General features: G+C 52.9%; 59 protein-coding genes, 2 pseudogenes and 1 riboswitch (1 of these 62 cut by a window edge). Of the genes and pseudogenes, 33 read left to right on the top strand and 28 right to left on the bottom strand.

Features of this window, described 5'->3' with window-relative positions; genetic code table 11:
- From RJ38_RS15820 to RJ38_RS18295, 9 genes and pseudogenes are all read left to right on the top strand, one after another.
- On the top strand, positions 1-588 hold the 3' portion of the coding sequence (locus RJ38_RS15820; RefSeq protein ID WP_039019875.1) for an aldehyde dehydrogenase family protein. 864 nt of this gene lie to the left of the window's left edge; 588 of the gene's 1452 nt are visible here — the last part of the coding sequence; the start codon falls outside the window, past its left edge; its stop codon occupies positions 586-588.
- Complete coding sequence (locus RJ38_RS15815) at positions 588-1559, top strand: membrane dipeptidase (protein WP_039019845.1); 972 nt, start codon at positions 588-590, stop codon at positions 1557-1559. Before RJ38_RS15820 ends, RJ38_RS15815 begins: the two co-directional genes overlap by 1 nt.
- Before the next feature lie 91 nt (positions 1560-1650).
- A pseudogene (locus RJ38_RS15810) lies at positions 1651-3356 on the top strand (hypothetical protein).
- 3 nt (positions 3357-3359) lie between these two features.
- Positions 3360-4043: a DUF3726 domain-containing protein gene (locus tag RJ38_RS15805; RefSeq protein ID WP_039019844.1), complete on the top strand. Its 684-nt coding sequence runs from the start codon at positions 3360-3362 to the stop codon at positions 4041-4043.
- Positions 4044-4060: 17 nt separating this feature from the next.
- A complete protein-coding gene (locus tag RJ38_RS15800) occupies positions 4061-5077 on the top strand; it encodes an Ldh family oxidoreductase (protein WP_039019843.1) in 1017 nt (338 codons plus the stop codon).
- A 242-nt stretch (positions 5078-5319) separates the two neighbouring features.
- Complete coding sequence (locus tag RJ38_RS15795; RefSeq protein ID WP_039019842.1) at positions 5320-5871, top strand: hypothetical protein; 552 nt, start codon at positions 5320-5322, stop codon at positions 5869-5871.
- Positions 5868-6392: a Hint domain-containing protein gene (locus RJ38_RS15790; protein WP_052245478.1), complete on the top strand. Its 525-nt coding sequence runs from the start codon at positions 5868-5870 to the stop codon at positions 6390-6392. The genes RJ38_RS15795 and RJ38_RS15790 overlap by 4 nt, the downstream gene beginning before the upstream one ends.
- 51 nt (positions 6393-6443) lie before the next feature.
- Positions 6444-6986 (top strand): hypothetical protein, encoded by a 543-nt coding sequence (locus RJ38_RS15785; protein ID WP_039019841.1) that lies wholly within the window; start codon positions 6444-6446, stop codon positions 6984-6986.
- Positions 6953-8164 (top strand): calcium-binding protein, encoded by a 1212-nt coding sequence (locus RJ38_RS18295; protein ID WP_052245477.1) that lies wholly within the window; start codon positions 6953-6955, stop codon positions 8162-8164. Before RJ38_RS15785 ends, RJ38_RS18295 begins: the two co-directional genes overlap by 34 nt.
- 59 nt (positions 8165-8223) lie before the next feature.
- On the opposite strand, the gene RJ38_RS15775 is transcribed toward RJ38_RS18295, so the two are convergent.
- The 4 genes from RJ38_RS15775 to RJ38_RS15760 are packed head-to-tail and all read right to left on the bottom strand — an operon-like array spanning position 8224 to position 11418.
- Positions 8224-9216, bottom strand: coding sequence for a FecCD family ABC transporter permease (locus RJ38_RS15775; RefSeq protein ID WP_052245486.1), 993 nt, complete (start codon positions 9214-9216; stop codon positions 8224-8226).
- Positions 9217-9275: 59 nt separating this feature from the next.
- Positions 9276-10223, bottom strand: coding sequence for an ABC transporter substrate-binding protein (locus RJ38_RS15770; RefSeq protein WP_039019839.1), 948 nt, complete (start codon positions 10221-10223; stop codon positions 9276-9278).
- 11 nt (positions 10224-10234) lie between these two features.
- Positions 10235-11017 carry an ABC transporter ATP-binding protein gene (locus RJ38_RS15765; protein WP_039019838.1) on the bottom strand — a complete coding sequence of 261 codons (783 nt, stop codon included), beginning with the start codon at positions 11015-11017 and terminating at the stop codon, positions 10235-10237.
- Positions 11014-11418, bottom strand: coding sequence for a DUF1636 family protein (locus tag RJ38_RS15760; protein WP_039019837.1), 405 nt, complete (start codon positions 11416-11418; stop codon positions 11014-11016). Before RJ38_RS15760 ends, RJ38_RS15765 begins: the two co-directional genes overlap by 4 nt.
- A 102-nt stretch (positions 11419-11520) precedes the next feature.
- A riboswitch (cobalamin riboswitch) is annotated at positions 11521-11738 on the bottom strand.
- Between the two features lie 138 nt (positions 11739-11876).
- Here RJ38_RS15760 and RJ38_RS15750 point away from each other — a divergent pair.
- Positions 11877-13028 (top strand): amidohydrolase, encoded by a 1152-nt coding sequence (locus tag RJ38_RS15750; protein WP_039019835.1) that lies wholly within the window; start codon positions 11877-11879, stop codon positions 13026-13028.
- Entirely contained in the window at positions 13025-14125 is a 1101-nt protein-coding gene (locus RJ38_RS15745; protein WP_238321737.1) for a diaminopropionate ammonia-lyase, read from the top strand. Before RJ38_RS15750 ends, RJ38_RS15745 begins: the two co-directional genes overlap by 4 nt.
- Before the next feature lie 91 nt (positions 14126-14216).
- Here the strand turns inward: RJ38_RS15745 and RJ38_RS15740 are convergent, their stop codons facing one another.
- The 6 genes from RJ38_RS15740 to RJ38_RS15715 form a co-directional block, all read right to left on the bottom strand.
- Positions 14217-15356, bottom strand: coding sequence for an amidohydrolase (locus RJ38_RS15740; RefSeq protein ID WP_039019872.1), 1140 nt, complete (start codon positions 15354-15356; stop codon positions 14217-14219).
- A gap of 71 nt (positions 15357-15427) precedes the next feature.
- Positions 15428-16798 (bottom strand): aspartate aminotransferase family protein, encoded by a 1371-nt coding sequence (locus tag RJ38_RS15735; protein WP_039019834.1) that lies wholly within the window; start codon positions 16796-16798, stop codon positions 15428-15430.
- Positions 16799-16807: 9 nt separating this feature from the next.
- The gene (locus RJ38_RS15730; RefSeq protein ID WP_420319425.1) at positions 16808-18226 is read right to left on the bottom strand and encodes an NAD-dependent succinate-semialdehyde dehydrogenase; all 1419 of its coding nucleotides are present in this window, start codon (positions 18224-18226) and stop codon (positions 16808-16810) included.
- Between the two features lie 161 nt (positions 18227-18387).
- Positions 18388-18873 (bottom strand): Lrp/AsnC family transcriptional regulator, encoded by a 486-nt coding sequence (locus tag RJ38_RS15725; RefSeq protein ID WP_039019832.1) that lies wholly within the window; start codon positions 18871-18873, stop codon positions 18388-18390.
- 68 nt (positions 18874-18941) lie between these two features.
- A complete protein-coding gene (locus tag RJ38_RS15720) occupies positions 18942-19679 on the bottom strand; it encodes an amino acid ABC transporter permease (protein WP_039019831.1) in 738 nt (245 codons plus the stop codon).
- A gap of 10 nt (positions 19680-19689) precedes the next feature.
- Entirely contained in the window at positions 19690-20442 is a 753-nt protein-coding gene (locus RJ38_RS15715; protein WP_039019830.1) for an amino acid ABC transporter ATP-binding protein, read from the bottom strand.
- Positions 20443-20568: 126 nt separating this feature from the next.
- Between RJ38_RS15715 and RJ38_RS15710 the strand changes: the two genes are divergently transcribed.
- The 7 genes from RJ38_RS15710 to RJ38_RS15680 all read left to right on the top strand — a co-directional run bounded on the left by RJ38_RS15710 (position 20569) and on the right by RJ38_RS15680 (position 26511).
- The gene (locus RJ38_RS15710; protein WP_039019829.1) at positions 20569-21354 is read left to right on the top strand and encodes a transporter substrate-binding domain-containing protein; all 786 of its coding nucleotides are present in this window, start codon (positions 20569-20571) and stop codon (positions 21352-21354) included.
- Between the two features lie 64 nt (positions 21355-21418).
- Positions 21419-22060 carry a glutathione S-transferase family protein gene (locus RJ38_RS15705; protein ID WP_039019828.1) on the top strand — a complete coding sequence of 214 codons (642 nt, stop codon included), beginning with the start codon at positions 21419-21421 and terminating at the stop codon, positions 22058-22060.
- Complete coding sequence (locus RJ38_RS15700) at positions 22060-22791, top strand: creatininase family protein (protein WP_039019827.1); 732 nt, start codon at positions 22060-22062, stop codon at positions 22789-22791. The genes RJ38_RS15705 and RJ38_RS15700 overlap by 1 nt, the downstream gene beginning before the upstream one ends.
- A 128-nt stretch (positions 22792-22919) precedes the next feature.
- Positions 22920-23498, top strand: a complete 579-nt coding sequence (locus tag RJ38_RS15695; protein ID WP_039019826.1) for a carboxymuconolactone decarboxylase family protein — start codon at positions 22920-22922, stop codon at positions 23496-23498.
- 67 nt (positions 23499-23565) lie between these two features.
- On the top strand, positions 23566-24531 hold the full coding sequence (locus RJ38_RS15690; protein WP_039019825.1) for an isopenicillin N synthase family dioxygenase: 966 nt from the start codon (positions 23566-23568) through the stop codon (positions 24529-24531).
- A gap of 1 nt (position 24532) precedes the next feature.
- On the top strand, positions 24533-25126 hold the full coding sequence (locus RJ38_RS15685) for a helix-turn-helix domain-containing protein (RefSeq protein WP_039019824.1): 594 nt from the start codon (positions 24533-24535) through the stop codon (positions 25124-25126).
- Positions 25123-26511: an MATE family efflux transporter gene (locus RJ38_RS15680; protein ID WP_039019823.1), complete on the top strand. Its 1389-nt coding sequence runs from the start codon at positions 25123-25125 to the stop codon at positions 26509-26511. The genes RJ38_RS15685 and RJ38_RS15680 overlap by 4 nt, the downstream gene beginning before the upstream one ends.
- 5 nt (positions 26512-26516) lie before the next feature.
- Here the strand turns inward: RJ38_RS15680 and RJ38_RS15675 are convergent, their stop codons facing one another.
- The 3 genes from RJ38_RS15675 to RJ38_RS15665 form a co-directional block, all read right to left on the bottom strand.
- Positions 26517-27203, bottom strand: a complete 687-nt coding sequence (locus RJ38_RS15675) for a UTRA domain-containing protein (RefSeq protein ID WP_039019822.1) — start codon at positions 27201-27203, stop codon at positions 26517-26519.
- A gap of 113 nt (positions 27204-27316) precedes the next feature.
- A complete protein-coding gene (locus tag RJ38_RS15670) occupies positions 27317-27634 on the bottom strand; it encodes a non-heme iron oxygenase ferredoxin subunit (protein ID WP_039019821.1) in 318 nt (105 codons plus the stop codon).
- Between the two features lies 1 nt (position 27635).
- A complete protein-coding gene (locus tag RJ38_RS15665; RefSeq protein ID WP_238321736.1) occupies positions 27636-28541 on the bottom strand; it encodes a fatty acid desaturase family protein in 906 nt (301 codons plus the stop codon).
- 180 nt (positions 28542-28721) lie between these two features.
- Between RJ38_RS15665 and RJ38_RS15660 the strand changes: the two genes are divergently transcribed.
- From RJ38_RS15660 to RJ38_RS15645, 4 genes are all read left to right on the top strand, one after another.
- Positions 28722-29468, top strand: coding sequence for an amino acid ABC transporter ATP-binding protein (locus tag RJ38_RS15660; RefSeq protein ID WP_039019819.1), 747 nt, complete (start codon positions 28722-28724; stop codon positions 29466-29468).
- Between the two features lie 115 nt (positions 29469-29583).
- Positions 29584-30273 carry an amino acid ABC transporter permease gene (locus RJ38_RS15655; protein ID WP_238321735.1) on the top strand — a complete coding sequence of 230 codons (690 nt, stop codon included), beginning with the start codon at positions 29584-29586 and terminating at the stop codon, positions 30271-30273.
- Positions 30274-30323: 50 nt separating this feature from the next.
- Positions 30324-31160: a transporter substrate-binding domain-containing protein gene (locus RJ38_RS15650; protein ID WP_039019818.1), complete on the top strand. Its 837-nt coding sequence runs from the start codon at positions 30324-30326 to the stop codon at positions 31158-31160.
- Between the two features lie 64 nt (positions 31161-31224).
- Positions 31225-32091 (top strand): amino acid ABC transporter permease, encoded by an 867-nt coding sequence (locus RJ38_RS15645; protein ID WP_039019817.1) that lies wholly within the window; start codon positions 31225-31227, stop codon positions 32089-32091.
- Here the strand turns inward: RJ38_RS15645 and RJ38_RS15640 are convergent.
- Entirely contained in the window at positions 32088-32882 is a 795-nt protein-coding gene (locus tag RJ38_RS15640; protein WP_238321734.1) for a hypothetical protein, read from the bottom strand. The two genes, RJ38_RS15645 and RJ38_RS15640, sit on opposite strands and share 4 nt — an antisense overlap.
- A gap of 29 nt (positions 32883-32911) precedes the next feature.
- Entirely contained in the window at positions 32912-33166 is a 255-nt protein-coding gene (locus RJ38_RS19335) for a hypothetical protein (RefSeq protein ID WP_238321733.1), read from the bottom strand.
- On the opposite strand from RJ38_RS19335, the gene RJ38_RS19435 reads away from it, so the two are divergent.
- Positions 33151-33435 carry a LysR family transcriptional regulator gene (locus RJ38_RS19435; RefSeq protein WP_082005789.1) on the top strand — a complete coding sequence of 95 codons (285 nt, stop codon included), beginning with the start codon at positions 33151-33153 and terminating at the stop codon, positions 33433-33435. The genes RJ38_RS19335 and RJ38_RS19435 overlap by 16 nt on opposite strands.
- A gap of 4 nt (positions 33436-33439) precedes the next feature.
- Here RJ38_RS19435 and RJ38_RS18640 read toward each other — a convergent pair whose 3' ends face one another.
- The 4 genes from RJ38_RS18640 to RJ38_RS15620 all read right to left on the bottom strand — a co-directional run bounded on the left by RJ38_RS18640 (position 33440) and on the right by RJ38_RS15620 (position 38154).
- Entirely contained in the window at positions 33440-33865 is a 426-nt protein-coding gene (locus RJ38_RS18640) for a hypothetical protein (protein ID WP_082005802.1), read from the bottom strand.
- A gap of 62 nt (positions 33866-33927) precedes the next feature.
- Positions 33928-34518, bottom strand: a complete 591-nt coding sequence (locus tag RJ38_RS15630) for a recombinase family protein (RefSeq protein ID WP_052245474.1) — start codon at positions 34516-34518, stop codon at positions 33928-33930.
- 121 nt (positions 34519-34639) lie between these two features.
- Positions 34640-35257: a plasmid pRiA4b ORF-3 family protein gene (locus RJ38_RS15625; protein WP_039019815.1), complete on the bottom strand. Its 618-nt coding sequence runs from the start codon at positions 35255-35257 to the stop codon at positions 34640-34642.
- An 8-nt stretch (positions 35258-35265) separates the two neighbouring features.
- Complete coding sequence (locus RJ38_RS15620) at positions 35266-38154, bottom strand: Tn3 family transposase (RefSeq protein WP_156121899.1); 2889 nt, start codon at positions 38152-38154, stop codon at positions 35266-35268.
- A gap of 131 nt (positions 38155-38285) precedes the next feature.
- Here RJ38_RS15620 and RJ38_RS15615 point away from each other — a divergent pair, with 131 nt between their 5' ends.
- The 9 genes from RJ38_RS15615 (at position 38286) to RJ38_RS15575 (ending at position 49832) form a co-directional block, all read left to right on the top strand.
- A complete protein-coding gene (locus RJ38_RS15615; protein ID WP_052245473.1) occupies positions 38286-39092 on the top strand; it encodes a LysR substrate-binding domain-containing protein in 807 nt (268 codons plus the stop codon).
- Between the two features lie 115 nt (positions 39093-39207).
- A complete protein-coding gene (dcm, locus tag RJ38_RS15610; RefSeq protein ID WP_039019813.1) occupies positions 39208-40431 on the top strand; it encodes a DNA (cytosine-5-)-methyltransferase in 1224 nt (407 codons plus the stop codon).
- Between the two features lie 82 nt (positions 40432-40513).
- Positions 40514-41440 carry a LysR substrate-binding domain-containing protein gene (locus tag RJ38_RS15605; RefSeq protein ID WP_039019812.1) on the top strand — a complete coding sequence of 309 codons (927 nt, stop codon included), beginning with the start codon at positions 40514-40516 and terminating at the stop codon, positions 41438-41440.
- A 64-nt stretch (positions 41441-41504) separates the two neighbouring features.
- Complete coding sequence (locus RJ38_RS15600) at positions 41505-42659, top strand: aromatic ring-hydroxylating oxygenase subunit alpha (RefSeq protein ID WP_039019811.1); 1155 nt, start codon at positions 41505-41507, stop codon at positions 42657-42659.
- Complete coding sequence (locus RJ38_RS15595) at positions 42656-44107, top strand: aldehyde dehydrogenase family protein (protein WP_039019810.1); 1452 nt, start codon at positions 42656-42658, stop codon at positions 44105-44107. The genes RJ38_RS15600 and RJ38_RS15595 overlap by 4 nt, the downstream gene beginning before the upstream one ends.
- Before the next feature lie 2 nt (positions 44108-44109).
- The gene (locus RJ38_RS15590) at positions 44110-44370 is read left to right on the top strand and encodes a hypothetical protein (protein ID WP_039019809.1); all 261 of its coding nucleotides are present in this window, start codon (positions 44110-44112) and stop codon (positions 44368-44370) included.
- A 1-nt stretch (position 44371) separates the two neighbouring features.
- A complete protein-coding gene (locus tag RJ38_RS15585; RefSeq protein WP_039019868.1) occupies positions 44372-45349 on the top strand; it encodes a GlxA family transcriptional regulator in 978 nt (325 codons plus the stop codon).
- Positions 45350-45568: 219 nt separating this feature from the next.
- Positions 45569-47989, top strand: a complete 2421-nt coding sequence (locus RJ38_RS15580) for a GcvT family protein (RefSeq protein ID WP_039019808.1) — start codon at positions 45569-45571, stop codon at positions 47987-47989.
- A gap of 34 nt (positions 47990-48023) precedes the next feature.
- Positions 48024-49832 (top strand): BCCT family transporter, encoded by a 1809-nt coding sequence (locus tag RJ38_RS15575; RefSeq protein WP_039019807.1) that lies wholly within the window; start codon positions 48024-48026, stop codon positions 49830-49832.
- 66 nt (positions 49833-49898) lie between these two features.
- Here RJ38_RS15575 and RJ38_RS15570 read toward each other — a convergent pair whose 3' ends face one another.
- Genes RJ38_RS15570 through RJ38_RS18970 form a run of 9 tightly spaced genes read right to left on the bottom strand, consistent with a single transcriptional unit; the run spans position 49899 to position 55873 of the window.
- Positions 49899-50411 carry a DUF2478 domain-containing protein gene (locus RJ38_RS15570; RefSeq protein WP_039019806.1) on the bottom strand — a complete coding sequence of 171 codons (513 nt, stop codon included), beginning with the start codon at positions 50409-50411 and terminating at the stop codon, positions 49899-49901.
- Positions 50412-50429: 18 nt separating this feature from the next.
- Positions 50430-51005 (bottom strand): peptidylprolyl isomerase, encoded by a 576-nt coding sequence (locus RJ38_RS15565; RefSeq protein WP_238321732.1) that lies wholly within the window; start codon positions 51003-51005, stop codon positions 50430-50432.
- Complete coding sequence (locus tag RJ38_RS19330) at positions 51002-51241, bottom strand: hypothetical protein (RefSeq protein ID WP_052245470.1); 240 nt, start codon at positions 51239-51241, stop codon at positions 51002-51004. Before RJ38_RS19330 ends, RJ38_RS15565 begins: the two co-directional genes overlap by 4 nt.
- 20 nt (positions 51242-51261) lie before the next feature.
- A complete protein-coding gene (gene narI / locus RJ38_RS15560; protein ID WP_039019805.1) occupies positions 51262-51948 on the bottom strand; it encodes a respiratory nitrate reductase subunit gamma in 687 nt (228 codons plus the stop codon).
- Positions 51949-51960: 12 nt separating this feature from the next.
- Entirely contained in the window at positions 51961-52677 is a 717-nt protein-coding gene (gene narJ, locus RJ38_RS15555) for a nitrate reductase molybdenum cofactor assembly chaperone (RefSeq protein WP_039019804.1), read from the bottom strand.
- Positions 52677-53903 (bottom strand): nitrate reductase subunit beta, encoded by a 1227-nt coding sequence (gene narH, locus RJ38_RS15550; protein WP_238321731.1) that lies wholly within the window; start codon positions 53901-53903, stop codon positions 52677-52679. The genes narJ and narH overlap by 1 nt, the downstream gene beginning before the upstream one ends.
- A 14-nt stretch (positions 53904-53917) precedes the next feature.
- On the bottom strand, positions 53918-54250 hold the full coding sequence (locus RJ38_RS19555) for a nitrate reductase subunit beta (RefSeq protein ID WP_238321730.1): 333 nt from the start codon (positions 54248-54250) through the stop codon (positions 53918-53920).
- Positions 54247-54669 (bottom strand): molybdopterin dinucleotide binding domain-containing protein, encoded by a 423-nt coding sequence (locus tag RJ38_RS15545; RefSeq protein ID WP_272945948.1) that lies wholly within the window; start codon positions 54667-54669, stop codon positions 54247-54249. Before RJ38_RS15545 ends, RJ38_RS19555 begins: the two co-directional genes overlap by 4 nt.
- A complete protein-coding gene (locus tag RJ38_RS18970; protein ID WP_162183583.1) occupies positions 54623-55873 on the bottom strand; it encodes a calcium-binding protein in 1251 nt (416 codons plus the stop codon). The genes RJ38_RS15545 and RJ38_RS18970 overlap by 47 nt, the downstream gene beginning before the upstream one ends.
- On the opposite strand from RJ38_RS18970, the pseudogene RJ38_RS19320 reads away from it, so the two are divergent.
- Positions 55867-56686, top strand: a pseudogene (locus RJ38_RS19320) (IS3 family transposase); the annotation flags it as partial. The gene RJ38_RS18970 and the pseudogene RJ38_RS19320 sit on opposite strands and share 7 nt — an antisense overlap.

Raw genomic sequence — 56686 nt, 5'->3', positions numbered from 1 at the left:
GTTGTTCATTCTGCTGTGCATGATGAATTTGTTGCGAAATTGGTTGCCGGCGCGCAAGCTATGAAAGTGGGCCATGCGCTGGAAGCTGGCACGCAAATCGGCCCGGTTGTGTCTGAACAACAGCTGAACGAGAACCTTGCCTATGTTGATCTGGGCAAATCTGAAGGTGCGGAATTGTTGTGTGGTGGTCAGCGTCTTGAGATGCCAACCAATGGTTACTACATGAACCCGGGCGTTTTCGTTGGCTCAACCAACGACATGCGCATCAACCGTGAAGAAATGTTCGCGCCGCTGGCGGCTGTGATCAAAGTGGACGGTTATGAAGAGGCTTTGAACGTTGTGAACGACACAAACTTTGGCCTGACATCTGGCATCGTGACGCAATCTCTGGCTCGTGCGAACCACTTCCGTCGCAATGCGAAAACCGGTTGTGTGATGGTGAACCTGCCAACAGCGGGCACCGATTACCACGTGCCATTTGGTGGTCGTGGTGACAGTTCTTACGGTCCACGTGAACAGGGTAAAGCGGCGGCAGAATTCTACACCACCGTGAAAACTGCTTATATCTCAAGCGGATCGCCCTTTTGATGCGGATTGATAACCTGCAATATGCCAACTGGTCGGAAAAGATTTTCCGTCAGTTGCGCGAAGGGGGCGTGGACGCGATCCACGTCACCATCGCCTATCACGAGAACTTTCGTGAAACGGTTCTGAATTTCGAGAAATGGAACCGTTGGTTCGAACAATACCCTGACCTGATCATGAAGGGGCAGTGGGCCAGCGATATTGATGTGGCCCGCGAAACAGGCCGCACTGCTGTGTTCTTTGGCTTCCAAAACCCAAGCCCGATTGAAGATGACATTGGTCTGGTTGAGATCGTTCACACCCTTGGTGCGCGCTTTATGCAGCTGACGTATAACAACCAATCGCTGCTTGCGACCGGCTGTTATGAAGCGGAAGACATGGGCATCACGCGCATGGGCAAACAGGTCATCAAAGAGATGAACCGCGTGGGCCTAGTCGTTGACATGAGCCATTCTGGTGATCGTTCCACGATTGAAGCGGCTGACATGTCGGAACGCCCCATCGCGATCACGCACGCAAACCCGCATTCTTGGGAACCTGCCCTGCGCAACAAAAAGGATGATGTCATCCGTGCTGTCACGCAAAACGGCGGCATGCTTGGGTTTTCCGTTTATCCGCATCATCTGAAAGACAAGGGTGATTGCACGCTGGAAGGCTTCTGTACGATGATCGCGCACACGGCGGAAAAATTCGGCGCAGAACATCTGGGGATTGGCACTGATCTGTGCCAGGATCAACCGGACAGCATCGTTGAATGGATGCGTGTGGGCCGTTGGAGCAAGGAAATCGACTACGGCGAAGGCTCAGCCAGTGCACCTGGTTTCCCGGAAATGCCGACTTGGTTCAAAGACAACCGTGACTTTGGCAACCTCGAAGATGGCCTGCGGGCGACGGGTCTTTCAGAGACTGAAGTTGCAGGGATCATGGGGCGTAATTGGTATGATTTCTACGAAAGAAACTTCGTGCCTGCCTAAGTCGACGGGCAAAGTTTCCGGCCCACGTGGCCACAAAACACCAATGGTTGGGCGGAGTTGCGCCCTGCCACTCATCCCATAGGAGGGCAAGATGAACGCCGCAGATACGCAAACCCCATCGATCCCTTTGCGCGACCCCGCGAAGGTCATGCGCCTTGCACGCCTTGGATCACTGCATCAATCCCGCTTGTCTTTCATGCGCATTTTGACGCGCCGGATGTCCCGCGAAGCTTGGACATTTGACCGCCCCGCTTTTGAAATTGACGCCAATGGCGTGGGGCATGCGGTCTATACGGCCCATGGTCCTGATCGCAGCTATTCGCTTGTGGCATTCGCCCATGATTTGCCTGCCGAGAAACGGTCTGATCGCGTGATTGCTGAGGCTTGGGATTGCACATTCACCCTGTTTGATGGCGTGCCAACCGATGCCGATATCACCCGTCTGTCACAAAACATTCCCCTGCAAGAAGCAGGCCGCGTCAGCGGCTCGGAACTCTCAGTATCACGTGCCAATCGATCCGTGCGCCTGTGGGAACATGTGGTTTCGGCATTGGCCGCTGCCACCCAACCCGATCAAAAAACCATTGATGCCGTGGGTTACCTGATGCGCACAACGGCTGTGTATGGGTCTGGCAAACTTGGGGCGGCAGATCGCGAAATGATCGCGGATCGGCCCGAGTTCGCAACACCTTTCCAGGTCGAGATGCTGTCTGTCTTCCTGACTCGCACCTTTGTCCGCGATCTGGTGCAACATATGGCGAATGAACGCGCTTTGGCTGCGGGCTCCACCACGGCGACACTTGATCCCGAGATCGCGCGATCCCTAGGTATTGGAAATTCCACAGGCCTGGGAATGGCGCCTTTTCTGTTGAACCATCCTGTCCTGTTTAACAATTGGATCGCGGCCCGCGAAACGGCGATTGCCCGGGTGCGCAGTGTCGAAACGGCCAGCCCCGAAGCGATTGCAACGTTCCAAGATCTGTTTGCGCGCAGCCTTCTATCTGCAGCCAACTGGCATTCGGAACATCCGATTCAGATCGAAAAGCTGTCCGTCCTGCATGACGACTTGAATAAGCTATCTGCGCATATTGAAACTGCTGATCTTGCGTCAGATAAGCCTTGGAATAGACTCTATATATGGGCTGAAAGCCATCTAGGGTTGGATGCGCAGGAATGTTTGGCCTCTCTTATTCTGGAACCATATGGCGCGCTGGTTGATGATCTGGCCGACCATATGGCCGCAGATAACACCCGACGTTTCGCATTGCAGGTGCAATGACTGTGGGCCGGGTGCGTGAGATTTTGCAGGACGCATATGGGTGGGCCTTGAAGACGGATTGGAAGCTTCCCGCAAGCAATGCGCGGGCTTGGTATGTGTCTGAGGAAAAATTGGAACCCCGTTTGGGCGAGCGTTTTGAAGAACCGATTGCGGATTACGAACAGCCGCTGGCCCCTGGACGTGATGCGGCGGTTTTGCACCAAGCTTTGGACCATTGGCCGTCAGACACACCTGTTGCTGAATTCCTGCTGCGTCACCCTGAACACCGCCATATCTTGCGCCGGGCGCAGATTGTGGGCCGCGCGCCCTATGCGGAAATTCGCGACAATACGATCTCAAAAGATGTTCTCCCGATTGACATGTTGCGCTGTAAACTGGCGTTTTTTGGGGCGGTTCATTTTGATCCGCGATCAGATCGCTGGGTGCGTATTTGCATGTATGGCAATGCGCCTTACCCGGAAGAATTGCAGAGCCGCAGCGCCGATGACTGGGTTTATCCCGCAAAGGAAGAGGGTTAATCCATGAGCCATTCCCTGAATGAAATCGAAGCGATGAGCAAACGTGCCGCACGCGGCGCGGGCCTTGCTTGGGGCTTGGCGGAAGAGGCGGCCAAAGGCACCCGTTGGTTGGCGGGGTTTGGGTACCCTGGCCCGGATCTGTTGGCGGATCTGCTGGAATTAAACGACCGCTTGCCCGCGATTGATTTCTCTCCCTCAAGTCTGAACGGAACTTGGCGTGCACCCGCTGGTCGTATGAGCCCGCTGATCTCAGGTGCTGCTATGTCTGATTGCGCGATGCGCATGTTGGACGGGCAGGTGATTACGATTGAACAGGTGTCCCACCCGCTTTTGATTGTGCCTTTTGCCTCGGGTGCGGCACTGCGCCTTGGCGTTGGTGTTGCGGTTGAATGGGGCGGGGTCGGACAGAGTGGGGCCGGACAGAGCGGGGGCGGGGTGCGCCTTACAACTGACGGGAAACAACTGTGTGTGCAGGGATCGCGCGACGAAATTATGACCGCACATGCACGCGAAGTGCGGTGTTCAGCACCCGCGCAAATGACGTCACCCAATACGCCCATTACGCGCGCGCATGTGGATGACACCTGTTGGGAACGCTTGGGTGCTTTTGCCCATCGTACCTATGCCCCCGCGACAGAGGCCTCACGCATTTTAGGTGCGGGTGCTGGCCTAAATGACAACGATTAACAGAAAGATTTGATGACATGTCCGATACCGAAACCCTAAGCCTTTCCGAAATCGAAACCCTTGCGTTTGACGCATTGGTGGCTGCTGGTACGTCCCCTGAAAATGCGACGCCACTGGCAAAAGCAACCGCGATGACGGAAGCGGATGGGGTTGCGTCCCACGGGTTGGCTTACATCCCGATTTATGCGGAACATGTGCAATGCGGCAAGGTTGATGGGACTGCGACGCCAGTCTTGTCCCAGCCCAAACCATCGGTTGTGACTGTGGATGCGGGCACCGGTTTCGCCCATTCGGCGATTGATATGGGATTTGAAGCCCTGATCCCGGCTGCAAAAGAACAGGGCGTTGCAGTTCTTGCGATCAACAATTCCTATAATTGCGGCGTGCTTGGCGTGCACACCCAGCGTCTGGCGCAGGCGGGTTTGATGGGTATTGGTTTCACCAATGCGCCGGCCTCTATTGCCCCAACCGGCGGCGCAAAGCCCGTTGTCGGAACCAATCCGTTTTCCATCGCGGCCCCGGGTGCCAATGGCCAAGCCGAAGTTCTGATCGACCAATCCGCGTCGACCATTGCCAAAAGTGAAGTCATGAAACATTCCCGTGAAGGCAAACCCGTGCCGGAAGGTTGGGTTTTGGACGTAAACGGAAACCCAACAACAGACCCTGATGAAGGCCTAAAAGGGTCGATGGTGCCATCGGGTGGATACAAGGGCTTGGGCGTTGCATTGATGGTTGAAATGATGGCTGCGGCCATGTCGGGCGCAACTTTGGGCAAAGACGCAAGCCCATTTTCCGGCACCAAAGGCGGCCCGCCTAAGACTGGCCAGTTCTTCATTGCGATCGACCCAACGGCGACATCTGGCGGGGCATTTGCAACCCAGTTGGCCGCGTTGACGGATGCGGTGCGCGGCCAAGATGGTGTGCGGGTGCCAGGTGATGGACGTGGTGGCAAACGTGTTGCTGCGGCGCAAAATGGCGTGGATGTTAACAGTGCGACGCTTGCCAAGATCCGTGCGTTGCTGCCGTCTGCATGATGCCTGACCGGCGTTGACATCAAGTCGGCGTTTAATGATCTCATTTGCCTTGCGGTATGTGTAAGGCAAATGAGGAATGTTCTGTTGGCACGTCAAAATGTCACCGCGCATATCCTATAAGTTGATTGCAGAAGTGCGACTGCAATTATAGTGTTCACTGTCATATTCATGCAACTTGACTTGCCCTGTGGCCCATGAGATTCTCGTTTCTTATTAGTGAGTTCCCTCGGTTTGAGGCTGTTATGATTGTTGAACATATTGAAGTATTTGCTGCGGCGCATGTTGTCGGCGTGGCAGGGGTCGAAAGCATTTCGTCCACGGGTGGCAGCTGGGTTGCTGACACATCGTCCGGCCCGGAAACATTATTGAATTCGAATTGGCAACCGTCAGATGTGGTCAATTGGCGAATTGGTTTTCCGACCGAAAATGGCGTGTTGGTGCGCGACTTTTCCACTGGCTTGGGCCATGAGATTTCGACCTTTGATTTCCAAACTGCCGATGGGCAATGGCACAAGCTTGAGGATGAAATTGACCTCGATAAGCTGACATATCCGCCGCCTTTGGGTGGATTGCCCTTTCGCGTCTTTCTGGATGAAGACAACCATATCACCCTGCTGGACCAGGGGAATGGTGCATTCGCGACGCGGGTGATGATTGACCGGCTTTCCCCCCGACGGATGGACAGGTCTATACGACGGATGACACGTTCTCTTTCGTGCCTGAGTTCATCAAGTGCTATACGCAGGGCTGTTTGGTTAACACCCCCGGAGGATACCGCCCGGTTGAGGATTTGAACAAAGGCGATCTTGTTTGGACGCTGGATGCCGGGTTGAAGCCTGTAAAGGCGATGACACGGCGGAAAGTTATTGCGCCCGAGGGGAATGATTTGCCCGTGCGGATTTCAAAAGATGCCCTTGGCATGAACGCGCCATATGCGGATATGATTGTCTCGCGGCAGCATTGCTTTCTGTTTGATTCACCTATCGCAGAACGCATGTTTGACGAACGTCAGGTGTTCGTTCGTGCGAAAGATATGCTGGCCCTGGACGGCGTTGACATCGCTGCGAGCGAGACGAGCGTGACCTATATTCACATCTTGTTGGACGAACACCACGTGATCGATGTGAACGGTTGCTTGTCCGAAAGCGTGCTGAAGGGGGAAATGGTTATGCGTGCTGTTTCCGTTGATGTCCCGCCAGAAATACCCGCCCGAATGATCCCCAATGGATCAAGTGCCCGACAATTGGTGGCACGCCATATCAAAAACAATCAGCCAGCATGCCCTGCGGCAACCAACGTGAAATGCAGGGCGTAGACCTGCTGAGCTGACTTAATCAACCAATACCAAATGTGAAAAGGAAACGTTATGGGCTTGACCGACTATAAGAACTTAAGCGCCACCGAGAGCCAACAACTGACCTTGAATGCGATCTCTGCCATTCAGGCAACGAAAAATGGAACTGCGGGTTCTGGATGGACTGAACTGACCGCGAGTCAACTTGGTTACGGGCTGTCAGCTTCTGGCACGGATACAACATTTCTAAGCGAAGATACGTCTACGGTCGCTGATTCCGGGGCGCATGTTCTTGTGAAGCGCGATGCAAGTGGCGCAATCGTAGACATCGCTTTGGTGTTTGACGAGGGCAACAGCCCGCAAGATCGTTATGACATTGAAAACAACTTTATCGCGGATACATTGCTGACGCCTGATCCGACGTTTGAGCCAACATATGTTACGAACGCCTATTCAAATCTACTGACCACATTGGCAGATTTTATGAGCCTTGAAGGTCTCGCGGCATCCGATCTATTGGTGACAGGATTTTCCCTTGGTGGCGCGGCGGCAATGAACTTGGCACAGGTGCTGACACGGCGATGGGCAATGCCTTTGTGGATGCCAATTTTGTGACGCTTGCCAGCACATATGTGCCGGGGGACGGATCATCCACCCTGGGCAACGGTGCGCAAGTGATTGATATCGCAATTGAACATGACGTCACGAACAACAGGATTTATGGCGGGTTTGGGCAAAGCTTTCCCAATGGGAATGCGCCTTACCCGAACTATGGCACCGATGGCAATGGAACGGGATCTTTCCAGGTTGCGAACTTGGTGTTGTTCAATGAGGAAACCGCCACCCAAGCGCTATATCGCAATCAGTTGAACACGGCTTTGTTCTACGCGACTGTGCTGAACACGACGCCACCTGCATCGATTCTGTCTGCTTTGGGGCATGATGTTGATTCACTGCAAAATGCACTTGAGCGCGTGTATATGTCTGAATTCTATAGCGAAATGACGCAGTCTTCGCGGGTCATCGTGTCCGAGATCAGCACGGCTGCGGCTGCGGCGAACACCAAGTTTAAAGCCGTAGATACGAAGGCGACATTCAGCTCTGATGTCCGTTCCGATACGTTCCTATTGGGCACTGATTTTGGCGATAAGATCGTCGGAAACATTGGCGATGATGGGCTTGAAGGCTTCGCGGGCAATGACAAACTGCTTGGTGGTCGCGGTGACGATACCCTCAGAGGCGGCGAGGGCGCGGATCGCCTGTTTGGCCAGCAAAATGATGATATCCTATTTGGCGGTACGGGCGATGACTATCTGGCCGGTGGTGGCGGCCATGACGCGCTGTTCGGTGATGCTGGCAATGACCGTTTGCGGGGCGGGAATGGCAAAGACACATTGCATGGCGGCAGCGGCAACGACAAACTATATGGTGATGCGGGTGCTGATATCCTGTTTGGTGGCGACCAGAATGATCTGCTGAAGGGTGGCGCGGGCAATGACATTCTAGACGGCGGCGCAGGCTGGGATCGCTATCACGGCGGTTCGGGTGCGGACACTTTTGTGTTCACGGAAACCGGCAATTGGAACGAAGAAGTTCTGGATTTTGAAGACGGCGTTGACATGTTGAAGGTCGACATGATGTCAAATGGCGTTGCCCTGACGTTCAGTGATCTCAAAATCTTTGATAAAACCGTTTCTGGTGTTGATGGTACAGTGGTCCGTTATGACGGGGGCTCTGTCTTCCTCAAAAATATTGATGCGGTTGACATCGACAGCGCAGATTTCATCTTTTGATCTCATCTGAATGAAATCTAAACACATCCAAGTGCTGCGACTTAAAGCGCTTGGGTGTGTTAATTTGTGCGACTGCGCAGAAGCCAGACAAAAAATACGCCGCCAATAAGGCCTGTGACAATGCCAATTGGAAGATCGTCGGGGGCCATGATGGTACGGGCGATGATATCTGACCACAGCAAATAGATCGCACCAAACAGGCCCGAGGCGGGTAAAACGCGTCTGTAATCGCCGCCTACGATCAGGCGAACAATATGTGGGACCATCAAACCGACAAAACCGATAATGCCAGAAAATGCGACCATGACGCCGGTGATCAATGCGCCGACCATGAAGACAATCAGGCGAAACCGCGCGACGGGAATGCCAAGGGTGGATGCAGTTTCATCACCGATGGTCATGGCATTTAGGTTGGGGGCGTTGATCCAAAGATAAGCCCCGCAAAAGCATAGAACTGTGAAGGGGTAGATCAATTGACTCCACTGTGCGAGGCCAAGACCGCCGAGCATCCAGAACACAACGGTATGTGTGGCGCGCGGATCGCCTAGAAAAATCAAGACATTGGCCAGGGACATGACGATAAAGGACACAGCCACACCGGCCAAGATCAATCTGTCGGCGCTGGTGGCTGAGGCGAATTGGGACACCATGAGAACCAGAATGGTTGAGGCGACAGCGCCCAAGAATGCAAGCAAGGGGACGGTGAGAACGCCCAAAAACATGCCTGTGTGTAAAAGGGCCAGGATCGCGCCAAACGCGCCGCCAGCTGAAATGCCAAGCAGGTGAGGATCCGCCAAAGGGTTGCGAGTGACGGCTTGTAAACTGGCACCGACCATCGCAAGGCCTGCCCCAACGAGACCGGCCAAAAGTGCGCGGGGAAAGCGAATGTCCCAGACGATGGCTTCGCGGCCAGCGGACCAATCCTGTGGTACCAGACCGGGGTTAACTTTGTTTACAAGAATGCCCCAAACCGTGGACATTGGAATGGAGATCGCGCCGACGCTGACGGCGACGCAAATCGAGAGAGCAAGCAGAATGAACCCGGCACACATGGTGAAACGGAAGCCAAAGTTGCGGGTCAATCCTGGGTGTTTTGCTCTCTCCATTGTCATTATTCAGTGCGGAATGCAGCAGCGAGGGTTTTCACCGCTTGGATGTTACGTGGTCCTGGGGTTGCCTCGACATATTCCAGCGTGACGAAACGGTCGTTCTTCACGGCATCCATCTCTGCGAAGGCCGGGTTTGACATCATGAATGCGCGTTTCTCTTCCGCGGTCACATCGCCATAGTTCACAATCACGATGATTTCTGGGTTGCGTTCAACCACGGCTTCCCAACCGATTGTGGACCAGCTTTTTTCCAGATCATTGGTGACGCTGACGCCGCCTGCGGCTTCGATCAAAGCGTTTGGCATGGCGTAACGACCGGCTGTGAAAGCTGTGTCTTCACCGCTGTCATAAACGAACACGCGTGGGGCTTGTTCCAAAGGGGACAGGGTTGCTGTGAATTCTGCAAGATCCGTGCGGTAACCAGCCACGAGGGCTTCGGCTTTTTCGGTCACATCGAAAATCGTGCCAAGGTTCAGGATGTCGTTATACATGTCATCCATGCTAGCGGCGCTTTTTTCGCCAATGTGAATGCAGCTTTCGGTCAACTCATAAACATTGATGCCAAACGGCGCGAGCGTGTCTGGCGTGACTTCGCCGCCCACTTTCATGCCATAGTTCCAACCCGCGAAGAAGAAATCCGCGTCAGCACCGATCAGGACTTCTTTGCTTGGGTATTTGGAAGACAGTTCGGGCAATTCTTCCACGCCAGCCGTCATGTTTTCATCCAAAGTCTTCCAGCCAGAAATACCAGTGTAACCCACCATGCGGTCCGCAAGGCCAAGCACCAGCATCATTTCGGTCAGGTTCACATCATTTGAGATCGCCGCTTGGGGCGGGGTGTCAAATGTCACGCTGCGATCGCAGCTTTGTACCGTGACTTCTGCGAAAGACGCTGAGGCAAATGCTGTGGTCATCAAAGCGGCGGCAAGCGTTGTGTTGCGAAGTTTCATGGGAAGTTCCTTTAGTCAGATAAGTGGAATGTGAGATGTGGCTTGTTGCTTGGCTGCAATCGTTCGAGTTGGGCATTAACGCGGAATGCCTCGGAGACGAGGGTTTCGGTCAACACCTCATTGGGTGCGCCGAAACCTTTTGTGTGGCCATGTTCAAGCAGTAAAATTTGGTCGCAAACCTCAGCCGCCATGTTCAGGTCATGCAGGGACACCACGATGGTCAGGTCAAGGTCGCGGATCAGGCTAAGGATCTGCAGTTGATGGCGAATGTCCAAGTGGTTTGTGGGTTCATCCAGCACAAGAACCTGGGGTTCTTGGGCCAGGGCGCGTGCAACCATGGCCCGCTGGCGTTCCCCACCAGAGAGGGTGGAAAGGTCACGATCTGCGAGGCTTTCGAGGTTTAAACGTGCCAAGGAGGCGTCGACGATGTCATTGTCTCGGGTGCCCGGTGTGGCATAGCCAATGCGATGTGGTGTCCGACCCAATGTCACGACTTCCCGGACAGTCAGCCCAAAGGAGCTTGGCTGTTCTTGCAAAACGGCGGCCACTTTGCGTGCGGCGGCGCGTGGGGTCAGGGCCCAAAGATCCATGCCGTCTACTAGGATTTTGCCAGTTGACGGGGTGTGATAGCGGTAAATCATGCGCAAAAGCGTCGACTTGCCAGCCCCATTTGGCCCCACAATCCCCAAAACGTGACCCGCAGGCAGTGCGAAACTGGTTGGATGAAGCAGATAGGGTTGGCGTTTTGCTGGCCGCCAACTGATGTCTTCAACGATAAGTTCAGCGGCATTCATGCGACACGCACTTTGCTGTCTTCCGTGGCCAAAAGCATTGCGGGCACACGGGCAAGCGTATGTTTTCGCAGCTTTCCGGGGCGATCTACGGAAGAACACCAGCCATCCCCAAGCACAGCGTATTGTTTTGCAAATTCAACCAGATCATCGACGTCTTCGTCGGGTTCAATATCGCCGAACAGATAGGTTGCCTTTTGGGTGCCATGATAGGCAACCGTACAGGGATGATCGCAGCCCGCCATGCAAGCCACGCCTGAAATCGCAAAATCTTCGGCGATTGAATCACCGGCTGCGTCTATTGCGGCGCGCAGCTTTGCGATCAATTCATACCCTGGTTGACACTGGGTGCCTTTGTTTTTGCAAGATGTGCAAATTGTAATTCTATGTGTAGATGATCCCATGTCGCCCTCCGCGAAATTGCGGGGCGCTAATGGTGCATTCAGGTGCACAAAGTTCGTTCTGCAAAGCCATCGCGGCCTCCTGTCCGGACGCCCCGCCCGGGTTGAAGTTACATTATGATGGCAGGTCTCCTGACTTGTGGGTTGTCACTTGCCCGAACCTTCCCAAACGCTGTGCGTTCAGTGGTGTTACCGGGGTCGCTCGCCACATACAGTTGCGGGGGCAGTTACGGATTTGGCGCCTTTTGGCTATTCCTTACCGTATTCCCATTTCATTCCGGAATCACATTTGGATCCCAGAAACCATCGCGATATGGTGTCGGATAATTTGCCGCCTTGGTCAAGTGCCTTGGTCACGGACAATTGGGCGGTCGTCGTTTCTTTTTGCTTGTGTCTGCGGAAAACACGCTTCCATATGGCAAATAAGCGTTCAACGATTTGATCGGCAATGGGGATGGCATATGGCGTCAATCGACGAAAAACTGGTAAGTTTGAGGCATGAATTCCACCGTGATCCCGAACTGGGATTTCAGGAGGTACGCACAAAAGCCAAAGTGGCGGCTTATCTAAAGGACCTTGGCCTGGAGGTGCATGAAGGTGTTGGCGTGGTGGGTGTTTTGCGTATGGGCAATGGCAATCGTTCCATCGGCATTCGGGCAGATATGGACGCTTTGCCGATCCATGAAACCAGCACCCATGATTACGTGTCTAAGACACCGGGCGTGATGCACGCTTGCGGTCATGACGGGCATACGACCATGCTTTTGGGCGCGGCTGAGAAACTGTCTGTGTCGCGTGATTTTGATGGCACCGTGGTGTTCCTGTTTCAGCCAAACGAAGAACATGGGCTGGGGTCGCAAGCGATGATTGATGAAGGCGTTCTGGCACAATTTCCCATCGACGAGGTCTATGCGATCCATAATTTGCCCGGTGCACCTGTGGGGCAAATTTCCACACGAGTGGGTCAGATTTGTTCCAGCGAAAGCCTGTTTGAGATCACGATAAATGGCAAAGGCGGTCATGCATCGATGCCGCAAGTGGGCGTGGATACCATCACTGTGGGTGCGGAAATGGTCTTGGCGTTGCAAACGATTGTGGCGCGAAAAATGGCGCCTGGGGCGGGCGTGGTTGTTTCGATCACTGAGTTCCTAACAGACGGGCAGCGCAATGTGTTGCCGGGTCAAACCATATTGAAGGGGGATGTGCGCGCACGTTTGCCTGAGGATCGCAACGATTTGGAACGCTTCATGCGCCAGATCAGCAATGGTATCGCTGCGGCCCATGGTGTTGATGTTTCAATGAGCTTTGACACGCAATTCATCGAGACCATCAATGCGCAAGATCCAACAGATGCAGTTGCCCGCGTGTCCAAATCCATGGGGCTGGATACGATTTCTGATCGTCCCCCCATGAGCTTTTCTGAAGATTTCGCCCATTTCAGCGCTGCGGTGCCCGGGTGCTTTCTGCTGCTTGGCAACGGGGAAGAAGGGCCGAATGGGCAACCTTTGCACGCCGCTGACTACGACTTTAACGATGACCTTCTGACGATTGGTTCGAACTTTTGGGCAGCCTTGGTTCGAGATCGTTTACCACTGAGACAGGATAAAGAATGACAGATTTATTCCCCCCCGCGAAACTTGGGCATGTTGCGGCAAACATGGTCGCTGGCGATGCGGCACATCGCGTTTTATCGGAACAAGATTTCGCTCAAGCACGCGCTGAGATTATGCAATGGGACGGATATTGCGCGACACCGCTTGTGTCTTTGCCTGCGTTGGCTGCGAAAATTGGCGTTGGCGAAATCCTGTATAAAGACGAAGGCCCGCGATTTGGCTTGGGCAGTTTCAAGGCGCTTGGTGGATCTTATGCGGCGCAACGCGTGTTGCAACGTGAGGTCAGCAAGGCAGTTGGCCAAGATGTGTCATTGGAAGATATTCGCTTGGGTGCGTATAAAGATGAATGCGCCAAAATCACCTTGGTGTCGGCCACGGATGGCAACCATGGACGATCCCTTGCTTGGGGTTGCCAACGGTTTGGCGCGCCTTGCCGGATCTATATTCATGCGGAAGTCAGCGAAGGGCGGGCACAGGCGATGCGTGATCTTGGTGCGAATGTTGTTCGGATCACTGGGGATTACGATGCCTCCGTTTTGCTTGCCAAAAAGGAAGCAGAAGACAATGGTTGGTTCGTGGTATCTGATACATCTTGGCCTGGATATTCTGAGCCGCCGCGTGATGTGATGTCAGGCTATGGTGTGATGACCCAAGAAATCTGCGAGGCGTTGACGCAAGCGCCGACACATGTGTTCTTGCAAGGCGGAGTCGGGGGTTTGGCCGCGGGCGTGGTCGCAGGTATTCGCCAATATTGGGGGGAGAACGGCCCACGCGTTGTGATCGTGGAACCCAAATTGGCGGCGTGTCTGTTCGAAAGTGCGCGTGTGGGGAAAGCGGTGAATTTTGCCATTGTTGATGAAACATTGATGGCGGGTTTGTCTTGTGGCGAACCCTCTGGAATGGCGTGGGAAATCTTGGTGCAAGAAGCATCTGATTTCTTGACCATTCCCGAAAATATCGTGGCACCAGCGGTGCGCTTGATGGCCCGGCCTTTGGACAGCGATCCTGTGGTGGAAGCCGGGGAAAGCGCGATTGCGGGGCTTGCGGCGCTTGTTGCTGCGCGTATGGAGGACGACTTGTCAGGTCAGTGGGCTTGAACGCCGAAGCACGGATTTTGTTAATCGGGTCAGAAGGTGTCACCGACCCGGAAATTTTTGCTCAGATCATGGCGGGCAATCTTTAAGACCGTTAAGGTTTGGTTGCGATGGTGGCAATTTCCACCATCATCGCGATGCCATCGTTGAGGATCTCATCGGGGAAGTCATAATCTGGATTGTGCAGATCAGGGCGGTTTAGGCCAGCGCCCAGACCGAACATCGCACCAGTGTATCGTTTGGTTAACTCACCAAAATCTTCACCCCAGCGAAAGGGCTGCTTGATTGCGTTAAATTCCCGCTTGGTTTCACAGGCAGCGCGTTTGATGATGTCAAATCCGACCTGGTGATTGGTGGTGGCTGCGAATTCTTCACGTGTTTCTAATGTGACGCTAAGACCGTATTCGTCGGCAAGTGTATGGGTGTGGTCGGTCAACTCTTTCCACATGGTTTCAACGGTTTGGGCCAAGGCAGAGCGCAAAGTGAATTGAACTTCGCCCTGTGCGGGACATACGCCAGAGGCCTGCACGCCCATCTGATTATAAACGGGTACGACCAAAGCATATGCGTCTTCGCGGTCGTGTTTGGCTTGAATTTTGCGCGCCATGAGGGTCAATTCTGCAAGTGCAAAGGAAGGGCTGATGCCCGTTTCAGGTTGGGCGCTATGCGCTTCCTTCCCCGTCATTTTTATGGCCGCATATTTGACTTGGGATGCGAATGTGTCTGGCTTGCAAATGACTTGGCCCGCAGGGAAACCGGGAAGATTATGCAAGGCGAACACATAGTCTGGTGCAATCGACGCGAAGGCTTCGTGCAGGCAACAATTGCGGGCACCCGTGCCGGTTTCCTCATCTGGTTGAAACAGCAGGATCACACGACCATAGGCGGGGCGATCCGTTAAGGTTTGCGCGACACCGGCCATGATTGCCATATGCCCGTCATGGCCACATTTATGACCTACACCATCTTGTGTGGATCCATAGGGAATGTCGTTGATTTCGTGGATTGGCAACGCATCAAGCTCACAGCGCAATAGGACAGTCTTGCCCGGTGCCTTGCCATTATATACGGCGGCGAAACCCGACCCATCTAGGGAAATAATGTCGTCCGGCTGGGCGGTCTCAGTGAGAAAACTGCGCAAATATTTTGCGGTTTCTACTTCTTGGCGGGACAGCTCGGGGTGGGCATGAAGCCAGTGACGGAGGCTGATCAGTTGATCCAAGTTTATAGTCAAATCAAGGCCCTTTTGCTGCCGGTTGATGCTGTGCGGGATATCCCCGCACAGCATTGTTCGTTTGTCGTGTCTTAGCCCAAAACCTCGCGGACGGCCAACTCTGTATTTGTGATCACGATGTCGGCTTCGTCCTTTGTCAGGCAGAAAGGTGGGGCGAAACCAAGGATATCACCTTGCGGCATAGCGCGGCCAATCACGCCTTTCGAAGCCAATGCCGCAGAGACCGCGGCGCCAACTGTGGCAGAGGGATCAAAGAATTTGCGCCCGTCTTTTTGCTCAACGAATTCGATTGCTGCCAGCATTCCGACGCCGCGAATATCACCGACATTCGGGTGATCACCCAGGCGTTCTTGGAACCCTGTGCGCAGGTAGTCACCCATAACAGTGTTGTTTTCAATGAGATTTAGATCATCAATCAGTTTCAGGTTCGCAACCCCTGCAGCAGCCCCAATCGGGTGTGCTGAATAGGTCCAACCGTGACCGATTGGGCCGAATTCATCGGTTCCATCTTCCAGAACTTTCCAAATCTTATCCGACACTATGGACCCGGACAAAGGCGCATAAGCTGAGGTCAGCCCCTTGGCGATGGTGATAATATCGGGTTCCATCCCGTAGTGGGTGGACCCCATCATGGACCCGGTGCGACCAAAGCCCGTGACCACTTCGTCGGAGATCAGAAGGATGTCGTGTTTCTTCAGCACGGCCTGAATTGCGGGCCAATAGCCTTCGGGTGGGGGCACGATGCCGCCGGTGCCCAACACGGGTTCACCGATGAAGCCAGCAATATTTTCGGCACCTTCACGGGCGATCAGTTCTTCAAGCTTTTGAACACAATGAGCCGTGAAATCTGCCTCGGACATGTCGAGATCATCGCGACGGAAGTAATATGGCGCTTCGGTGTGGATGACCTGATCAAGCGGCAGATCGAACTTTTTGTGGAACAGTTCAAGACCCGTCAAAGACCCGGTTACAAGGCCTGATCCGTGATAGCCACGCCAGCGTGAAATGATCTTCTTCTTTTTCGGACGACCCAAGATGTTGTTATAGTACCAAAGCAATTTAACGTTGGTTTCATTGGCGTCGGACCCGCCAAGGCCAAAGTAAACCTTGGACATATTGGCCGGGGCGCGGTCCATGACCATCTTCGCAAGCGTGATGGACGCTTCGGTGCCATGGCCGACATAGGAATGATAATAGGCCAATTCATGGGCCTGGGCAGAGATGGCATCGGCGATTTCCGTGCGGCCATATCCGACATTTACGCAATATAGACCGGCAAAAGCATCCAGCAATTTCTTCCCATCGCGGTCTTCAATATAGACACCTTTTGCGCCGGAAATCACGCGGGTTGGCATGTCGCCGCGTGCGTGTTTGGCAAGGTGGGTCGAGGGATGGAAAAAGTTTTCGCGATCCCATTGGCTGAGTTGATCATTGTGCAGCATGTGTTTTCCTTAGCTCCAGTCTCGGCAGATGTATTTGATTTCAGTGAATTCTTCCAGACCCTGACGTGCGCCTTCGCGGCCTAAGCCAGATTGTTTGACGCCGCCAAACGGAATGGGCGGGCCTGTGACCGAGGTGCGATTGATCGCAACCATGCCAAATTCCAACGCGCGTGACATGCGATAAATGCGTCGGGGATCTTGGGTGTGTACATAGGCAACCAGCCCATATTCGGTATCGTTGGCGCGCTTGATGACCTCGTCTTCGCTGTCAAACGGTGTCAGGGCGGCGACGGGGCCGAAGGTTTCGTCCTGCATGATGCTGGCGTTCTGCGGCACGTCGATCAGAACAGTCGGGGGATAAAACAGCGACCCTTCGGCAAGACGTGCGCCGCCGAGGACCAACTTGGCACCTTTTGACAGGGCATCTGCGACTTGTTCTTCCTGTTTTTGCACAAGACGGTCATGCATCAAGGGACCCATGTCAGGGTCATCTTTGCCAGCACCCAGGGTTAGTTGACTTGCGGCATTCGTGAAGCGTGTGCAGAATTCGTCATAAATGCTGCGTGCAATAAACATCCGATTTGCGCCCAGACAATCCTGGCCGCCGGTCGCAAATTTAGCGTTGATCGCTTCACTGACGGCGCGGTCAAGATCGGCATCTTCAAAGACGATAAATGGGGCGTGTCCGCCCAGTTCCATGACCAGGTGTTTCATTGTGTTTGCGCATTGACGGTATAGAAGGCGGCCAACTTCGGTTGATCCTGTGAAGGATAGGGCGCGCACGCGGGTGTCGTCGCACCAGGGCGTTACAATGGTTTTTGCGTCTCCCGGCAACACGTTGAACACGCCAGCGGGCAGGCCCGCTTCATCCGCGAGTTGGGCGAGGGCCAGCGCGGATAAAGGGGTTTCCGCTGAAGGGTGCGCAACGATGGTACAGCCTGCGGCAAGGGCGGCTGCCGCTTTGCGGGTTAACATCGCCGAAGGGAAGTTCCAGGGCGTGATTAAGGCAACGACGCCAATGGGTTCGCGCCAAAGTTCGACCTCGGCCGTGGGCAGGTGGCTGGTGATGCCTTCGATATTGGGGCGGCGGGCTTCTTCTGCGTAGAAGTCGACGAAGCTTGCGGCATAGTCGATTTCGCCTCGCGCCTCAGAGATGGGTTTGCCTTGTTCCGCGACCATGATCCAAGCCAAGTTTTCGCGGTTTTCGATGATCTTTGCGTGCCATTTCTTTAACAGTGCTGCACGGTCTTGGGGCAAAAGGGCGGCCCAGGCGGGGAAAGCGTTTCGCGCGACGGTTACAGCCTCGGCAGCTGCCGTAGCGGTCATGGCGCTGACATTTGCGATGACCTGGCCGTTCGCGGGGTCTGTCACCGGGAATGTGCTGGTGCCCGGGACCCATTCACCATTGATGAAGGCATTGGTTTTCATCAGCGGCCCTGTGGGAATGGATGTGTTCTGCGCGGAGGGATTTTTGTGCGACATATTTCGGTTCCTGTGTTGGAGAGGACACTAAGGAGAAACGAAAGATGATGAGGCTGAAGTTGCCTGAGTTTACAGAATAATCAGCTTAATTTTGGCGCTAGGTCGGATTATTCATCTGTTTTGTCGCCCAGAAGATGCAGTGGAGGGCCGGGGCTGCGCACGGTTTTGGTGACGATATAGGAATAATAGCGTGCGATATCGCCTGAGGTTTCCAGGATGGTTTCGATCAATTCTTGATAGGCTTCGATTGATGATGTGACGACTTGAATTAAGTAATCATAGCCCCCGCCAATGGCCCAACACCCGGTGATTTCGGGATGAGCTCCAATGGTGCGTTCAAAGGATTGAAACCGGGCAGCTGCGTGTGAATCCAGCTCTATTGTGACGAAAACAGTGATTGCGCCGGGCAGTTTGCGCAGGTTGATCTGTGCGTGATAGCCCGAGATCAGCCCAGACTTTTCCAGACGGCGCAGACGTTCCCAACAAGGTGAAGGGGACAGCCCAACCTTTTGTGCGAGCGCTGCTTTTGTGATGCGTCCGTTGTCTGAAAGCACCCGAAGAATTTGGAAATCGATACGATCGAGCTTAAGCATACCGATCTATATCCTTGGGATGGTCTGGGATCAATGCGTAGGGCGTTGATCCCAGATTGGCGCAATAATTAGTCTCGTTCTGTTTGCATGCGGCGTTCCAACCAACGGACACCTGACGAAACGATCAGAATCAACACCAGATATTCAAGCACAAGGATGGTGTAAATTTCGAGCGGGCGATATTCGCTGACCACCAATTCATTTGCCTTGCGTGTCAGTTCTTGCATGCCGATGACAGACACAAGGGATGACATTTTTAGCATATATACCAATTGGTTGCCGAGGGCAGGCAGGATGCGGCGGATGGCTTGCGGCAAGATCACGAAACGCATCGTGTCAGTGTAGTTTAGCGACACGGAATGGGCCGCTTCGTATTGGCCTTTGTTGATGGATTGAATGCCTGCGCGGAAGATCTCGGCTTGGAACGCGCTGTCAGACAGGGCAAGGGCAAAGACACCGGCCCAGAAAACATTCAGCGTAATTCCGGTAACCTGGGGCAAGCCGTAATAGACCCAAAGTATCAAAACCAAGATCGGAACCGCACGCACGACTTCGACGTAAACACGGTTAATGTTTCGCACTGACCGCTTTTCCGAAAGGCCAGGAAGGGCCACCAACAGACCCACGGCGACGGATATGAGAATGGCGGTGAGGCTCATCAATATGGTGTTCCAGGCACCTGAGATCATGAAAGACAGGTTATTATAGCCGGATGTGGTCGTGGGATCGACGACATACCAGCCCCAGTTATTGGAACAACCGGACAGAAGAAATGCCACGGGGGCAAGCGTTAGAAAGCGTTTCATCGGGTGCTCCTTAGTGGCTTAGGATTTTTTGCAAAAAGTCTTTGCAGCGGTCGCTTTTTGGGGCGGTGAAGAAGGATTTAGCGTCGGATATTTCGACGATTTCGCCTTGATCCATAAAGACCATTTTATCCGCAACCCGACGGGCGAACCCCATTTCATGGGTGACACAGATCATGGTGATGCCGCTGTTTGCCAGTTCGGTCATCACGTCGAGAACCTCGTTGATCATCTCGGGATCAAGAGCGGAGGTGGGTTCGTCAAACAGCAATATCCGGGGTTCCATGCAGAGGGATCGTGCGATGGCGACGCGTTGCTGTTGCCCGCCAGACAGCTGGCGTGGGTATTTATCTGCCTGGTCTGCGATGCGCACCCGTTCAAGATACCCAAGCGCACGTTCGCGGGCCTCTTTTTCAGAGATTTTGAAGACACGCTTCGGACCTAATGTCAGGTTTTCAAGCACGGTGAGATGGGGAAAAAGATTGAACTGTTGAAAAACCATGCCGACGTTGGCGCGCACTTTATCAAGGCTTTCACGTGTATCGGTGAGTTCGATTCCGTCGACGATAATCTGACCTTTTTCGTGCTTTTCCAAGCGGTTAATACACCGAATAAGCGTGGATTTTCCCGACCCTGATGGACCGCACACAACAACTCGTTCACCAGGGGCGACAGAAAGGGAGACATCCTTCAAGGCCTGAAACGTTCCGAAGTATTTTGACAAATTTGTGATCCCAATAAGGGTATCGGTCGTGGTGGTTTCCATGCAATCCTCCCGTTAGCGCCTCAACAGCGAAGCAGAAAATTAACCTTCGCGCAATTTATTTATTTTCTTGCAATATTAATCGAGACACGCAAGGCTGAACAATCAGCTGCGAATAAGGAGAGGAAGATGAAGTTTTTGAAAACCTGTGCCGTTGCGCTTGTTGCGCTTGCCGGTACGATGCATTCGTCCACCGGAGCCCAGGCACAATCTGCCCTGCAGGAGATCCTGTCAGGAGGTGTGTTGAAAGTCGGGACAACGGGGGATTGGAACCCGATGAGTATGCGTGACCCGGCCACCAATTCTTATCGCGGGTATGACATCGATGTGATGACCCAGCTTGCGATGGACCTGGGTGTTGAAATCGAATTCGTGCCAACGGATTGGAAGACCTTGGTAAGTGGTGTGACCTCTGGGCAATACCACATGACCGGATCCGCTTCTGTATCGCCTGCGCGGGCGAAGGCTGCTGGATATTCTGACAGCTATTTTTCACTGGCGACTGTGCCGCTTGTCTTGGCATCCAACGGGGATCGTTTCCAGGATTGGGGTGATTTGAACCAAGCGGATGTGACTGTTGCGGCGACACTTGGCACAACTCAAGAAACCCAAGTGAAGGAGTTCTTTCCGGATGCGCAGCACCGTATTGTTGAGGCCCCAGCGCGTGATTTTCAAGAGGTCCTTTCTGGTCGTGCGGATGCCCATATCACATCAAATGTTGAGGCGAACAAACTGGTCGCGCAATATTCTCAGATGATGATTGTGCCCGTGGAAGAACCACGCGCACCAACCCCGATTGCGATGTTATTGCCCCAAGCTGATCAGGTTTGGATCAACTATGTGAACACTTGGATTCGCTTGAAGCAGGAACAGGGTTTCTTTGAGGAACTTGGCGAGAAATGGCAGCTTCTTTAAGCCGCTGAGATAATTTGGACCGGCGTGTGGTGACATATGCCGGTTTTTTCTATTGGGGGGTAACATGCTGAAAATATACGCCATTCCGGTTAGCCTATATTGTGCAAAGCTACGCATTTTGTTGCGGCACAAGGGTGTGCAATGGGAAGAAGTGCCCCCGCCGGGCGGATATGGATCGGATGTGTATAAAGCGATTGTGCCGTCTGGAAATTTACCGGCTTTGCACGATGGTGATTTACTTTTGACGGATTCTGAGGCCATTGCTGAATATCTGAACGAGACGCAACCTTGGCCCGCGATGTTGCCAAGCGAGGTGACGCTGCGTGCAAAGTCTCGGGCGTTGGGACGTTTCCATGACACGCGCCTTGAGCCGGAATTACGCCGTATTTTTGGGCAGATAAGACCCGATACACGCGATGCAGATGTTGTTGGGCGAGCAGGTGACGCAATTTCGGGTCATCTGAGTGTACTGGCGAAATTGCTGGTGGATGCGGATCTGCCGCGTGATCAATTGTATCTCTGTGATTGCGGATTTGCGATTACATTTGAGTGGCTTGCAAGCTTCGAGAAACATGTCGGTCTTGCGTTGAACTGGCCTGATGAGGTCCGGCAATATCGTATGGACCTTGCCCGTTTGCCGTCAATTGCGGCTGAATACGCTGATTATTTGCCGAAACTTGAGGCATATATGAAGGACAACACCTAATGCGTTTGAGTGAGATGACCTGGCAAGAAGCTGAGGCCCATTTTTTCGGTCAGCCCGCAGTTATTCTGCCGACAGGATCGATTGAACAACACGGCCCGATGGGGTTGATTGGGACGGATGCGATTTGTGCCGAACAGATCGCGTGGCGGGCTGCGGATCAAGCAAAGGCGGTGGTTGCACCGACGGTTTCCTACGCGCCTGCGCCGTTCAATATGGGGTTCCCTGGCACAATGTCATTGAGCGCGGATCTGTGGCAGGCGATGATGCTTGAGCTGTTCAACGGCTTGCACCATCAAGGGATTTCAAAGGTTTACGTGATCAACGGACATGGCGCGAATCTTGCGCCACTGCGCGCGGCGGCGGCAGATTGCGGTGCCGATATCCGCATTCGCAGTTGGTGGGATTTTGAGCCGGTGAATGTGTTGCGCCGGAAATGGTATGGCGATTGGGAAGGGATGCACGCAACCCCTTCCGAGATTTCGATCACGCAGGCGACCCATCGGGCGATTGCACCGGGCGACGCAGCGGAACCGCCTGAATTCCTGACGCCAGAGTTTGTGAAAGCCCATGCGGGTGACAAGCATGGCCCTGCGGACGAGCATCGGCGGGATTTTCCCGACGGGCGAGTGGGATCTCATTCGGCGCTTGCCCAGGTGGATCATGGGCATGCGTTGTTGAACGCCGCCGCGACGAGCGTTGCTTTGGATTTCCGTGATTTTGTCGCATCTTAAGTTTGCGTGGAAATAAATTAATTGCGCCTAGGTAAATTATCTGCTTCGCTGGAGGCAACATATCTGACCCAAAATCACCTTCGATCAACGAGGGTGGGGGCGGATGATAACATCTTGAAGGAGCCAGCATGTCCGCTTGGATTGAAATGATCTCGGATGAGAACGCCGACGAACCCCTGAAAAAGGCACTTGATTTTGCGCGGACGCCCCATGGAACGGTCGATAATGTGATGCGTGTTCATTCGTTGCGACCGCAAACCATGAACGGCCATGTTGTGCTGTATCGCGCCTGTCTGCACGATGATAGCAACACCATTCCCATGTGGTTCCAAGAGGTGATCAGTTCTTATGTGTCGACGCTGAACACCTGCCCCTATTCTTATGCAAATCACTGGTCGAATGCCCGGCATTTGATCGGTGATGAAGATCGTGCGGATAAGGTCGAAGCCGCGTTAAAGGCGCACCGCCCGGAAGATGCGTTCGAGGGGGGGCAGCTCGCGTTGCTGCAATACACTGAAAAATTGACATTAAATCCAGGCAAGATGGAAAAAAGCGATGTGGATGCGCTGAAAGCCGCTGGCGTTCCAGATGGTGAAATCCTGGAAGCCAATCAAATCATTGGATATTTTAACTATGCCAATCGATTGTTAAATGGCTTGGGTGTGACCACCGATGGCGACACCGTCGGGTATTACGCCAAAGATTAAACTTGCGCCTTGTGCAATTATTTGCATAACCTGCAAATAATTGCACATACATCAACAGGAGGCCCCCATGGGTTACGCAGAAGCAAAGCAGGTCGAAAGTGACATCATCCCGGTTGTGGATATCACGGGCCTTCGCGATGGTAGTGATCCGATGGGGGTCGCCAAAGCCTTACATGCGGCGAACACGGGTTTGGGGTTCATCTACATCAAAGGCCATGGCATCCCTGAGGATCTGATCAATGCAGTCCGCGCCAAAGCCTTCGATTTTTTTCGTTCCGATGAAGCCAGCAAAGAAGACGTGCGTATTGATGCCAGTCATCGCGGTTGGTTGCCGCAAGGTGGCGCGAAGATGCAAGATGATGCTAAAGCGGATCTGAAAGAAAGCTTTGTTTGGGGCTATCAAAATGATGCGGGCACATTGCCTGACAGCCATGAACTGCGCGGTCACAACCAATGGCCCAAAGCCATGCCCGAGTTGCAAGACCTTTGCATGCAGTATTTCACGGCCGCCCATGGTGTTGCTGAACATTTGATGCAGGGCTTTGCGATGGGTCTTGGTTTGGATAAGAATTTTTTCCTGCAAACCAATGATGCACCCCTGTCGCGCAATTCATTTGTTTATTACCCGGTTCAGGATGAAAGTGCTGGGAAGGACCAATTTGGCGTTGGACCACATACTGATTTTGGAGTGCTGACAGTGCTGTGCCAAGATTCGGTTGGCGGATTGCAGGTTGAAAATATCGATGGTGAATGGATCCAAGCGCCGCCGATTGAGGGCACATTGATCGTTAACGTCGCGGATCTTCTGAACCGCTGGACGGATGGTGCCTATAAATCAACGCCGCATCGCGTGGTGAACAGTTCTGGCAAGGAACGCCTGTCGCTGGTATTGGCCTATGATCCGAACCCAGAAACTATGATTGATGCGAAAGATGTATTCGGCGCTGATTACGCCCCGAAAGAAGATCCCATCACCTGTGGAGAATATTTGAACTGGCGTTTTGCCAAGGCGTTTTCCCACAAGAAAGGCTGATATGACGACCCAGAACACCCGCGAGGATACAGGAATTGATGACGCAATTGGCGCTGCATTGCGGCAGTTGCGTCGCGGTCTTGGCTGGTCAGCCAGCCAACTTGCGACGAAAGCGGGGATTTCTGCAGCAATGGTCAGCCGCATTGAAAACGGTCAAGTTTCCCCTTCGATCAGTTCACTTTGTGCGTTGGCGGGGGCGCTTGATGTGCCACTTGTCAGTCTGTTTCGTGAAACGGCCAGCAAACACGCGGATTACACGTTGGTTCGGGCAGGCGAAGGGCTGAAATCCAATCGGATTTCCCAGGGGCACAGCCATGAATTTGTAAATCTCGCGGTGCATTCACGGCGGGATTTGCAATTTGAAGCCCGCCGCGTGACCTTGGTCAAACAGGAAGCCCAACCCCCAACATATGTCGGTCATGGTGTTGTTTATGTTCAGGTCCTCGAGGGCGAAGCCATCTATCGTTATGGCGGGCAGGATTTCACCCTCTTCCCTGGTGACAGTCTTTCGGTGGACGCTGAGTTAAGCCACGGATTTGTTGAGGTGATCACTGACACCTTTACGTTCCTCACGGTTCAGGCGGAACGCAGATGAGCAGCGCAGATCGTGATGTTGACCTGACCGAGGGCTCGATTGGGGGGCATTTTCGGGCATTGGCGATCCCCGCTGCGATCGGAATGGTCTTCAGCACTCTGTATAATGTGGTTGATATTTGGTTTGCGGGCCTGATCTCAACTGAGGCACAGGCCGGTTTGGCCATTGGGTTTCAAGCCTTTTTCATCACGATGGCGGTGGGATTTGGGCTTGGTTCTGCCATGGGCGCACTTGTCGGCAATGCACGAGGCCGCCGTGAAAGTGCCGAGGCCCGCGCGTTGGCGGCGCAAGGCATCAGCTATGGGGCAATTGCTTCGTTGATCTTGATGTTTGCGGCGGTTTGGTTTGGTCCGTTGTTGATATCTCTCGTATCCGAACCCGGCGGATATCGTGATGCGGGCACGCAATATTTCAAATGGCTAATATTCGCCTTGCCCGGTTTTTTGTTGGCTTACGGTGGCAATGGGATTTTGCAAGCGCGCGGGAATTCAGTCACGTTACAACGCGGCTTAATCGCCGCCTTTTTCGCCAATATCATTCTAAACCCGATCCTGATTTATGGGGTCCCAGGGATCTGGAACGGCATGGGGTTCAACGGCATCGCCTTGTCCACCGTGCTTAGTCAGACGGGTGTGATGATATATGTGCTGTCGCGCATTTTTGGGCGCGATATGATGCAGGGATTGCGGCGTTCAGAATTCATGCCAGATGCTGTGAAGTTCAAGGAAATTACAGCGCAGATGCTGCCAACCAGTTTTGCGATTGTGGTTATGTTTGCGGGTGGATTTGTCGTTCAGTTTGCGCTGAAAGACTTTGGGGAGCATGCACTTGCAGCCTATGGGATTGCCTTGCGTGTGGAGCAGATATTACTGCTTCCGGTGTTGGGAATGACCGGTGCATTGCTTCCGATCGCGGCGCAGAATTTCGGGGCAGGGCATGCGGATCGCGTGCGCGATGCTGTGTTTTTCTGCTGGAAACTCGGGTTTCTGCTGATGGCGATTGCATGCCCGATGTTGTGGTTTGGCGGCGGGTTTGCGATGTCGCTGTTTACTGACAACGCAGAGGTCATTCGTGTTGGGCAAAGTTATTTGCGCGTGGATGGTTTCATTCTGCCGATCTACATGATGTTGTTCGCGATCAATTCCCTTTTGCAGGCCCTAAAACGCCCGATTTGGACATTATGGATCGGAATTTATCGTCAAGGATTTGGCGTTGCCTTTTTTATATGGATTTATGTTGGCATTCTGAATTTCTCGGTTTGGGGGGTGTGGTTTGGGATCGCAACCAGCGTCCTGACCGGGTGGATTCTGGCAATGATCGTCGCCGAACGCGTCGCAAGGCTTGAGATTGGCGGTCTTTGGGTGGCGAAGGTTGGCAGCAAATGAAGGTCTTACAAGCTGCGCGATTCAGGATGCAAACTATAGAGATCTGCCGGATGGAACAGGGTGGCGCAAGTGATGGCACGGCCGTTCCATTCCGCTTGTCGCTTCAATTGCAGTACAGCCGTTCCGGTCTCAACTTGAAGATGCCTCGCGGTGGCTGCCGTTGCAATGCAGGCCGAAATGTCATGGTTCATGCGCGAAAAAGGCACATGGTCCAACATCCAAAGACCGGGGCTTTCATGTTCAAACCCTTGATCCATCGCTTGTGGGATTGCATCAAGGTTAATCCAACGGTCTTCAAGTTGAAAAACGCGCTCTCCCGCACGATGTCGACATTGAACATGCAGCATCTTCTGTGTGGGTGGGATATCAAAAAATTTGGCGATATATGCGGGTGCGATTTTCTGGGTCCGATTCAGAAGATCGTAGGAATACGCAAATCCACGTTGGCTGATTTCTTGTGTAATACGCCGAATGTGAATTTCCAGTGCGACACCGTCGGCTTGGGCAACGCGCGTACCGGCGCGCCGTCGTCGTTCAACCACGCCATCATGCGCCAACTCGCGAATTGCACGATGTACCGTCAGCCGAGAACAGCCAAAGTCTTGCGCCAATTGTGTTTCGCTGGGAAGGCGCCCACCGGGGGGCCAGTCTCCCGATCGAATACGGTCCAATACGGCAGTTTTAACTTGCATATATAGAGGGTGTGAACCGGACAATGTGAACTTTCTGTGAGGTAAGGTTTCTGCTAATGTATATACATTATGCGGGCGAATGCTTACTGCTGTCAATTCGCTTTCAACCAACGTTAGATCCGTATTTGTAGGATGCCATCCACATTTCGGGTTTCAAATGTGATCATTCTGCGGGTTGCCGGTGCCGAGATCGGTTTGCCGTTGCGCACATCAAACGCGCCTTGGTGCAGGGGGCACTCGATGATGTGCCCGTCAAAATATCCATCACAGAGATCGGCGCCCCCGTGATTGCACAGCGCGAGAGATGCATAATATCCGCTTGGTGTGTCATAGACCGCAATAAGGCGTGACCCGAAAGTAACCCGGCTGACCCATTGATCTTCTAATTCTGCAACGGGGACGAGGTCTTTCCATGTCTTTTCACGTTTCATTTCACACCCCCGAGTTGGATTTTGAGGAGGGCAGGTTGAGCTGTTGCAATATGTCACGATGCGCGCCGATATAGCCATTGTGTTCGACGTGGATGTGATCTTTCAGCTTTTCGTGAAGACGGGGCAAGGCGTGAAATGGAACGGATGACACATAGTGATGTTCAGCATGATAGTTCATGTTCCAGCACAAAAAACGCCATGGAAGGGATACCAAATTGGTACGAGTGTTCTCGCGCATTTGGCTGACTGTCGGGCGGCCAACGTGTTCTGTCATGCGAATGAACCGCATCACGGGTTCACCCAATATTAGGGGAAATATCCAATAAAACAAAGGACTATACCAGTCAAAAATAACCATCACGCCGACCAAAGTTAAGTATGCCGCCAACATCAAGCGGGCCTCTAGGAAGACAAGTTTATATGCAACCTTGGGAATGAATCGCTTTTCTGACGCGGTGAGTCGACCAAAACTATGGCGCCAAATTTCAGTGAATTTTGTGCGCCAATAGGGAATTGCTGTGAGGTAAAACAGATAGGATGCAAATGATTTGGGCATGGGGACAAGTTCCGGATCGTCGCCGTCAATTTGCGTGTAGGTATGGTGGTCACAGTGTTCGTATCGAAAATGGGTGTGGGGCAATCCAATGATGACGCCACAAATACTTCCGAAAAGATCGTTCAGCCAGCGCGTTCTGAAAACGGTGTAATGCACGCATTCATGTTGAAGTGAAAAGTGATGAACCAAGACCACGCCGTGCACGAACATCGCGGGGAAAACCCATGCAGTTCCCAAGGAGAAATACACAGCGGAAGAGGTGAGAAGCAGCACAATCACCCATATTGCGAGTCGCTTGAACGCGGGAATATTTGATCGTCGCATGAATGATTTTAATTCGTCGCGGGTCAATTTCCCTTCTGCAAGTGCTTGCGTTAAGGGCGTTGTGATTGGCTTCGTCATGACCTGGCCTCCTATAACTAGGTAGAATCGAGATTGCGATGAAAAAACGAAATAAATGGTTGCATGATATGCATAAGTATAGACAATATATTTTACAATGAATTGTTTTAGCGTGAGAGACGACAGCAAATGCCAGAAGCAGAGCCAATCATCAGCGCCGTTGAGATCGATAAGTTCTTTGGGACGTTCCAGGCCTTAAAAAATGTTAACTTAACGGTCGACCAGGGAGAACGGGTCGTGATTTGCGGTCCATCGGGATCTGGGAAGTCGACTTTGATCCGTTGCTTTAATGGTTTGGAAAATCACGATGCTGGCCAATTGGTGGTCGATGGCATTGACGTACATGCAGATTCAAAAGAGATACGCGCGCTGCGTCAAGATGTTGGGATGGTATTTCAACAGTTCAACTTGTTCCCGCATTTGACCGTTCTGGAAAATCTCACCATCGGCCCGATCAAGGTGCGCAAGATAAGCAAAGTCGAAGCGGAAGAACGGGCGCGCAAATATTTGAATCGCGTACATATTCCAGAGCAAGCGGATAAATATCCGGCGCAATTGTCAGGTGGTCAACAACAGCGCGTGGCAATCGCGCGATCACTGTGCATGGAGACGCGGGTTATGTTGTTTGACGAACCGACGTCTGCGCTTGACCCGGAAATGATCAACGAAGTTCTTGATGTGATGGTCGAGCTGGCCAATTCCGGTATGACGATGGTTTGTGTGACGCATGAGATGGGTTTCGCCCGTAAAATTGCCGATAAGATGGTGTTTATGGAAGCGGGCGAGATCGTCGAAGTGGCCCCACCTGAGAAGTTTTTCACAAAGCCTGACAGCGCCCGTTGCCGCGCATTTTTAGACCAGATCTTGGAACACTAAAATGCAGCGCGCCCCCTTGATAACACGCTTTTTCAGATCAGTTCCTATATCGGTAGGGCTGTATTTGTTCATTGTGACGGGCTTGGTTTGGCTGGCGTTTACTGGTTCTCAGGCTATGGGCTACAATTGGCAATGGTACCGGATTCCGCAGTATCTGTACCGTTTGACCGATGACGGATTTGAATGGGGTGAAATCGCTGTCGGTCTTGTGAAGACGTTACAATTATCGTCAATCGCCTTCCTTTTGGCCTTGGTTTTGGGCTTGCTCGTTGCCTTGTTGCGCCTGTCAGGGCTTGTGGTTGGCACCGGCGTTGCAATCGTCTTCCTAGAGATCATTCGGAACACGCCATTGCTGGTGCTTTTGTACCTGTTTTATTACGTGTTGGGGCCTGTGTTTGGCTTCAACCGATATGTCGCAAGCATCCTGTGTTTAGGAGTGTTTCATGCTGCGTTGATTTCTGAAATCTTCCGCGCGGGCATCAACGCTGTGGCACAGGGCCAATGGGAAGCGGCCAAGTCCATCGGCATGTCAACGGGGCAGGCGTATCGTTATATTGTGCTGCCACAATCTGTCAGGTTTATGTTGCCGCCAATGACGGGCGAAGTCGTGCATATGGTCAAAAGTTCGGCGATTGTCAGTGTGATCGCGGTCGCTGAGTTGACCACAATCGGGCGCAATATTATCTCGGATACCTACATGAGCTTTGAGATCTGGTTCACGATTGCAGCGGTGTATATGGTGGTGACCCTAATTTTATCGGCAGGTGTGTCGATGGTGGAAAAACGTTACTCTACAAATAGTTAACCCTAATCTGTCCGCATGGGCGGAGCAATACAACAGTGAGGAGATCTAAAATGAACCTATCTCGACGTATATTTGGAGCAGCTCTTGGGCTTGCGACTGCGGCGGCCTTGGCGTTGCCTGCGAGCGCGCAACAAACCCGTCAGGCCATTGCGCAAGAAAGCGTGATTGAAACCATCAAGGAACGCGGTGTGATCAAGATCGGTCTATCGATCTTCAAGCCATGGTCGATGCGTGACTTAGACGGCGAATTGATCGGGTTTGAGTTGGACGTGGGTCGCAAACTGGCCGATGATATGGGCGTTGAAGTCGAATTCATTCCGACATCTTGGGATGGAATTATCCCGGCCCTCGTGTCTGGGAAATTTGACGTCATCATCTCGGGGATGTCGATTACGCCACAGCGCAACTTGACGATCAACTTCACTGACCCCTATGCGTATTCTGGGCTGACAATTTTGTCGAACAAGGGCATGACCGATGGCATGTCCTTGGCGGATTATAACACGCCCGATGTTACTTTTGCAGCCCGGCGCGGCGGTACGCCGGCGACCGTGATCGAAACACTTTTCCCCGAAGCTGAATTGTTGCTGTTTGACGAAGATGGTGCGGCAACGCAGGAAGTTTTGAACGGCAATGCGCATGCCACAATGGGGGCTGAACCGACCCCGTCGATTGAGGTGCGTCAGTATCCCGACACGTTGGTTGTGCCATTCACGGACACGTTTCTTGCGACGGGTGAATCATTTGGCTTCCGCAAGGGTGACCCAGATGCCGAGAACTTCTTTAACAATTGGATCAGCGTGAATTGGAAGAGTGGTTGGTTGGATGAACGCAACAACTATTGGTTCCGCAGCTTTGATTGGGAAGATCAAGTCGCCGCTGAGTAAGAAAAAACCTGTCAGGGGCGTTCGTCGCCTCTGACATTTCCCCACCCAATACAGAGACAAAACCGTGCCGAAATTTTTGCAAAGACTACACTGGCTTGACTATGTGATCCTTGTTGTGATCGCGGTTTTCATCACGGCGATTTCCCTGAGGATCGGGGGGGCGTTGAACTATAACTGGCGTTGGGACCGTATCCCAAACTACATTCTCCGCTGGAAAGAAAGTGAAGGAAAATGGGTTGCGAACCTGTTGCTTCAAGGGTTGGTCACCACCATCCGTGTTAGCATTTATGCTGGAATTCTGGCGGTTATCCTGGGTACGGCCTTGGGCATGGCGCGTTGTGCTAAAAACCTGACAATCCGACTGTTGGCGCGAACCTATTTGGAATTTCTGCGCAACATCCCCCCGGTTGTGATCATGTTCATCTTCTTCTTTTTCCTGTCTGAACAACTGATTGTTGCGCTGAATATTGAAAGCTGGGCACGTGGAATCGCACGTCAAGAAAACAACGGCATGTGGGAATTCTTCTTTGGCGACATGCGTCGTTTTCCATCCCTTATTTCCGGTGTGATCGTTCTGGCGCTGTTCGAAAGCGCCTTTGTCGGCGAAATCGTACGCGCAGGCATTCAATCCGTTCCTCTAGGCCAGCGCGAAGCGGCACGTTCAATCGGCATGTCAGGCTTGCAAGAAATGCGCTATATCGTCCTGCCGCAAGCGATGAAAAAAGTCACGCCACCCATGGCAAATCAATTCATCACACTGGTCAAAGACAGCTCAATTATCTCGCTGATTTCGGTGCAAGAATTGACGTTTAAAACCGTTGAACTGGTCGCCTCAACCCGCATGATATTTGAGGCGTGGATCGTGACTGCCGGCTTCTATTTCATCATTTGCTTTGGATTGTCACTGCTGTTCCGCCGCCTCGAACGCTAAAGCCCGATCCGATCATCGGGGTTCGCGAAGACCTGGGCTGCGCAAGGAAACATATCCATCAACGCATTGGATTCTTTCAGGTTATCGATGCGTAAACGTCCGTTATCCCACAGCTTTACACCATCGACGGTCACGGTCGGGTCAATGACATTCCAGGAGATTTCGCCAGGCGCATAGCTGCCACAGGTGTGGAAATGTAGGACGCGCGGATTGCCGAAACCAGACCCGCCCCAACGTTCATAGCTGTCCCGTGCCGTGCCGGGAAAACCGCATCCAGGATGAATGCCCGCGTGCCATGAGTGTACGAAATCTCGGTCAATTCCAAGGCTGGTCGCGACGTGGTCATAGTGACGGTTTGCAACAGCAACGGATTCCGGGTCGCCCTCAAAACCGGTTAAGCGGCCATGTTCAAATAATGCGTAAACCTCGCCTTGGAACTCAACGCTATATGGCGTGTAATATTGTGAACCTGTACCCGTAAGAAAGCCAGGCATTGCCACGCGTCCGCTGAAGCTGTGGGCGGGAATTGGCGTGGGCACGGACATGGGGAAACGCCGAATGCTTGTATCGGATCCGGGGGTAAGTTTTAGCTGTGGTTGCCCGGTATAATCCGTGCCACGTGGGCACGTGACATGCACATTCTCGGCATGGGCGATCGCGTCATTGACGGCGTCCTTTAGATGTAAAAACGCGTCGTGATGTGCGGTGCCAAAACCAGACCCCAGCATGTCAGGGCATAGCGCATAGCTGACCACGATGCGTTTGTTTGCGGGCATTTGAGAAAAACGCAATTGATCGCCAAGGCGTGCGCAAAAGACAATTACATCTGCGTCTTCAAAGGCTTGGCGACATTACTTGGCAATTCTTTGGCTTGGCTGTCAAAGCCAACATCCATGGATTTGCATTTCATTCCCAGACCTTCGGCGGCAGAGGCGATGCAATCAACCACGCGGTTGTCGTAATACCCAAGGGCGGCGGGTTCGTGTGCGACAAGAACAGTTTCTCCGGGGCGGGCCTCTGCGCAGTTCATCAAAAGGTTTCGCGCGCCAAAATACTGCGATGCTGTGTATGCCATGCTGTTCAACCCGGAAAGTTCACGAAAGATGTCGTGTGTCCTGTCTATTTGGGGTGATCGGTAGAAACCATTTGAAAACCATAATGAGATCCATTAGCTGTACTAATATGGCAATTTCTCTACCTTATGTGGCACTTCGCGCATTCGAAATGGTTGTTCGCAAGGGCAGTTTTAGCGCTGCGGCGGATGAATTGGGCGTGAGCCAAAGTGCAGTCAGGCGTAGCTGGCCCGAAGCTGCATATTTGGGCTTTTGCAGGAACAAAGTGTAAACATTTAGGTGTTTGAGTTCTGTAGGTACATCACAACGTTGTCTGGATGGAACTTGAAGCCTCGGCCGTCCGCGACGCGTTCAGCGCTGATGGGGTACTTTGGTCTGTTGGGATTGATGGCGACGATGCGAAAGAGCTCATCTCGAGTGCGGAAGGTCCGTCCATAATCAGATGGCTCCAACCCAAAATGCGGGGCCAAGACTTCGAACATAGCTTTGTCGGGGGAATAGATAGCGCCGTCTTCCATCGGAATACCAACGCGGAAACTGATATCGAAGCCGTGCCGCAGATTGATGTCGCTTATCTCGCCACCTTCAATTATCAGCCCATGAGTTTCGGCGACATTGAGACAAGCTTTCATCATGTCCCGACGCAAACGATCACATAGACCAGGTGTCAGGTTACGTGGTGGGGGTGGCTTAGAACTCACCTGGCGGACCTTTGCAGGTGGTCTAGCCCTTTGCGTCTGCCCTCTTTTCTTACTCTTTTTCATTATGCGCTCGGGCTTGCCATTTGATTATCTGAGGGCATCAAAGCCTTCGCTTTATAGACTGTGCCGCGCGAGACGCCTATCTCATGGGCTATTTGTGTTGGCGTGAAACCTTCAAGCAGCCTCGCCTGAATGGCCCCTAAATCGATCTTGGATTTGCGTCCACGATAGACACCGCGCGCTTTTGCGGCAGCAATGCCCTCGGCTTGGCGCTCCCGGCGCAGGTTGGTCTCAAACTCAGCGAATACACCAAGCATGTCGAAGAATGCCTTACCCGTAGCGTTTGACGTATCGATTGGTTGCTCAGTTGCAGCCAGGTGCGCGCCTTTGGATTTGAGGGTCGTGACGATGATCTGTAAATCACTGAGACTGCGTGCCAGCCGGTCAATGCGGGTGACCACCAATGTCTCGCCAGAGTGGATGAAGTCTAGAATGTTTCTAAGCTCAGGGCGGCCTTCAAGGTTGGCGCCGCTTTTTTGTTCCGTCCTAACCATACCACATCCCGCAGCACTCAAGGCAGCAATCTGTGCATCGAGGTTCTGATCAACGGTCGAGGTGCGTGCATATCCGATTTTGGCTTGATAAGTGTTCATTTTGGGTGTGCCTCTAACATAATGTGTTCAATATATCAGATTCGACCCAAAGTGAACACGAACTTGCCAGGTTTTTGTGTTCACGTTACCCGTCATGTAAGGTATACTCATAATGACGCAATTAGCCTTCCATAACCCAACGACTCGTTCGCCGTGTCTTCTGTCTCTGCAGTGTAGCAAATTGCTCGCTGACAACATCAGCATGGATCTCATCATGAGCCCAGTCAACGTATCCAGCCTCCTTAGCCCACTCATGTTCTAGGTGGTTCACATCCTTACGCGCCTCCTTGAAGGCTTCGTACATGGGCGGACCTCCGATGTCCTCTGGCGGGGTTGCCCATTGGCCGCCAACAAAACGTGGCAAGGGCTCATTTGGCACAACCTCTCGTGTTGAGACGAGGTCAACTCGATGCTGCCAGTAATCCCCAAAATCGTATACGTAACTGACTGGTGGCACCTTGGCGCTCTGAAAGAAGTCAAGTTTCTTTGTGGTGACTTCCATAACAGGTGGCCCAAACATTGGTTCTATCCAGAAGTCCTCACTCTTCATCTGGTATTTTCGGTCACTAATCTGGAAATCCCACAGGTGCATGTCATACCAAAGGAATGCCGCCTGAATGGCATCATGCAAATGCGGTAGGAACTTATCAGATCTAATCTCGATTTCCCGCCACGGTGCGGGATCGATATGTTCAAGGGTGATCTTTAGTCGCAGGACTTGGGTTTTTTTCTTCGTCATGAGCGCCTCTATGCGGCTATACGCTCGAAATCGATCCGTTTATTCAGATCGACCTCGAACCGGCCATAAGGGTTGATGTGTAGATAGATAAGCGGGGACAGGCCGCGATAATCCTCTGGGGACAAACGGGCGACCACATCGGGGTTGCGCAAGACGGATTGCACCATCCGCGTGTTTACGTAGACCAGTGATGATTGCAGCAAGTGCAGTGCGTGGACCGCAGTTTCCTGATCCCGTACGCGGTTGGTAGCGATTTCACCGCCCTTGCCAAAGAACACGAAGCTGTTAGCACTGTTCCAGTTTTCGACGACGTTCAAGCCCTCGTGAATCTCCCGCCGGAAGGCCTCAGAGCGTAGGTAGCGGCACAGAAAGATCGTCTTGATTGCACGGCCTAGCTCCGCGAGAGCCTTATAAGTTGGGTGCATGACATCGGAGCGCGCAAATCGACGCAAAATCGCCTCCGGGTCCGCTGTACCATGTCGCATGGCCGCTGCGTACTTCACCATTTCGTCGTACTGGCGTTCGATCTCTTCCCAATCCACTACACCCGACAGGATCGGCAGGAGATTTGGCAGTTGCCCCCGCATACCCACACTCGGAAGGGCGAGTTTCTGGCGCGCGATGGCCTTCAGGCGCGGCGCAAGCTCAAAGCCCAGAAGATGGCAAAACGCGAAGCCAACCGCACTTTGGCCGTGACTGTCCACATACTGCCGTTGGATTTCCATATCCGTGCAGTGCCGCAAGACACCCTCGATCATGGCCGCCACCTCGGAGGATGAACAGCGCTTCAGTTGAGAATAGATGCAGGTCGCCTGCCGTTCGACATGCCAATAGATCATGACACCCCGCCCACCATAACGTGCGTGCCACTCTGTCATCAGGTTACGATCCCAGGCTCCGAACTTGGTGGAATCTCCGGCACAGGTCGTGCCCGGCATCCCCCAGACTTCCGGATCGCGGATTGCCAGCGTCGCATTGGCAACCTGCGCACATGCCGCCTTGAGGGAAGCAGGGTCAATATAGCGTCGCCGAACATGCAAGAGCTCGTCATAGCTGACATCGGGAGAACCGGCAGCCACGCGTTTCAAGCCCGCGTTGGTTCCAAGCCCGTAAAGGCAGAGCAGCAAGCGCTGATCCCGCAAAACAGAAGGCAAGGCCTCTCGACTGGCAGAGGTCTGAAAGCAGCTCAAAAAACCAGTATCGAGTGCTGTTTCTTTGAGAACATCCAAAAGCCCGGTCATTGGCCAAGCCCGGGTCACCTCGCCTTTCAACGCGGCCAGGCCCGGCGGCTCGGGAACAGGAGCCAGCGGTGTTACGGAAATCCTGTTTTCTCCGCCCCATCGCAGGCGCACCTTATCATTGTCGGGCAGGGTTGAATTCAGCAGGTGAAGCTCCTTTTCCAACTCGTCCTTCACGCTCGCAACGAAGCCTCTTGAATTCTGCGACAACCCCAGTTCAGCGTAGTAGGCCTCCCGTCGCGCGTCGAAATCCTTTGGCAAGTCATCATCCGGGTTGCGGTAACGATCTGCGCCATCAATCCATATTTCTTTGGCGCGGATGCGTTCCCGCAGTTGCGTCAAAATACAGAGTTCGAAGGACACAACATTGACCCGGCCTGCCTCATCAATAACTGCGCTGCGCCATTTTTTGGGAATGAGCCCGGCTGGAATATCCCCCTCGGCAACAAACCGGCGACCAGATTTCGCAAACCGGACAATCAGATCCAAAGCTGTCAGGATCGGGTGCCACATAACGTTGTTCGAGCGAAAACGCAGCGCTTCGAGCAACGGAGGTAACATGCGACGGTAGTGGCTGGCGTAGGAGCTGCGCATGATTTGCTGGATACGCGTATCCAAGGTACCCTTAGCTCGATGCTCTTCAATGACCGCCCGCAGCTTGGCCGCGCCCGCAATAGGAAAAATAACGTCTTCAATCCGACCCTCGGGGTGATCCAGCGCGGCGGCGGCGATCTCGACAAGCAAACGCTCCTTGCCGTGAACCGCGCCAATATCAGCTGCAATGCCCTGGATGACTTTGCGGCGCGACCGTGTCCCCAAGCGATGCACCACTTCCAGAAGCAGGTCGATGAGGCCATCGATCAGTTGCGATCGACGGTGCATCAGGTAAACCGCCAATAGGCCCAGTCGTCGCTCTGGCGTATGGCGGCGCATTTCCGAGGCGGCCTCACCTTCTACCTGACGCGCAAGCCGCGCAATCCATCCCCGCTCAACCCGATCAAGAACGGTCATTGGTAAATTGAGACTATCGACAAAAGACACCTTCCTGGCTGCCAGCAACACGCTTTCCAGCGCTGCCGCGCCTACATCATCCTTCAGTCGCTGAAACCCCGTATCGGCTAAAGGCTCCGAAAGTGTCCATTCCAATTGCTCAACTGTTCCGGTGCTCAGCAGCGCACCGACACGCGCCAGAAAACCATCGCGAAAATCCCGGCGGGCAGCGCGGGCAAGGCGCTCCATGATCTTGTCAGAGGGGACAAAAACGCTCATTTGCCGCGCCTGATCAAAACCACGTTCAATCCAGTCTGTTAAGTTCAGATCTTGGCCGCCAAGCTGCTCAATCATCCAAGCCTGAAGGTTGGCGCGGTCACGATCAGAAGCTCTGCGAAATCCAAGGAAATCGAGAATGCCCGCACGTTGCCGTCGCGCGGTATCACTAGAAAATGAGTAGGAAAGATCGTCTTTCGTCCCAATCTGATCCGCAACGTATGCGATCACATCAGCGTCCAGTTCAACACGGTCGGCGAGAAATCGGCCATGCAGGCGAAAGTAAAGAAGCTGACACGCAATCGCGACCCGCGACTTCGTCCCAAACCGGGTAAGAAATTCAAAATCCGAATACGAAAGCCCCCACACCGAGGCAAATGCTTGCTCTGTCATGTCCCCTCCAGATACAAGCATCATCCGAAATCATATCAAGTCGTCAATCGCCAATTTGTTCCCCTCATGTTCTTCTAAAAGCCCAAATATGCAGCTTCGGGCCAGCTAGGCCAGTCAGCCAGCACGTGAAAATGCTGGAAACATGGCTGGGGCGTGATTTGTTAGTGCGCGGTGCACGGCGTTCAAAACCAACGGCGGAAGGTCAAATTCTGGCGCATACAGTGGACGAAAGCCTTGGGCGCATTGACGAGGTTTGCAACGACATTCGACGGCAGAAATTCAAAGCATCGGGCTTGGTCGTCTGCTGTCCGCCTGGTTTTGCGTTCACATGGCTGTTTCCGCGTCTGTTGGATTTTGACCTGAAGCACCCTGAAATTTCCTTGTCCATATCAACGGATTCTGCGGAAATGTCCCGCCTGCCTGACAGTGCGGACATTGGAATTCGCTATGGCCTTGGCGATTTTCCGGGTTTGTATGTCGAACACCTCATGTCTGAACGGGTGTTCCCGGTGTGCGCCCCGAATTTGTTGGCAGGTGCGAATGAAGGGCAAGCGGACCCGGCGGAATTGCATGGCTTTACCCTCTTGATGGATGAGTTCCACAACAGAGCTGGCACGCCCCCGGATTGGAAGTTTTGGGCGCTTGAAACCGGGGTAATGTTGCCTAAGGGCATGCGATCACGCAGTTTTTCCCAATCAAACTTGGTGACCCAGGCCGCGATCCAAGGGTTGGGGGTGGCGATGGGGCGGGAACCACTTGTGGCGGCTGCATTGGATGACGGAAGTTTGGTGCGCCCTTTCCCTAAAACGGCGCGGTCGCAGTATTCATATTGGATTGTTTGTCCACATAGCGCGCGAAACCACTCGCAAATTCAATCCTTTATCGCCTGGGTGCGTGGTCAAGTAAGCCGCGTACATACATCGGCGGACCCCGTATGACTTTATGCCTGATTTGATCAGGTCGTCTGATGCATCGGCTTGCAAACGGGACAAAAATGCGCAAATTGTCAAAAAATGACCCAGCTGTGATGCCGGGTAGCGGGTGAGGGCACGGATGAACGAATTTGAAATATTGCTTCAAAAGGCAGGCTATTCTGTTGCGGAAGCGGCGACACAGCTTGGGTATTCTGAAGGTCATATCTATCGTTGGAAACGGGGCGAGGAACCCGTCCGCGAGGCAGCTTTGAAGGCGTTGCGCTTGACCGTTCAAGGGTTGCAGCCGTCGTTGCGCGAAGGGTCATTTACGTTCATCGATTTATTCGCAGGGATTGGCGGGCTGCGCCGCGCGATGGAGAGCGTCGGCGGGCGCTGTGTTTTTACTTCGGAATGGGACCGGTTTTCTCAGCAAACATATGATGCGAATTACTCTGATAATCGACCTATTGCAGGGGACATTAGCAAGATAGAGGCTGAGGATATTCCTGTTCATGATGTGTTGGTCGCCGGGTTTCCGTGTCAGCCATTTTCGATTGCCGGTGTTTCGAAAAAGAACGCCCTCGGCCGTGCGCATGGGTTTGACGATGAGACCCAAGGCACGCTTTTCTTTGATGTGCTGAGAATTCTAAAGCACCACCGGCCTGCTGCATTCATGCTTGAGAACGTGAAAAACCTTCGCAGTCATGACAAAGGGCGCACCTTCGAGGTTATCATGCGAAAACTGCGTGACGAGTTAGGATATTTTGTTCCTGATCCGCAGGTGATTGATGCGGCGCATTTTCTGCCTCAACACCGCGAACGGGTTGTAATTGTTGGGTTTCGCAAGGAAGTCCCGTTCAATTTTGATGACGTGCAACTCCCGCAACGCGGTGCATTGCGAATGCGGGATATCTTGCACCCAGAGAATGGGTCTGAGGACCCAGAGGGGCATTTCACCACCGGGAATGATGCGACCGTGAATCCGAAGTACATCTTGTCGGATAAATTGTGGGGCTATTTGCAAAACTATGCTGCGAAACACAAAGCAAAAGGCAATGGATTTGGGTTCGGCTTGGTCGATGGCGATAGCATTTCACGGACGTTGTCAGCGCGGTATTACAAAGACGGGTCAGAAATTTTGGTCAGCCGAGGTGTGGGCAAAAACCCTCGAAAATTAACCCCGCGAGAATGTGCAAGGCTGATGGGATACCCTGAGAATTTTCGAATTCCTGTTTCGGATACGCAGGCCTACCGGCAGTTCGGCAACTCAGTTGCAATTCCAGTGTTCGCAGAGGTTGCACGGGTTATGGCCCCTCATATTCATGCGTTGAAAGGCAATCAGAATAGGAGCGAAAAATTATGATGCCAATGGCCCTCGAATTTTTGCGCAGGTCAGTGTATTGGGGTGAGACCAGCTAAACTGATTGCATCCTGAAGGGTATACAATGTCTCGGCGTTATTATGATTTGCCATCTATGACAACATTGGCCACATTTGAAACTGCGGCGCGGCATTTGAGTTTCAAGCAGGCCGCGCAGGAATTATCCGTGACGCCAGGGGCAGTAAGCCACCAAATTAAGGCGCTTGAGGAAGATACCGGGATTCAGCTGTTTGAACGCAAGCATCGCGGCGTGGATTTGACCCCCGAGGGCGAGGCCTTGTTTGAAGCGCTGCAAGTCAGCTTTCAACGCTTGTCCCTGGTTCTGAAATCCATTCGCGCTGGTGACCCAGACGAAGTCACCACTGTTGGTAGCACCTCGGCGGTGGCGTCACTTTGGTTGTCCCCGTCTGTTGTTCGTTTCTGGCAAAAACACCCGGATGCAAATGTAAATCAAATCGTGCGAGATCGCGTGTTTCATGGCGCGTCGCTGCCTGATTTGTATATTCAGTATGGCCGATCACAAGAGAATGGCTTGGAACAGACACCTTTGTACCGAGACCAACTTGTGCCTGTCGCAGCGCCTAATCTGGCCGCCCAGATGGAAGGGTGCAGTTTGGATGAGCTTGCACAATCACGCCTGATTTACTTAGATTGTGATGACAAAAGCTGGACGTCATGGAAAAGCTGGTTCACCAAATTGGGCTATCATTCGCCATTGCCGTCCGGGAATACGATGAATAATTTTTCCGTTGCTTTGCAGGCGGCACAGGAAGGGGCGGGCGTGTTGTTGGGGTGGCGACGCCTGATTTCCCCCTTGATTGAGTCGGGCGCGCTGGTCGTCATCGGACCGCATCAATTGCCTGCACCCCACCGGTTCCATTTGATAGGGCGACCTGAGGCCGAACTGTCCGCGGCGGCTTGCCAGTTAAAACATTGGTTTCTGGAGGAAGTCAGCGCTTTTACGGATGAATATAGTTCATTCAAAGGTTAATTTTTAGCCTATTGAAACACAGGGGGGTTTCCTCGCATTTTTCAGAAAATTTCTGGAGATAGCAATGAACAAACACAGCCCTCTCAGCGCGGTTCTACAGCCATTGAATACAGCAAATGGCCTGCCCAACGAACATTACATTGATCCAGCGGTTTTTGCTGAAGAAAAGCAGTCCGTGTTGTTTAACAACTGGTCAGGCATTGGTTTTGGCAAAGACGTTCCAGAGGTGGGGGATGCCAAGCCTATCGAGTTCCTTGGTATGCCGCTGTTGTTGGTGCGCGATCACGACGGTGAAGTGGGTGTGTTCCAAAACACGTGCCGCCATCGCGGCATGATCTTGGTGGACAAACCACGCAAAATTCTGGGCGCAATTCGGTGTCCCTATCACAGCTGGTGTTACAATCTAAAGGGCGAATTGCGTGCGACACCGCATGTGGGCGGGCCGGGCCAAAACACACATGAAGATGTGAAATTGGATAGCTTGGGCCTTATCCGCATCCGTACATATATTTGGCGTGATGTGATTTTTGCGAATATCTCTGGGGATGCTCCCGCGTTTGAGGAGGTTCATTCTGAACTGATGGAGCGTTGGAAAGACTTCGACCAGCCGATGCATCATGGCGGAGAGGGGGCCTCTTTCCGGTTGGATCTGGCTGCGAACTGGAAGCTGCCAGTCGAGAATTACTGTGAAAGTTACCACCTGCCTTGGGTGCATCCGGGTTTGAACAGTTATTCGCGCCTAGAAGATCATTACAATGTGAACGAACTGGGGAAATACTCGGGTCAAGGGACGTTGGTTTACCGTCAGTTTGAGGGTGAAAACGGTGAAAAGCTTGATGATTTCGCAAACCTCAGCAGCAAATGGGATGAGGGGGCAGAATATCTGGTTGTCTATCCGAATGTGCTTTTGGGTGTGCAGCGGGACCACGGATTTGCCTTTGTGTTGGAACCTGTTTCGGCGGAACGCACGATTGAACACATCGAACTATACTACGTGAAAAAGCCCGAAGATGCGCCAGAACACGAAACACTGCGTGAGAAGAACGCGGCGCTTTGGAAAGAAGTGTTTGAAGAAGACATCTTCGTTGTTGAAGGCATGCAAAAAGGCCGGCATGGGGTGAAATTTGATGGGGGTCGTTTCTCGCCTGCGATGGATGGTCCGACCCATTGTTTCCACCACTGGGTTGCCACCCAAGTTGAAAAGGGGCGCGAGGCGTGAGCGAATTCATCAAAGACGGTCTGGCCAGGAACTTTGTTGCAGGTCAATGGGTTGACGGGGAAGACGGCCACGTCATTGCCGTGTCGGATCCCGGTGACAACAGCCATGTCGCCGATTGTGCGCGGGCGGGTGAAAAGCAACTTTCCCAAGCGTTAGACGCGGCACAGGCCAGCTTTGAACGCGGCGATCTTGCGGATATGAACCCGCAGGCACGCGCAGGTTTGATGCATCGGATCGCATCTGAAATTCGCAATATTGCGGATGAAGGCGCGGTGGTTTTATGTCGTGAAAGCGGTAAGGCGCTTAGTGCGGCGCGCGACGAATTCGAAGAAGCGGCACAGTATTTTGAATATTACGGGGGCGTTGCGGATAAGATCGAAGGCAAGTGCATTCCGTTGGGACCGGATTATGTCGACTATGCCAGTTATGAACCTTTTGGCGTGTCCGCACAGATCGTGCCGTGGAATTTTCCGGTGTCCATTGCTGGCCGCTCATTGGCACCGGCATTGGCTGCGGGAAATTCGGTGATTGTGAAGTCGCCGGAACTTGACCCGATTGGCCTTGCGATGTTGGGGATGGCGTTGGAACGGGCGGGTGTACCTGAAGGTGCCGTGTCAATATTGAACGGTGTCGGCCCTGACATTGGCGCGAAGCTTGTTGAAAGTCCGCAAGTCAATCAAATCGTGTTCACGGGATCTGTTCCGACGGGGCAAAGCATATTGCGCGCAGCTGCGGGCCCGGTGACGCCGTGTTTGATGGAATTGGGCGGGAAATCTGCAGCTGTGGTGTTTGATGACGCCGATCTTGATGTGTTCATCTCCAGCTTGAAAAGTGGAATTTTCTATAATGCTGGGCAGGTTTGTTCTGCCATGGCACGGGTTTTGGTGCATCGTTCGATCTATGACCAAGCAGTAGAACGTGCGGCCGAGTTGGCAAATGGGCTGCGTGTTGGGCACGGTTTGGAAGAACCGGAACACACACCTGTTATTTCCGCGACGCAATTGACCGGCATCGAAAATATGACATCCCGTGCGGTTGCCGCTGGGGTTCGCATTGCGGCGGGCGGCATGCGTATGGACCGCGATGGCTGCTTTATGGCGCCGACTATTTTGGCGGATGTCGATCCAAACAGTCCCATTGCGCAAGATGAAATCTTTGGCCCGGTGACCTGTTTCACACCATTTGACACCGAAGCCGAGGCCATCAGCATGGCAAATGGCACGGAATTTGGCTTGGTTGCAGGTGTCTTTACACGCGATCTTGCGCGGGCCCATCGCATGGCGCGAAAATTGCGGGCTGGGCAGGTTTTCGTGAATGAATGGTTCGCTGGTGGTATCTCGACGCCGTTTGGGGGCGTTGGAAAGTCGGGTTTTGGCCGTGAGAAAGGGCTAGAGGCGCTATATAACTACGTGCGGACAAAAAATGTCGCGATTTCGCTTAAGGGTTAAACATGCAACGGGACGAATTGGACACAAAGCTGTTGGCCGCCCACGCGTCGTCTGACACTTCGGCCTTGGTACAGCTTTACACCTTGGCCGGGGATCAGTCCGAAGTTGCGGGCGATGTTGATGCTGCATGTTTCTATCTGACGCATGCATTCGTATTTGCGCTTGAAAAAGGACGCATTGAGGCAGATGAGTTGAACCGACGCTTGGCGGACTATGGACGTGCGCAGCGTTTGGTTTTTGATTCTTCACCGGTTTGTTCTTGATATGACACAGCGTTTAACCCGATTTACATTTCTGTGCTTGCCGGGTTTTCCTCTGGCGGCCCTTTCTCTGGCGATTGAATCTTTGCGCGTCGCGCATGAAATTCAGGGTGGGCGCAGATTTGAATGGCAAACCGTGGGTGAAACGCGCGATCCCGTGCCTTCGGCTTCGGGATTGAAGATCACGCCTGATTGCGCCCTGTCAGAACTAAGCCCTGCAGATATCATAATGGTGTTTGCGGGGGCTGAAACACGGTTCGAAGACAAGGCAACCGCGGGCGTTATTCGACGGACATTGGTTAAGGGCGGCAAGGTTGCGGCCATCAGTGGCAGTATTTTTGCGCTGGCGGAAACCGGTTTGTTGGACCGTCATACATGCAGCGTTCACTTCTGCTATAGTGCTGCAATTCGGGAACAATTTCCGGATATAAACTGTGTTGAAACTGTATTCCATGAGGACCGCAGGCGCGTGACAATCGCGGGGTCTTTGGCGGCTTTTGAATATATGTTGCACATCATCGCGGATGAGATCAGCGAAAAGGTTTCTATTGAAACCGCATGTTGGTTGCAGCATCCAGTGTTGCGCAGCAATGAAGCAAGCCAATCGCAGCCAGGTGATGGCAAAAGCCGAACCCGTGATATGTTGCCTGCCCAAGTCGCAAAGGCGATTGAGGTGTTCTCGGCCCACTTGGAAACGCCCGTTCTGATCCGCGATGTCGCCGCCGAAGCAGGAATGTCATTGCGTCAATTCGAACGCGTATTTCGCCGGGAGCTAGGTGTTTCCCCTGGTGGGTACTATCGAAAAGTGCGCCTGAAAGCGGCACGTCAAAAAGTGATTTATACACCGGCGACTTTGGGTGAGATCGCCCTTTCTGTTGGCTATGGCACCAGCCGTGCGATGTCGGTCCGATACGAAGAAGAGTTTGGCGTATCCCCTGCGCAAGACAGAAGTCGCCAGTCACGCATCCGCGGCCAATACTAAAATTTTTCCTATTGTATTAAGACTATTCTACGCTCGCACGGGCATGGTTCCCTGTGTTTTGATCTAGAGAGTCATTGAAAACGGCAGGATTGGTGTTGATGTCGTCACTGTGGCTGGGGTTATTTATTCTAAACTTAGTGTGAGAATTTTCGACATTGTCGACGCAAAAGCAGTGATGCCACAAGGTCCGATGAAATGTGTGAACCTACAGGAAATATTATGCGGACCGAAGCACAAGCAGTCGTTATTGGCGGTGGCGTCATTGGATGCTCAATTCTTTATCACCTGACCAAACTAGGCTGGTCAGACGTTGTTTTACTGGAAAGAGACGAGTTGACCTCGGGCTCAACCTGGCATGCGGCGGCCAATATTCACGGGCTGCATGACAGCACGAATATTAGCCGCATTCAGCATTACACCATGAACCTTTATAAGGAACTGGAAGCTGAAACCGGGCAGGGATGTGGTGTTTTCCAGCCGGGTTCGCTTTACCTAGCGCAAACCGAAGAACGGGAACATCAGCTGAAATTGCAAGCCGCCAAGGCAAAGCTTTACGGCATGAACTTCTATGAGATCAGCATTGAAGAAGCGCAAAAACTTAATCCTTTGGTGAATTACGACGGCATTCGCTGTGTGATGTTTGAACCCGACGGCGGCAATGTTGACCCCTCTGGTGTGACGCAGGCCTATGCCACGGGCGCACGTCAACGCGGGGCGGAAATTCACCGTTTCACGCCGGTGACCGGAACGGATCAACAGGAAGATGGCAGCTGGATTGTGCGCACGCCTAAGGGCGATATTCACACGCAATGGGTAGTGAATGCCGCCGGTCTTTGGGGGCGCGAAGTTGCGGCTTTGGCCGGTTTTGAACTTCCATTGCAGCCGACGGAACACCAGTATTTCGTGACCGAAGCCATGTCTGACGTGGAAACCCATGGCACGCGCCTGCCATCGGTCAGTGATCGCGACGGCGAATATTATCTGCGCCAAGAAGGCAACGGTTTGCTGGTCGGCGCCTATGAGAAAGACATGAAGTTCTGGGCGGAAGAGGGCACGCCGCTTGATTTTGCCCATGATTTGTTCCCGGATGATCTGGAACGTATCGAAGACAATATGATGAACGCGATTGAACGTCTGCCTGCGGTTGGCGAGGCGGGGATCAAACGTGTGATCAACGGCCCGATGATCTGGTCGCCTGACGCCAATGTGCTGTTTGGCCCTGTGCCGGAACTCGATGGGTATTTCTGTTGTAACGGTATTATCCCAGGCTTTTCGCAGTCCGGTGGCATGGGCCTGATGGCGGCACAATGGATGATCGAGGGCGAGACCCAATACGATATGTTTGCTTGGGATATGGCGCGGTTTGACAGCTGGGCGACCAAGGAATTCACCAAAGCCCGCGTGCAAGATCAATACGCGCATCGCTTTGCCATTCACTTCCCCAACGAAGAACGTTCTGCCGGGCGTCCCGCGCGTGTGCGCCCGATTTATGAAACCCAGAAAGATATGGGTGCGGTGTTTGGCCTGAATGGTGGATGGGAACATCCGCTTTGGTTTGCTGATGCGCCGGGTGTGTCGGACACCAACGGATTTACGCGCCAGAATTGGTGGGGTCCGGTGGGTGAAGAGTGCAAGATGCTGCGGGATTGTGCGGGGATCATCGATATCTCCAATTTTGCGAAATATGTCTGTAAAGGCGCCGGTGCATCGGATTGGCTGAACGCGGTTTTTGCCAATAATATGCCAAAGGCGATTGGGCGTTCTTGCCTGACACCCCTGATTTCGAAACGTGGCGGGATCGCGGGTGATTTCACCGTGACACTTGTTGCCGAGGATGAATTCTGGATCATCGGATCGGGTGTTGCGGAACGCTATCACAAACGTTTCTTTAAGCAGGTTCCACTGCCCGCAGGCACGACATTTGAAAGCCAGACAGAGGCCATGTGTGGTTTCAACGTAGCGGGGCCAAAGTCGCGCGATCTGTTGCAACGCCTGACGAATACGTCCCTTGCGACAGAAGACTTCCCGTTCATGCGCTCGAAAATGATCACATTGGCCGGGGTCGAATTGCTGGCCTTGCGCGTGTCCTTCACCGGGGATCTTGGCTGGGAATTGCACTGCAAGGCGGAAGATCAAGCCACGCTATATGCAGCATTGCTTGAGGCGGGCAAAGATTTTGAGGCCGGGCCGGTTGGGTCACGCGCTTTGATGTCGATGCGTGTGGAAAAAGGTTATGGGTCTTGGTCGCGCGAATACAGTCCTGAATACTATCCGCAGGAAGTCGGGCTTGATCGTTTGTGTAAGCTTGAAAAAGATTTCCTGAACAAGGATGCCGCGATTGCGGTGATGAATAAACCTGCACGCGAACAGCTTGTTCTGCTGCACCTGCATGAGGCGAATGTGACGGCTTCAAATGCGGATGCAACCGGCGGCGAGCCCATTTTTAAGGACGGAAATGGGATTGGGCGTGTAACATCTGGGGCATACGGCTATACTGTCGGAATGTCGCTGGCGCTTGGGTTTGTAAAAGGCGCACAGGCAGGGGACGAGGTCGAGGTCATGGTTTTGGGACAACCCCATAAAGCCACGATTTTGGCACAGCCCCCGTTTGATGCAAAAGGCGAAAGGTTGCGTGCATGAGCAGGCAACCAAAATAATGAACAGGGAGGGTTAAATGTCGATTAACGAACCATTTACCAAGTTGGAAATCAACACAGAAGACGATGGGTTTTATAAAGGCTACAGCTTGCCAATTGCGCTTGTATCCAAATCCATCATGGTTGCACTTGTGCTTTGGGCACTGGTTTGGCCAGCAGGCGCAGGAAAAATCTTGGGAAGTGTCAACGGCACTTTGCTGAGTGGGTTTAACTCATTCTACATCATCATTGTTGGGATGTTCCTGGCCTTTTTGCTGATCGTTGCGATTATCCCGTCCACCGGGAAAACCGTTTTGGGCAAACCAGGTGAAGGCACTGAATTTTCGAATTTCTCATGGTTCTCCATGATGTTCGGTGCTGGTCTGGGTGTGGGTCTGATGGTTTTCGCGACCGCAGAACCACTTGGCCTCTGGGGTTCAAACCCTGTGGTTGTGTCCGGTGAAGTTGCGCCAAACAGTGAAGAAGCGATTGCTTCAGCGTATCGTTACACCTTCGCGCACTATGGATTCCACGCTTGGGCGATCTATGTGATGACTGGCCTGTCCTTGGCCTATTACGCCTATACCCGTGATATGCCGCTGACGATCCGTACCGCGCTGACACCTTTGTTTGGTCGTCACGTGAACGGCGTTTTGGGACATATCATTGATATTCTCGGTGTTATCGCGACGATCCTTGGGGTTGCTGTGACCATCGGTTTCGGTGTGAGCCAATTTATTGACGGTCTGTATGCGATCACAGGTATTGAGTTCCTGATGGATTCAAGCGGTGACGCACCAACACCAACACCAAGCAAAGTTGGCTTGTTGGCTGGTCTGCTGACCATCATGGCGCTGTCGATTTTGTCTGCGGTATCTGGTGTGGGCAAAGGCGTGAAATACCTGTCGAACCTGAACTTGGTTCTGTCGGTGATCCTGCTGTCTGTGTTCATTTTGTTTGGCTCTTTCGCCTTCGCCATGAGCACCTATGTGTCTGCGTTCATTGACTATATCATCAACCTCGCGTCCCTCAGCTTTGGTGCGTATTCACCATTGTCAGAAGCGGCCTTTACAAGTGCTTTGCCAGAAGCGGCACAGCCGTTGGCAGCTGATCTTTATGCAGGTGCGACGAATGCATGGGGCAGCTTGGAAGGCTTCAAATCTGGCCTAACAGGCGAAGCAGCCGCATTAGACGACGCAACACTTGCTGCGGCTTACGAAGCTGGTAGCCAAGGTCGTCAGTTCGGTTGGCAGTCTGGTTGGACCACCTTCTATTGGGCTTGGTGGATCGCGTTTTCACCTTTCGTTGGCTTGTTCTTGGCCCGTATTTCCCGCGGTCGTTCCGTACGTGAATTCATCATCGGCTGTGTGATTGCTCCGTCTATGGTGTGTTTCGCTTGGATGACCATTTTGGGCGGTACAGCGATTGACTTGGAACTCAGCGGCGCTGCAGAAGGCGCGATCATCGGCGCAAGCAACACAGCAAAATTGTTCGTGACGCTTGAGCAAATGATCCAAGGCCCACTCCTGACCGCGCTGAGCGTGATGTGTGTTGTCTTGATCCTGACCTTCCTTGTGACCTCTGCTGACTCAGGCATTCTGGTGATGAACACCATCATGTCCGGTGGTGACCAAGAAGCTGGCGTGAAACACCGCATCGTTTGGGGCATTGTTCTGACCCTGGTGATTGCGTCCTTGTTGCTGGCAGGCGGTGGCGGACTTGATGCGCTGAAAAATGCGATGATCATCGGCGCACTTCCATTCACAGCAGTGATGGGCCTGATGATGTTATCTTTGGCGAAAGCAATGTGGCGTGACAATCTGCGCCGCAAAGAAGGCACCGAATAAGACCTACTAAGCACGTTAAAAGCCGGCGGGGGACACCTTCGCCGGCTTTTTTTATGTTCGCCTGTATTAGGCACAGATACGTTCTGGATCGCCAAGCCATGACAGAATGGCGGTTTTATTTGGGGCAATGAATTCTGCTTCACCCCCGGAAAATTCGATGAATGAGCTTTCGTTGAGGCCGTTGGTGCCAACCAAGATACTGGCACCCGCCGCCGCCGCATCGCCAAGAAGTTCTCGAAAGCCTTTGCCTTCACTTTCCTGTCGACCGAACTTGTTCAGCAGGAAGACGTCAAAGCCGTCCTGCATGCGTTGTTCCACGCCTGCAATTGCTTGGGCCATCGCGTCTGGGTTTAAACGGCATCCGTGGCTGTCATTTCCCAAATCTTGAGAAATGCGAATTTTTGGACCACCGGACAGCACTTGCACATCCATGTCGCAGCGGTGGCAATTGTCTCGGTATGAGTTGATCTGAACAATCCCCATGCAACGTTTTCCGTCGGCTTCGAGTTGATGCGCGACATCCGACAACAAGAGGTCCAATTCACCCTGGGCCGAGATTTTCGTATAACCGATTTTCATTGTAAGCCTTTCTTTAGATCAAGCAGCGGCAGTTAAACGCAGGCCAGTGATCTCTGCCCCGGTGACAAGTTCAGCGGTGAAGCGTTGTGCTGCTTGCGCCCAGGCTGCGCGTTCCATCGCTTCGCTTATGGTGGTTTTGACGCTGTCATAAGGCAGGAAATCCCCTTCCGCACGTGCATCCAGGCGGATGATATGAAAGCCAAATTCGGTTTCAATCAACTCAGGATGCACTTCGCCCACTGTGATGGTCGCAAGGGCGGCGTCAAATTCGGGCACCGTGTCGCCAGTGGACAATTGCCCCAGCATGCCATCATTGCCCTTGGACGAACAATCAGAGTTTTCGCGCGCCGCTTGACCAAACTTCTTTGGTTTTTCATTGACCAATTTCAACACGAGTTCCGCCTTTTGAAGGGCTTTGTCGCGTGATTGTGGATGGCCATCTTCCGCACCAGGTTTAATGGCGAAAAGAATATGCGCGGCTTCGTATAAAGACGGGGCACGGAATCGTTCGCGGTGGGTTTCAAAGGCGCGTTTGATGGCGTCCTCAGGAATATCCTCAGCGACAACACGTTCGTCAAGCACCTGACGGATCAATGATTCATCATCGGTTTCAAATTTGCCCGGTGCCACTTCAGCTGAAGCGGGGAGAGACCCATTTTGCGGGCCTCTTCCAAGATCAATTCGCGGATGACAAGGGCGCGCGCCCCTGCCTGCCAGGCCCAACCCGGTTTTCCCTTGGGGGCTTCGTGATTTTGGGCTTCTTGCGCGATATCTTCAGACGCAATCACCTGGCCATTGACTGTGACCTCAGGGAAAAGGGGTTTTGCCATTTTGGGTACTCCGCTTTTGCTTAGTTGTTGTTTTCACGACGTGAACGCACGATCTGATAGCCAGGGCGCACAAAGTAACGCACCGGGGCTGACAGCATGTGAACAAGACGTGTGAACGGGAAGACCAAGAAGATGGTCAGGCCCAAGAACAGGTGCAGTTTGAACACCCAAGACACATCCGCGATGTAACTTGCCGCCGCGCCGTCAAAGAAGACGACGCCTTGCGCCCAGGACATGAATTTAACCATTTCATGACCATCAAGGTGACCCAAAGACACAAACACAGTCATCAGACCCAAGATCAGCTGTGCAATCAACATGCCAAGGATGGCGATGTCAGCGAATGAACTGGTCTTGCGAATGCGTGGATCAGTCCAGCGGCGATGAAACAACATCAGACCACCCACCAGCGCCATCGTGCCCGCGATGCCACCTGCGACAACAGCCAATGTTTGTTTCGCACCATGGGAAATCCCAATGGCATCAAAGACTTGGGTGGGTGTCAGAAGGCCAACAAAGTGACCGGCGAAAATGATTAAAACACCGATGTGGAACAACACAGATCCCATGATCAACTGCTTGCGACGCAAGAGTTGGGAGGAGCTGGATTTCCAGGTAAAAGGGTCACGTTCATACCGGGCAATCGAGCCCAGGATCATCACGGTAATCGCGATGTATGGGTAAGTTCCGTACAGAAAATCATGCATCTTTCTGTCTCCTTATTGGGCTGCGGAGGCGCGGTTGCCATCCGTTGGCTGATTGACGGGTTGATCCAGATTGGACAGGATATCGCGCACTTGCGGGCAACCTGCGGATGGGTCGGGGCCAAAGGTGACTTCGGCTTCTTCCCAAACCGCATCAAGGGCTTCTAGATCATCCGGGTCCTCATCGGGCACGGACAAAAGGGCCTCAACAGCGGCCGCATCTGCTTTAACGCCGGCGATATGTTGAAGCGCTGCCATGGCCGCCGCGTAGACACTTTCGCGACGTGTCAGACGGGTTTGCAGGTTTTCCAGAATATGCGCTGTGTCACCCAGAATATCTTTGGTTTCCTCAAGCGGACGAGACGCCAGGAATTCTAAAAGCACAGGCAAATGGTCGGGCAATTCGGACGCGATAGGGTCAAACCCACCGGCGCGATACATTTCAACCAGATCCACCATTGCAGGCCCACGGTCACGGCTTTCGCCGTGCACATGTTCAAACAGGTTCAGTGAAAGCGTGCGGGAGCGATCGAAAATCGACACATAACGTTCCTGAACTTCATAGATGTCTTGCCCAGCGATGTCATCCACGAGGCGTGACATGAGATCGATCAATTCCGGGGTGAGAAGGCCGCCCTGTGCAAGGGCGTCCTTCAGTTCTTGGGCCGCGGCCTGAAATTCCTCGGTGGGGTAACTTAAGATCGCAGAGATCGCTTTAAGTGGCATATGCATTAGTTTGTTCCCACTTTGTTAGGTCCAGTGTGCATTGGATTTGGCAGGGGGTTCGGCTGGGGGGTCGGCAGACGGAAATCTTTCGATTTGCCTCCAAACATCGATGGTTTTGAGGTGCCAGTGGAACAGCCATTACCATCGGTGAAACCACAGCCGCTGCGAATATCACGCGCGTCTTCCGCAAGTTCACGGTGCGCGGTTGGCACAACAAAACGGTCCTCATAGTTCGCAATCGCCATGATCTGATACATGTCCTCAATCAGCTCAGGTGTCATGCCAACACGTTCCGCAATGCCCGCATCAATCACGCCATCAACGGTTTTGGACCGCATATAAGCACGCATCGCAAGCATCCGTTCCAGCGCATGAACGACAGGTTCTTCTTTCCCAGCGGTCAGCATATTTGCCAGATATTTCACAGGGATACGCAAAGATTTAACGTCAGGCATTTCGTTATCAATGCCAATTGCGCCAGCTTCTGCTGCGTTCTGGATCGGTGACAATGGCGGGATATACCAAACCATCGGCAGGGTGCGATATTCTGGGTGCAGTGGGAATGCGATCTTCCAATCCATCGCCATTTTGTAGATCGGCGAGTTCTGCGCAGATTTCACCCAATCCTGAGGCACACCTTGGCGGATGGCCTCTGCAGCGATTTCCGGATCATTTGGATCGAGGAAAATGTCACATTGTTCCTGGTACAGATCTTGTTCATTCGGTGTATTCGCAGCCGCATCAATGCGGTCTTGGTCGTACAACATCACGCCCAAATACCGAATACGCCCAACGCAGGTTTCCGAACAAACAGTTGGCAGGCCAGATTCAATGCGCGGGTAACAGAATGTGCATTTCTCTGATTTGCCGCTGTCCCAGTTGTAGTAGATCTTTTTGTAAGGACAGCCAGACACACACATGCGCCAGCCACGACATTTTTCTTGATCAATCAAGACGATACCGTCTTCTTCGCGCTTATAGATCGCACCACTTGGACAGGCAGCCGCACAGGTTGGATTGAGGTAATGTTCGCATAGACGCGGCAAATACATCATGAATGTATTTTCATATTCGCCGTAGATTTCCTTTTGGATGCCCTCAAAGTTGTAGTCTTCACTACGCTTTGAGAACTCACCCCCAAGAATTTCTTCCCAGTTTGGGCCCATCTCGATCTTTTCCATCCGCTCGCCGGTGATCTTGGATCTTGGGCACGCAGTTGGGAAAGCCGTCATTTCTGGGGCCGATTTCAGGTGGTCATAGTCGAAATCAACGGTTCATAGTAATCGTCGATTTCCGGCAGATCAGGGTTGCCAAAGATCTTGGCCAGCACCCGCCATTTTGACCCCATCTTGGGTTGAAGTTTACCCTTTTTGGTGCGTTCCCAACCGCCATTCCAACGCTTTTGGTTTTCCCAATCTTTCGGGTAACCTGTGCCTGGTTTGGTCTCAACGTTGTTGAACCATGCGTACTCGACCCCCTCACGCGAGGTCCAGACGTTTTTACAGGTCACCGAACAGGTGTGACAGCCGATACATTTATCAAGGTTTAAAACCTTGCCGATTTGTGCGCGGATCTTCATTCTGCTGCCTCCGGGGATTGGGTTGCAGGGGTATCTAGCCAGTCAACATTGCGCATTTTACGCACAATCACGAATTCATCGCGGTTAGAACCAACAGTACCGTAGTAGTTGAAACCATAAGATTGGTGCGCATAGCCGCCGATCATATGGGTCGGTTTCACGGTTGTCCGCGTGACCGAGTTATGGATGCCACCGCGATTGCGGGTTTTCTCAGAACCCGGTGTGTTGATGATCTTTTCCTGGGCGTGATACATAAAGATCGTGCCGTCTTTCATCCGCTGGGAAACGACACAACGTGCGGTCAGCGCCCCATTGGCATTATAGACTTCGACCCAATCATTATCGACCAGACCCGCAACTTTGGCGTCATTTTCAGACAGCCAAACCACAGGACCACCACGGTTGAGCGTCAGCATCATCGGCTAAATCGGCCTCAAATTCCGTCTGATTGGTATAAAATGGTGCAAGATTGATGAAATCATTGTTGGTGTTATCACCGTCATCTGCGTTGGTTGAATCGGCACCGAAATCTGTGATCGTATCTACACCGTCACCAGCATTGTAGATGAACCTATCGTCACCTTCACCACCCGTGACAGTATCATCATCAGCACCACCCGTGATCTCGTCATTGCCTGTACCACCAGAGATCGTATCATCGCCTGTGCCGCCGGTGATCGTGTCGTCGCCAGCCATCCCATAGACGACGTCATCGCCATCACCTGCATCAATGATGTCATCGCTGCTGATGATTGGGGTGACGATCTCGTCGTCGGCCTTTCCTGGCCCAAGTGAATACCCTGTCGTAGCCCCCCGAGCAGCGGCCGTGAATGTTACCGATTCTTGATTTTCAAAGTAGGCCGTCAACCAGGCGTTCTGATCCGCAGGCGCAGAATTTGTCGTACCGGTGACCACGGTAGAGCCATTTTGCGTCGAAATGTTTAGCGTATTGGAACTGGTAACGCCGAAGGCGCTGAAGCTGTCTTCGGGGAGCGTCAGAACCTCTGTGCCATTCGCCGTCTGATCAACATCGGTAAAAACCGAATGCCCGTTCAATGAGATCGGTTGATCCGTCGCTGTATCAAAAAAACTTAGCTTAAAGGTGGCGGTTTCGCCTGCGACGCCGGGATCATTGGTACCATTCAGACGGATATCCAGAAACTGGTTTCCAACCAGGTCAACAGTCAGATTGGGATCAGATTTTTCAACTAACTCCAACTTACCATAGATGACGCGCCCATCCGAGGTGACACCAATATTGTCGAAAATGACCGTGTCGCCAGCGGCCGCTTGGTTCGTGCCAGATTGTGTCGCTGATCCACTGCGAATATCCGTGTATGAAAGGTCAATCAGTCCAGCATCGACGCCAACGCTGCTTGTTGGTAACTCGTCGCCATAAATGAGATCATTATCATCACCACCGAAAATAGTGTCTGAGCCAGCGCCACCAGCGAGTGTATCATCGCCCGTGCCGCCGGTGATCGTGTCGTCGCCCCGTCCACCATCTACGGTATCCGCTCCACTGCCGGCATCAATGATGTCATCATAGTCTATGGTCTTGTCGCGGTTTAGTTCCGGTCTCTTTCGAGCAATGTTTGCTATGAAGGAGATAGAGAATGGCAAAGAGATACACAGACGAGTTTCGGCGTGATGCGGTGCGCATGGCGACGACGAGTGGACTGAACACGACCACAAGCGGCTTCTGATTTGGGGGTTGGGCTTTCGACGCTGAACAAATGGGTTCAACAGCATCAACACGATGACCTGATGTCAGGACCGCATGAAGACGTTGAGAAGGAGAACACGCGGCTTCGCAAGGAAGTCCGTCTGCTGCGCGAGGAGAGGGAAGTGTTAAAAAAGGCGGCAATCTTCTTTGCAGGCCAAAGCCGGTGAGATTTGCGTTCATCGACGCCTGGAAAGAAGAATGGCCAGTTGAGTTCCTGAACAAAAGTTATGCGGGTCACATCACGTGGTTTTCGCGCGTGGCGGGTTCGCCCGATGAGCCAGCGTCAACGCGATGATATGGTGATCCTGGCTCACATCCGTGAACAGCATCGCTTAAGCCTGCAAAGCTATGGGCGGCCTCGGATAACCGAGGAACTGCAAGAATTGGGATTACCGGTGGGCCATCGCAGGGTCGGACGTCTGATGGGCGAGAATGGCATCAAGATCATCAGAACCCAGAAATACAAGGCGACAACGGACAGCAACCACACGTTCAACATTGCACCAAATCTGTTGGATCAAGATTTCTCAGCGACTGGCCCCAATCAGAAATGGGCTGGCGACATCAGCTACATTTGGACCAGCGAAGGTTGGCTGTATCTTGCCGTCATCCTTGACCTGTATTCTCGCCGCGTCATCGGATGGGCTATCAGTAACCGCATGAAGAAGGATCTGGCAATCCGGGCGTTAGATATGGCCGTTGCTTTGCGC

The sequence above is a fragment of the Halocynthiibacter namhaensis genome, assembly GCF_000812685.1.
GTDB lineage: Bacteria > Pseudomonadota > Alphaproteobacteria > Rhodobacterales > Rhodobacteraceae > Halocynthiibacter > Halocynthiibacter namhaensis.
This window is presented reverse-complemented; position numbering and strand designations above follow the sequence as displayed.

Excerpts from the sequence above, each read along its gene's own strand:
- RJ38_RS15815 (WP_039019845.1), top strand. The coding sequence starts at position 588 with ATGCGGATTGATAACCTGCAATATGCCAACTGGTCGGAAAAGATTTTC.
- RJ38_RS15805 (WP_039019844.1), top strand. The coding sequence starts at position 3,360 with ATGAGCCATTCCCTGAATGAAATCGAAGCGATGAGCAAACGTGCCGCA.
- RJ38_RS15800 (WP_039019843.1), top strand. The coding sequence starts at position 4,061 with ATGTCCGATACCGAAACCCTAAGCCTTTCCGAAATCGAAACCCTTGCG.
- RJ38_RS15795 (WP_039019842.1), top strand. The coding sequence starts at position 5,320 with ATGATTGTTGAACATATTGAAGTATTTGCTGCGGCGCATGTTGTCGGC.
- RJ38_RS15785 (WP_039019841.1), top strand. The coding sequence starts at position 6,444 with ATGGGCTTGACCGACTATAAGAACTTAAGCGCCACCGAGAGCCAACAA.
- RJ38_RS18295 (WP_052245477.1), top strand. The coding sequence starts at position 6,953 with ATGGGCAATGCCTTTGTGGATGCCAATTTTGTGACGCTTGCCAGCACA.
- RJ38_RS15775 (WP_052245486.1), bottom strand. The coding sequence starts at position 9,216 with ATGTGTGCCGGGTTCATTCTGCTTGCTCTCTCGATTTGCGTCGCCGTC.
- RJ38_RS15770 (WP_039019839.1), bottom strand. The coding sequence starts at position 10,223 with ATGAAACTTCGCAACACAACGCTTGCCGCCGCTTTGATGACCACAGCA.
- RJ38_RS15765 (WP_039019838.1), bottom strand. The coding sequence starts at position 11,017 with ATGAATGCCGCTGAACTTATCGTTGAAGACATCAGTTGGCGGCCAGCA.
- RJ38_RS15760 (WP_039019837.1), bottom strand. The coding sequence starts at position 11,418 with ATGGGATCATCTACACATAGAATTACAATTTGCACATCTTGCAAAAAC.
- RJ38_RS15750 (WP_039019835.1), top strand. The coding sequence starts at position 11,877 with ATGGCGTCAATCGACGAAAAACTGGTAAGTTTGAGGCATGAATTCCAC.
- RJ38_RS15745 (WP_238321737.1), top strand. The coding sequence starts at position 13,025 with ATGACAGATTTATTCCCCCCCGCGAAACTTGGGCATGTTGCGGCAAAC.
- RJ38_RS15735 (WP_039019834.1), bottom strand. The coding sequence starts at position 16,798 with ATGCTGCACAATGATCAACTCAGCCAATGGGATCGCGAAAACTTTTTC.
- RJ38_RS15730 (WP_420319425.1), bottom strand. The coding sequence starts at position 18,226 with ATGAAAACCAATGCCTTCATCAATGGTGAATGGGTCCCGGGCACCAGC.
- RJ38_RS15725 (WP_039019832.1), bottom strand. The coding sequence starts at position 18,873 with ATGCTTAAGCTCGATCGTATCGATTTCCAAATTCTTCGGGTGCTTTCA.
- RJ38_RS15720 (WP_039019831.1), bottom strand. The coding sequence starts at position 19,679 with ATGAAACGCTTTCTAACGCTTGCCCCCGTGGCATTTCTTCTGTCCGGT.
- RJ38_RS15715 (WP_039019830.1), bottom strand. The coding sequence starts at position 20,442 with ATGGAAACCACCACGACCGATACCCTTATTGGGATCACAAATTTGTCA.
- RJ38_RS15710 (WP_039019829.1), top strand. The coding sequence starts at position 20,569 with ATGAAGTTTTTGAAAACCTGTGCCGTTGCGCTTGTTGCGCTTGCCGGT.
- RJ38_RS15705 (WP_039019828.1), top strand. The coding sequence starts at position 21,419 with ATGCTGAAAATATACGCCATTCCGGTTAGCCTATATTGTGCAAAGCTA.
- RJ38_RS15700 (WP_039019827.1), top strand. The coding sequence starts at position 22,060 with ATGCGTTTGAGTGAGATGACCTGGCAAGAAGCTGAGGCCCATTTTTTC.
- RJ38_RS15695 (WP_039019826.1), top strand. The coding sequence starts at position 22,920 with ATGTCCGCTTGGATTGAAATGATCTCGGATGAGAACGCCGACGAACCC.
- RJ38_RS15690 (WP_039019825.1), top strand. The coding sequence starts at position 23,566 with ATGGGTTACGCAGAAGCAAAGCAGGTCGAAAGTGACATCATCCCGGTT.
- RJ38_RS15685 (WP_039019824.1), top strand. The coding sequence starts at position 24,533 with ATGACGACCCAGAACACCCGCGAGGATACAGGAATTGATGACGCAATT.
- RJ38_RS15680 (WP_039019823.1), top strand. The coding sequence starts at position 25,123 with ATGAGCAGCGCAGATCGTGATGTTGACCTGACCGAGGGCTCGATTGGG.
- RJ38_RS15675 (WP_039019822.1), bottom strand. The coding sequence starts at position 27,203 with ATGCAAGTTAAAACTGCCGTATTGGACCGTATTCGATCGGGAGACTGG.
- RJ38_RS15670 (WP_039019821.1), bottom strand. The coding sequence starts at position 27,634 with ATGAAACGTGAAAAGACATGGAAAGACCTCGTCCCCGTTGCAGAATTA.
- RJ38_RS15660 (WP_039019819.1), top strand. The coding sequence starts at position 28,722 with ATGCCAGAAGCAGAGCCAATCATCAGCGCCGTTGAGATCGATAAGTTC.
- RJ38_RS15655 (WP_238321735.1), top strand. The coding sequence starts at position 29,584 with ATGGGCTACAATTGGCAATGGTACCGGATTCCGCAGTATCTGTACCGT.
- RJ38_RS15650 (WP_039019818.1), top strand. The coding sequence starts at position 30,324 with ATGAACCTATCTCGACGTATATTTGGAGCAGCTCTTGGGCTTGCGACT.
- RJ38_RS19435 (WP_082005789.1), top strand. The coding sequence starts at position 33,151 with ATGCTGTGTATGCCATGCTGTTCAACCCGGAAAGTTCACGAAAGATGT.
- RJ38_RS19335 (WP_238321733.1), bottom strand. The coding sequence starts at position 33,166 with ATGGCATACACAGCATCGCAGTATTTTGGCGCGCGAAACCTTTTGATG.
- RJ38_RS15630 (WP_052245474.1), bottom strand. The coding sequence starts at position 34,518 with ATGAACACTTATCAAGCCAAAATCGGATATGCACGCACCTCGACCGTT.
- RJ38_RS15625 (WP_039019815.1), bottom strand. The coding sequence starts at position 35,257 with ATGACGAAGAAAAAAACCCAAGTCCTGCGACTAAAGATCACCCTTGAA.
- RJ38_RS15620 (WP_156121899.1), bottom strand. The coding sequence starts at position 38,154 with ATGACAGAGCAAGCATTTGCCTCGGTGTGGGGGCTTTCGTATTCGGAT.
- RJ38_RS15615 (WP_052245473.1), top strand. The coding sequence starts at position 38,286 with ATGCTGGAAACATGGCTGGGGCGTGATTTGTTAGTGCGCGGTGCACGG.
- dcm (WP_039019813.1), top strand. The coding sequence starts at position 39,208 with ATGAACGAATTTGAAATATTGCTTCAAAAGGCAGGCTATTCTGTTGCG.
- RJ38_RS15605 (WP_039019812.1), top strand. The coding sequence starts at position 40,514 with ATGTCTCGGCGTTATTATGATTTGCCATCTATGACAACATTGGCCACA.
- RJ38_RS15600 (WP_039019811.1), top strand. The coding sequence starts at position 41,505 with ATGAACAAACACAGCCCTCTCAGCGCGGTTCTACAGCCATTGAATACA.
- RJ38_RS15590 (WP_039019809.1), top strand. The coding sequence starts at position 44,110 with ATGCAACGGGACGAATTGGACACAAAGCTGTTGGCCGCCCACGCGTCG.
- RJ38_RS15585 (WP_039019868.1), top strand. The coding sequence starts at position 44,372 with ATGACACAGCGTTTAACCCGATTTACATTTCTGTGCTTGCCGGGTTTT.
- RJ38_RS15580 (WP_039019808.1), top strand. The coding sequence starts at position 45,569 with ATGCGGACCGAAGCACAAGCAGTCGTTATTGGCGGTGGCGTCATTGGA.
- RJ38_RS15575 (WP_039019807.1), top strand. The coding sequence starts at position 48,024 with ATGTCGATTAACGAACCATTTACCAAGTTGGAAATCAACACAGAAGAC.
- RJ38_RS15570 (WP_039019806.1), bottom strand. The coding sequence starts at position 50,411 with ATGAAAATCGGTTATACGAAAATCTCGGCCCAGGGTGAATTGGACCTC.
- RJ38_RS19330 (WP_052245470.1), bottom strand. The coding sequence starts at position 51,241 with ATGGCAAAACCCCTTTTCCCTGAGGTCACAGTCAATGGCCAGGTGATT.
- narI (WP_039019805.1), bottom strand. The coding sequence starts at position 51,948 with ATGCATGATTTTCTGTACGGAACTTACCCATACATCGCGATTACCGTG.
- narJ (WP_039019804.1), bottom strand. The coding sequence starts at position 52,677 with ATGCATATGCCACTTAAAGCGATCTCTGCGATCTTAAGTTACCCCACC.
- narH (WP_238321731.1), bottom strand. The coding sequence starts at position 53,903 with ATGACGGCTTTCCCAACTGCGTGCCCAAGATCCAAGATCACCGGCGAG.
- RJ38_RS19555 (WP_238321730.1), bottom strand. The coding sequence starts at position 54,250 with ATGAAGATCCGCGCACAAATCGGCAAGGTTTTAAACCTTGATAAATGT.
- RJ38_RS15545 (WP_272945948.1), bottom strand. The coding sequence starts at position 54,669 with ATGATGCTGACGCTCAACCGTGGTGGTCCTGTGGTTTGGCTGTCTGAA.